The organism is Janthinobacterium sp. ROICE36, from assembly GCF_002869965.1.
GTDB lineage: Bacteria > Pseudomonadota > Gammaproteobacteria > Burkholderiales > Burkholderiaceae_D > Janthinobacterium.
Window position 1 is genome coordinate 1 of sequence record NZ_PEBS01000041.1, and the last position, 54,122, is coordinate 54,122.

Genomic DNA, 54,122 nt, shown 5'->3' on the forward strand with positions numbered 1-54,122 from the left:
TAGCAAGAAGTGGACGATGCCAATACGGGACTGGAAAGCGGCACTGAACCGCTTCGCCATCCAGTTTGAAGACCGGGTACCGCAGACTTAAACGAAAAACCGTTTACACAGAATTCAGTACACCCCCGCGGCGGCGTTTGCCGACGCATTTGGCTGGTCGCCGAAAGGACATGGCGAATTCTCACTGCAGGGATTGAGACCTAATCATGATAACTGGGAAACGGGAAAGTTTTCTGATCGATTCCGTGTCCAGTTGCGCGGGCGGCCAGCCACGACGGTTACCAGTCACATTTCCAAGGATGGTCACTATTTCATCCATTACGATCCAACGCAGTGCCGCAGTCTGACAGTGCGGGAAGCAGCAAGACTGCAAACCTTCCCGGACAACTATTTTTTTCAGGGGAACAGGACCGAACAGTTCCATCAGGTGGGAAATGCTGTTCCTCCCCTTCTCGCGAAAAAAATTGGAGATATCGTTTATGCTCTGTTGAGAGGCGCCGATGCCGGCGTCTCTCCCCCTATGCAACAGGATATATGGGAATAGGTTACTCGGCAGGAAGCCGATGTTTGATCACCCGTGAACTTGATGAGTTATCCAGCCGATTGTGGCAAATTCAAGAATTGGGAAAGCATCTGATGGCATGATTTCCCTTGCCGTATCCGTTCCACGCCCAGCGACATTGCCTTGACGTAGCAGGAAACCTCTTGCACATCATCGAGCGGCACGCCAGGCTGCCCTTCTATCTCATACAGCATGAGGTCGCTAAGCGATGATTGCGTGCCTTCAATTTGCGAAGACATGACGGCTTCCTTGCGCACGTAGCTGTACAGAAACAGCCGTGCATCGGGCAAGAGCGTGCTGATGGCATCGAGTCGTCCCAATGCGATCAAGGCTTCGTCCAGCCGGCTTTGCAGCTTGCCGTTCAAGTCCAATCCCGGCGTGGGTGGCAGTGGCAAGGGCACAAAGGCCTGGCACGCCACACCGCCGGCAATGGTCGATGTGTAGGTCCCCGTGAGTCCACGTTCCATAGGTTCGCTGAAGTTAAAATGAATGGAGGTTTTATTTTAACTTAAAGAGAAAAATGAAATAATGAAATCCTTATTTTATGTTGGCGCCATCAAGCCGCCTTCAGCCACAGCACTTCCCCAAAGGTTTGCAACACTTGCTCCAACTTGCCATCCAACATCGCGTCAAGACGCCGACGATGCTGGCGGCGATATCCTGGCGCCAGGCGGTTTGCAGCATGGCCTCGGTATAGCTGTGTTGAGCAAGCAATAAGCGCACTTCCTTCATAATGTGGCGGCAGCAGGACAGTGCTCATCGTTTTCCTCGCCCGTATCACCATCCCGTCCCAGAAACCAGTACACTAGTTCCTGAGCGCAACTAATTTTGTACGCGCACCATGCCGCCTGCCGTTGCCGGGAGGCGTCTCTGCCGCAAGGCATGTTGTCTGCCTGGACAAATGCAATGTTTACTTCGCGCCGCGTGTCTCCTGCCTTCTATTACCTGTTCTTTTCAGGAGAACGGGAGCAGCAGCAGCGCTTTTTCAAGGAACTGCATTTCATTTCGATAGCGATCCTGACGTTTGGCCTGGCTTGCTGGCTGCTCACGTTCAGCCTGACCTTGTCGCGCGCTTCGCTCAATCATGCGCATGCGGCAATGGCCGTGACGGGCATGCTGGCGGGGCTGCTGCTGGCCGTGTATGCCAGGTCGCTGCAGGCCATTATCGTCAGCGGCAGCATCAGCGTGCTGTTCATCGCTTTCGGCTTTCGCGTGCTGATGCTGGGCACGCAAGACCCCGCTTTCTGGGTATTGCCGCTGGGCGTGATGATCACCTTGACGACGGCGCCCATCTTCAGCGGCATCGCGTACTACCTGGGCGTCTCGCTGGGCGTGTGGGCCATCGTGGGGCTGGGGCAGTTTCCCGTGCATGCGGGACGTATCGACCAGCATTGGCCCGTGTTGACCGTCAGCATCAGCGTGATCATCGGCCTGGCGCTGAATATCTATTTTCTCGTCTTGCGTATCCATAACTACCGCGCACAGCGCGAACTGGCGACGATGGCTTACAAGGATGGCTTGACCAGGCTCAACAATCGGCGCATGTTCACGCAAAGCGCCCGCATCCTGCAGCGTACGGCCCACACGCCCGCGTATTTTTTAATGATCGACATCGACGACTTCAAGCAAATCAACGACGTGCATGGCCATGAGGTGGGCGACGAGGTGCTGAAAAAGATCGCCGATGTCATCGCGGGGCTGTGTGGCGAGCATCTGTGCGGCCGCCTGGGTGGCGAGGAATTCGCCATCATTTACCTGGGCGAAAAGAACGCGGCCTGCGCCTTTGCCGCGCAACTGGTCGACAGCGTCGAGGCGGCTTTCGTGCCGGAACGCAAGGTGTCCGTCAGCATCGGCATGGCGGAAATGCTCAAGGAAGCGGACTTGTCGCACAGCTACCGGCGCGCCGATGACTCCTTGTACCAGGCCAAGAAAAGCGGCAAGAACCGCTACGTGCTCAATGCCGCCTGAGCATTGCCGTCCGGTTTTGCATCGAGCAGCGCCAGCAGGGCTTGCGGCGAAATCTTCCACGGGTCGCGCTGCTCGGGGTCCACCTCATGCCAGCTGTCCCGGGCGCCGATCTTGAGGATGGTCAAGGGGATGTTCTTGCTTTCAAAGAAGGCCAGCATGCGGCGGATCAAACGGCTCACCTTGGCGTGCTCGTCCGTATACAAGGAACAGGTATAGAAACAACCCTTCTCTCCCATGCGCAGTTTCCTGGCCGCGCCGACACGCGAGTGGAGCACGTATTTGTGCACGAACTCGGTCACGACCTCATCGTTGACGGGAATACTGCAGGAAATGGTGATCTTGGCCATGGCAAGCGGGACAGTGATTCAATAGCCAAGCTTAGCAGAAAGCGTTTCACTCCTGAAATGCTAAGATCGCGGCGCGCGCATGCCGGCAAGCCGACCGGCATGGCGTCTCGACAAGGATTACCATTGAACACCTATATTCGCCGCATCGTGCCCCTGCTGTCGCTATGTGCGGCCCTGGGCACTTCACCCTTTGCGCTGGCGCAAACGCTGTCTGCCGAGGATGCCGCCTTCGTGGCCGCCACCGTGCCCGTCTCCGTGCCATCGCCGCCGCTCAGCCTGAACGAGCATCCCGAGATCCGCGCCGACGTCTTCAGGCTGCTCGGCTATGCGCGCGGCAGCTATACGCAGGGTAATGCCCTGATCGCGCGCCAGGTGCTCGACAGCATGCAGTCACTGGACGACATCACGCGCACCATGCTGCCCGACGGGCGCTCGGTGCTGGCCTCCATTGATGCCAGCAAGCACGGTGCGCAGCGCGCCGCCATGCTGTTCGACCCGCAACGCAAGCTGTTGGCACTGGCCCTGGTTAACGGCCATTGCGACCCCGACTGCCTGCCGCCCACGCACGCCGTGCTGACCTTGTTTTTGCCACCGGGCTTAGAGGACGAGATAGCCGCGCCGCTGCTGGTGTGGGCGCGGCAACTGCCGCCCATGCTGGCGCAGGCTGCGCCGGACCAGCGGCAAAGCATTGCTGTGGTGGAATACATCACCACCCGCCCCGACCAGCCCGGCTGGCGGCAGCGCGACGTGCCGCCCGGCTTTCCCGCCAGCTTGCTGCACCTGCTGCTGCCGAACGCGGAACTCAACAGCAGCTCCAGCGGTGGCAAACTCATCGCACCGGCGGGCCTGGCCGGTTTGCCGATGCGCACGCCGACCGAGGAAGCCGCAGCCGGCGACGAGCCCATGCCCGACGCCGATATCACCCTGCGCAGCTATGCCGATTTCCACTGGGTGCTCAACACCTACGCCAAACTGGCCAAGGGCGCGCAAGTGAAGGGACATGACGAGAAGGTGGTCTTCAGCGGCAGCGATGCCGGCGGCCGCTACACGGTGACCTTGCGCGAACCGGACAAGGAAAACGGCGTGTTGATCACTGTGGCCAGCTGGCAGACAAAATAAGCGTGAGCGCAGGGGAAACATTGCCATGACGCACAGGAGCATGGCATTTTGGCATTTTGCGGTATGATTTCCGGCCGTGCGGCGCGGCCCGCTCCCTGCCTTGCCCACACTGCCCTTCAAGCCTGCCACGCTTGCGTCGCATCCTGCCCTAAGGAATCATATGTTCGGTTTTAACTTGCGCGTTGCCAAGATGGTGTGGACGGCTTTCCTCATCGCCTTCCTGCTATTTCTCACCTACAAGGTCTCGTCGACCCTGATCGTGGTGGTGTTTGCCATTTTCTTCAGCTATCTCGTGTATCCGCTGATCGGGCTGCTGGAGCGCTATGGGCCGAAACGCCTGCCGCGCACGGCCAATATCGGCATCGTCTTCCTGGTGGTGATCTTGCTGGTGGCGATACTGGGCTCCATCTTCGGGGCGCGCATCGAGGAAGAGGCGATCAAGCTCAGCGATCAGTTGCCGACCTTGCTCAAGGGCAATAATTTTGCCGAGCGCATCCCCTTGCCGGAATTCATGGAACCCTTGCGCGCGCGCCTGCTGTCGTTCATGCAGACACAGCTGAGCAGCGGTACGGGACAAGCCATGCCGCTGGCGAAAGAACTGGGCCTGACCGTCATGCATGCAGCCAGCAACCTGATCTATCTGGTGCTGGTGCCCGTGCTGAGCTTTTTGCTGATCAAGGAAGGCCCGGACATGCGCGACGGCTTGCTGTCCCTGCTGAACCGCCCGAACAAGAAACTCTGGGGTGCCATCATCGATGACCTCGACATCTTGCTGTCGCGCTATGTGCGCGCCCTGCTGCTGTTGTCGATCGCCACCTTTGTGTCCTACAGCATCGCCTTTTCCCTGCTGGGCGTGCCGTACAGCCTGCTGCTGGCCGGTGCGGCCGCCCTGCTGGAATTCATCCCGTTTGCCGGTCCGCTGGCGGCCGCCGTCATCGCCGTCGTGGTCGCCGGTTTCAGCGGCTACGATCACGTCTTCTGGCTGATCGGCTTTATCGCCGCCTACCGTTTGTTCCAGGATTACGTGGTCAACCCGTACTTGATGAGCGAAGGCGTGGAAGTGAGCCCGCTGATGGTGATCGTTGGCTTGCTGGCCGGCGACCAGTTGGGTGGCGTGGTGGGCATTTTCCTGTCCGTGCCCGTGATGGCGGCCATCAAGATCGTCTTCGTGCGCGCCCGGGCGGCCTTGCAGGCGCGCCACGATGCGCATGAGAAAGCCGAACAGGCAGCAGAGGAAGCACGCGCCCAGGCCCTGGCCGAGGCGGCGCGATTGCAGGAACAGGGCAGCAAGGCCACCCTACCAGCGCAGTAACTTAAGCAGTCACTTAGAACTCTTCCCACTCGCCGCTGTTATCCGCGGCAGGCTTGGCCGGACGCGGCTTGGCGGCCGCGACAGGTGCTGCCGTTGCGCGGGCCGGCGCCAGGCGCACTGCCGGGCGTTTCAAGGCCGTGCTGGCGGCGGCCACGCCAGGCTTGCGCAAGGCAGGCTTGGCCGCTGCCGGGCCGCTATGGTTGGCGTCGAGCTTGAAAATGCTGACCATCTCGGCCAGCGCCGCCGCCTGCTCCTGCATCGCTTCCGAAGCGGCTGCCGCCTCTTCCACCAGTGCCGCATTTTGTTGCGTCACGGTATCCATTTCCGCCACGGCTTGATTGATCTGGCCGATACCCAGTTCCTGCTCGCGGCCGGCGGCGCTGATTTCGCCCATGATGTCCGTCACGCGGCGGATGCTGGAAACGATCTCGTCCATCGTCGTGCCCGTCTGGCTGACCAGCGCGCTGCCGGCACCCACGTTCTGCACCGACGCTTCGATGAGCACCTTGATATCCTTGGCGGCGCTGGCCGAACGGTGCGCCAGGTTGCGCACTTCCGTGGCAACGACGGCAAAGCCACGGCCCTGCTCGCCGGCACGCGCCGCTTCCACTGCCGCGTTCAGGGCCAGGATGTTGGTCTGGAAGGCGATGCCGTCGATCACGCCGATGATGTCGGCAATCTTTTTCGACGATTCACTGATGGTACCCATGGTATCGATCACTTGCGCCACCAGCGTGCCGCCCTTGACGGCCACGTCAGAAGCGGAGACGGCCAGCTGGTTCGCCTGGCGCGCATTGTCCGAATTCTGCTTGACGGTCGAGGTCAGCTCTTCCAGCGAAGAGGCCGTTTCTTCCAGGCTCGACGCTTGCTGCTCCGTGCGGCTGGACAAGTCCAGGTTGCCCGAAGCGATTTCATTGCTGGCCGTGGCGATGGCGCCGCTGCCGTCGCGCACGCCGCGCACGGTGCTCGACAGGCGTTCCTGCATTTTCTGCAAGCCCGCCAGCAAGGCACCCATCTCATCGTGGCGCGTGATGACGATGTCGTTGGCCAGGTTGCCGTCGGAAATGGCGCCAAAATGGCGCAAGGCCTGGTCCAGCGGACGGAAGATGGCACGCAACAGCAAGATGCTGGACAAAATGGTCAGCAAGGCGCCCACCACAATGCCGATCACAGCCATGGTCACTTGCCGGTTGTAACTGACCTGGCTATCGGCGTACATCTTGGCGGCGCTGCTCACCTGGAACTGCGTTAATGTTTCAGCCGCCTGGTCCATCGTGCGATACAGGGGGGTCAGGCCCTTCATCATGAAGCCATCCGCTTGCGCGATATTACCTTCAAACAAAGCCTTGCTCATAATCAACAATCCATTGTTGATGTAGTCGCTGCGCTTCTTGTCCATGTCGTCGGACAGGCGCTTTTCTTCCGCGCTTTGCGGCAAGCCCAGGTACACCTTCCAGGACTTGTTGGAAGACGCCATGAATTGGTCGGCGCGCGCCAGCGTCTGTTTGGCATCGGCCGCATCGGGATGCACCATCACGCGGTCCATCGTGAAACGCGCACGGCCCAGGAAAATCTGCGATTCGCCGATGGCTTGCGTCGATGCCAGCTGATTGCTGTAGACCTCGTTAAGGCTGTTGTTGGCCGATTTCAGGCTGATGATACTCATGATGCCCAGCACGGCGATCAGCAAGCCCAGCACACTCATGGTGGCGATCAGGCGCATTTTTATTGTTATATTCGACAGCATGCAGTTTCCTTGGTAAGGGCACGACCATGCTTGCACATGCCGGACGACATAGCGGCACACGCCGATGGGCGAGTCAGGTGAATTATTGAGGACCGGTCGATAGGGCGTATGCGGCAGCAGGGGGAGGGCGGCCCGCGCATATCGAGAGAAATGCAATACAGAACAACGATGTCGAGGTTTTTCGTACTTTTAATTTCTATATTGCAAGATACAGGGAAAGATTACCTGTAGCAACATCCAACTGGGATTTTCACGCTTGGCGACAAGTGAATGATGTTTTTTGCGCAGAACTGGCATTCCGCTGTCGTGCGCGGTCGCGCCGGAATGCCAGGTATGTTAATAGACGGTTTCTTCGATGAGCTGGCCATCTTCGCGGAAATACTGAAACCGGCCCGTTTTCTTGCCCATGTTGTAGGCGCCAATCTGCTTCGGCTTGCCGTTCTGGAAATGTTCGATATTGACGCCATGCAGCACGCCCTGGTGCCAGTTACGGTGAAATTGCGGCAGTTCGCCATCGGGATAAAACAGGGTTTCTGCACCATCGCGCTTGCCGTCGGCAAAGCTGCCCTGGTAACGCCGCTTGCCATCCGGATAAAAACTTTCCATCGTGCCTTCGAGCAAGCCCAGGCGGTAATGCTCGACCAGTTCCAGCTGGCCGCTGGCCGCATACTGCTCCAGCTTGCCATCGGGTTTGCCATCGAGCATGGTCAGCACTTGCCAGCCGCCGTCCGGCGTCGCCTTCTTCCACGGCCCCTGCTTGACGTCATCGACGTAGTTGCCGCCACCGCCAGGTTCCACCCACTGGCCCTGTTTCTTGCCATTCACATAGTTGCCCTGCCATTGCACCACGCCGGCGACGCGGCGCTCGCTGGGACCGTCCAGGCGGTCTTTCACAAAATGGTCGTAACCGGTGAAGCTGTGCATGTCCGCTGCGCGCCACTCAGCCAGGCCCGGGCTGACTTCCCAACGACCCGTGCGCTGGCCCTTGAACATCTGTCCCGTGGTGGTTTCGTCGCCGCTTTCATACATCCATGGCCCCTGGGCCCTGTCATCGACATAGGCGCCAGACGAGCGGATGGTGAACGGCTCTTCGAAGTGCCATACGCCGGTGCGCTTGCCCAGCGCATACTGGCCACGGGCAAACACGCTGCCCACGCAGCAATTCACCTCGTATTCGATGAATGGCCCATCCTGGCTGGCGGCAAAGCGTTGCGGTTGCGTTTCCCAGGTGATCCACTTGACATGATAACTGGGCGCGCGGCCCCCTTGCCATCCCTTGCCGAGCAGATACGTGACGGTCAGAAAATGGCCCTCCTTTTCCAGGAAAGTCTTTTTATAGGCAAACGCGGGCGCTGCCGCGGGCTTGCCCGGCAACAACTGTCCATCGATATTGAAATAGCCGGCCAGGGTACCGTGCGCATGCTCGATGGCATCGAACTCGGCCACGCCCGAAGGCGCGTACGCGATGCTGTAATCGATCAGTTGCAAACTGGCCAGCGCCGCGCGCACCTGCGTCTCGTCCATGGTTTTCGCGCCGCCCACGATGGCGTCCAGCGCCGGCTGCAAAGTGGTCACCTTGAACATCCTGCCGCCGCTGCGCTCGTAGCGGTAGGCGTGCAAGCCATAGGCATGAGCACTGCGGCTAAGCACCAAGGTGGTTTCGCCTTCGCTGTCGAGGTCCAGCTGGAACACGGCCTCGATGCTGGCCTTGCCGTACTTGTCCAGGTTCATGCGTTTCTCGCTGCCCTCGTTGCACTGGCAGTAGTAGCCGTTGACCTCGCCATTTTCCCGCAGGAAGGCCAGCACCACGCCGCCATCGCGGCGCTCGACGGCGCTGGCGGTGGCCATGGGGACGCCTGTATAAAAACGCGCCGCTGCCTGCGCCGGCGCCAGGGCGCCCAGCGCCAGCAGCGCCACCATCGTACTCATCAAAACTGTTTGCCGCATGCCAACTCCACTGCCGAAAACCACCATTATGCATGGCCATTCAGGCAATCCCGGACACCCCAGGACGCTGGCGCCACAGCGGCCGCTGCTCCACAAGCGCCAGCGGCGCAGCAGCACGCCGTACAGGGCAAACACCAGGCAGGCCAGCAGCATCAGCGCGTCGCCCGCATGCACGCCTTGCTGCAGCAAGGCCAGCACATCGCCGCGCCCCACCAGATACAGCAAGCCGCCAAACGACAGCACGCCGCCGGCCGCCATGCCCACCGTCAGGCGCTCGCCCAGCAGCAGCACGCTGAGCAGGGCCAGCTGCCACCACTGGCGACGGATGGCGGCGCGGTTGCGCCATAGGGGGCGGGCGCTAAACGGCGTCATCACCAGCAAGACCAGCACCAGGCGGTAAAAAGACGCGCCAAAGTGCGTTTACCTCCATGTTCAGGAAACATTTCGGCACCACGCCCACCGCGTTTTACCAGGCAAAAGTCATCGCGGCATAAAAAAAATGCTGCTATGCATCAATAATCATGGGCGATCGTCGCCGCTCTTGTTATCATCGCAAGCCTTATCGCAGCGCGCCCATCCTGGCAGCGGTGTTGACCTCAATCACATCACCATGACACAGAATTTCTTCCAGACATTCATCCTGCTCTTGCTCGTCACCGACCCGTTCGGCAACGTTTCCCTGTTCGTCAATGCCCTGAAACGGGTTCCGGTCGAGCGGCGTTGGAAAGTCGTCGTGCGCGAGTGCATGATCGCCTTCGGCATCTTGCTGCTGTTCATGTTCTTCGGCCGCCATTTCCTGAACGCCTTGCAATTGTCGGAAGTGGCGCTGCGCATCGGCGGCGGCGTCATTTTGTTCCTGATCGCCATGCGCATGGTGTTTCCACAGCCCAATGCGGGCAATAGCGACCACGAGATGGGCGGCGAACCGTTCATCGTGCCTCTGGCCATCCCAGCGCTGGCCGGCCCGTCGGCACTGGCTACCGTGCTGCTGTTTTCCTCGCATGAAATGAATGACGTCATCGCCCACGTGGCGGGACTGACGGCCGTGGCCGCCGTCTGGCTGGCCGTCTTCCTGTGCGCCGAACGCTTGCAGCGGGCCCTCGGTCCCAGGGTCATGACGGCGTTTGAACGATTGATGGGTTTGATCCTGACGGCGATGGCCATTGAAATGTTGCTGGCCGGCATACGCGCATTTTTAAAGTCTGTATAAAATAGCCTTTCATTCATTCACGGAGGTTTGTCCATGAGCCGTTGCGCCCACCTTTGCCTGATGGCCGATTACAACCAGTGGATGAATGCCAAGGTCTACGCAGCGGCGGCCAGCCTGCCGCCCGGCGAGCTGCAGTGCGAGCGGGGCGCGTATTTTGGCTCCCTGCTGGCCACCTTGAACCACGTGATGGTGGGCGATACCCTGTGGCTGCAGCGCTACGCCAAACACCCGGCCGGCTTTCCCCTGCTCGATCCCATCCGCGCCATCACGCCACCCGCTTCGCTCACGCAGCCGCTGTTCGCGGCCGAGGATTTTGCCGCCATGCATGCGCACCGGCTGTGGCTGGACCAGCTCATCGTCGACTGGGCCGCCTCCATCACGGAAGCCGACCTGGACCACCTGCTCGACTACCGCAACAGCAAGGGGCCGAACCGGCGCGAGTTTTTCAGCCTGCTCATGCATTTCTTCAACCACCAGACCCACCACCGGGGCCAGGCCAGCACCCTGCTGTCGCAAGCGGGCGTGGACATCGGCGACACGGATTTGCTGTTTCGCATCCCCAACCATATTGCCGACTGACAGCAGGCGGTACAGCCTCGCTTTCAGCGCGATCAATGCCAGCACCATCGCCCACAGCCGCGCACGTTGTTTCCACACGACAACTTATTTAATTTGCTACCAATTTTTTAACTTTTCACGGACTTAATACAAGTTTTTGTATTGCGATGCGGATTTTTGAGGAACAATTACAGGCTTGCCGAGCCTACGTATAAACCCGTAGCCCTGGCCTGTCGACGTTTTCCCTCACTTCCGCAACACGAAAGCAATCATGTCACTCACACAATTCAAAATCGGCACCCGGCTCGGGATCGGGTTTGCTGTCGTCCTCGGCCTGCTGGTAGCCGTCTTGCTCGTCGGCCTGTATTCCATGGGGCAACTGAGCGCACGCACGCATGACATCGTGGCCGACAAGAACGTCAAGATGGCGGCGGCCAATACCATGAGCGACAACGTGCGCAACATTACCCTGGCGATCACCAGCGTGGTGGTGGCGCCGACGGAAGCGCTGGTGCAGGCGGAACTGGCGAAAATCGGCGAAGCGCGCAAGAAATACGGCGCCGCCAAAGAAACCTTGCAAAAGAAAATCTCGACGGACAAGGAAACGGCCCTGATGGCCGAACTGGACGCCGCCCTGAAATCGGGCGCGCCGCTGAACAACAAGGTCATCGAACTGCGCAATGCGGGCCAGACGGAAGAGGCGATCGCCTTTTTGACGCAGCAGGCGGCCCCGAGCCTGAAGATCGTGCTGGGCGCGCTCGACAGCCTGCTCGCCTATGAAGCGCAGCAGGCGGCGCAGGCGGCAGCAGATGCCGAATCGCTGAGCGCCAGCGCGCGCGCCTTCATGATCACCCTGGGCAGCGTGGCCGTGCTGCTGGGTGCCTTCGTGGCCTGGATCATCACGCGCTCGATTACCCGCCCCATCAATGCGGCAGTGGCCGTGGCCGAAACCGTGGCCTCGGGCGACCTGTCCTCGCACATCGTCGTCAATTCCAGCGATGAAACGGGCCGCCTGCTGGGCGCCCTGAAAGCCATGAACGACAGTTTATTGGGCGTGGTGGCGCAAGTGCGCCACGGCACGGATGCCATCGCCACGGCATCGGGCGAAATTGCCGCCGGCAACCTCGACCTGTCAGCACGCACGGAAGAGCAGGCCAGTTCGCTGGAAGAGACGGCGTCGGCCATGGAAGAGCTGACCTCGACCGTGAAACAGAACGCGGACAATGCGCGCCAGGCCAACCAGCTGGCAAAAAGCGCGTCCGAAGTGGCCGTGCGCGGCGGCAGCATCGTCGCGCAAGTAGTCGACACCATGGGCACGATCAACGCGTCGTCGAAGAAGATCGTCGACATCATCGGCGTCATCGATGGCATCGCCTTCCAGACCAACATTCTTGCCTTGAACGCGGCCGTGGAAGCGGCGCGCGCAGGCGAGCAGGGCCGTGGCTTCGCCGTGGTGGCAACCGAGGTGCGCAACCTGGCACACCGTTCGGCTTCGGCCGCCAAGGAAATCAAGGAACTGATCGCCGCGTCCGTCGCCAACGTGGACACGGGTTCGCGCCTCGTCAATGAAGCGGGCCAGACCATGGGCGACATCGTCGACAGCATCGTGCGCGTGACCGACATCATGGGCGAGATCACCTCCGCCACGCACGAGCAAACCATCGGCATCGAACAGATCAACATGGCCATTGCCCAGATGGATGAAGTGACGCAGCAAAACGCTGCCCTGGTGGAAGAGGCGGCGGCCGCCTCGCAAAGCATGCAGGAACAGGCAGGCGAGCTGGCGCACGTGGTGGGATTCTTTAAAACGGGCAACGCCGTTGCCGCATCTCAACCTGCAGTCAAGCGGGCCGCCGTCCGCAGCAGCATCGCGGCGCCCGCGCGCCCCGTGGCCCGCAAGGCGCCCGTGCGCCAGGCCGTGGCCGCCGCACCGGCGCGCCGCAGCAATGCTGGCGCCGAAAGCGAATGGGAAGAGTTTTAAGTAGAGCAACACCTCCAGACGTGCAAGCCAGGCAGGAAGTTGCTGCCTGGCTTTTTTTCGTCTGCAAACTGCACTTTTTTTGCGGCAAAGCCCGCGCAATAGGCGAAAGTGCAAAACGTGCAGCGCGCATACGCTTTACAATCCTCGCTCGCTTTACAAAATATTGGTCATCATGAATCAGGCAGAACAGCAGCGCCTCCTGGCTATCCTGGAGTATTGGCACAAGATCGAATTCTTTATCCCGTTTGACCTGAATCAAATCACGGACGTTGAAGACCCGTCCACCGTGCGTCTCCTGCACCGCGAACAGCTGGCGCAATTGCCGCTGCAGTTCGCCACGCAGTGGCAAGTCCCGTCCGAGCGCGAGGTCGACGGCTTTTCCCTGTTCCTCGGCGTGTTCGACAAGGCGGAAATCAACAAGGCTTGTCCGCCGGCCAACGGCCCGGAAAACCTGGCCGAAACAGAAAAAACAGAGCTGCTGGGACGCTCGTGCTTTGCCCGCCTGTCCCTGAATGCGCTGGGCGAGCCGCAGTTCGATCCCGTGTCCGTCTCGACCTTGCCGTGGGCCCTGAGTCGCGCGCGTACGCCGGACTGGTCCGGCCTGAGCCTGGACGCCTTCAGCGACAGCCAGCTGGTGCTGCAAGACAGCTTGCGCAATTTCGCGGCAAGCCGCGCCCCGCAACAAGTGACCGACGAGGCGGGCAATGTCTCGTCGCCCCTGTCCGGCATGGAAATCGCGGCCCTGGCCGACCTGCTGCGCGACTGGGCCGGTTTCCACCCGTCCGCCGGCCAGCCGCTGGCCGTGCTGGAATTGCGCACGCGCAAGAAACGCGCCGCCGTAACGGAAGCCGATACGCTTGAGTCCAGCCAGAATCGCAGCCTGGACTTCGGCGACGCGGTGGAACCATCGATCGATATCCTCAACAGTTTTTACCTCGACGACCTGGAACAAATCATCCGCGCCTTGCGTGGCGGCAAGTTGCCCGCAACGGTGGCCGCCTATCTGACGCCGCTGGCGCAGGATGAGCGCATCGACCTCTACAGCCCGGACGGACGCCAGGCGCTGGCCGCCATGCTCAACCCGGCCAATATGAACCGGGGACACTGGCTGGAAGACGCCAGCTACGCCATGAGCCTGATGCAACAGTTCGCCATCCACGGCGCGCGCACGGGCTTGAGCGAACGTGGCATCTTTTCCGTCAACGGCCCGCCCGGCACGGGCAAGACGACCTTGTTGCGCGAATTGTTCGCCGACAACATCGTGCGCCGCGCCAGCGTGCTGTCCTGTCTGGACCGCGCTGGCGACGCCTTCATCGGCAAGGTGGCCGTGGCCTTCGAAGGCGTGCGTGACCCGATCACCATCGCCCGCTTGCGGCCCGAACTGACGGGCTTTGAAATGGTCGTCGCCTCGTCGAACAATGCGGCGGTGGAAAACATTTCCGGTGACTTGCCGAAACCGAAACAGCTGGGCAAGGAATGGGCACGCACGCGCTATTTCGAAAGCGTGGCGCGCCGGGTCGTGGCCGACGGCAATGGCGCCAACCGCACTCTGGACGAAACCGAGGCGCCATGGGGCTTGATGTCCTGTGCGCTGGGCAATAGCGCCAACCGCCGCCGCTTCATCAGCAATTTTTATGACGACGACTGGGATAAAACCACGGCGCGCAAGACGCCGAACGCGCAAAATATCCGCCAATGGCTGGCCAGCTACCAGGGCGTCAGCTTCGCCCAGGCGGCGCGCGAGTTTCGCGAGACGGAACACCTGGTGGAAAAGACCCTGGCCGAGCACGCCCAGTACGCAGCCCTGTGGCAAGCCGTGGGTACTTGCACGGAAGCCGATTTCATGCAGGCCAGCCAGCAAGCGCTGATTGCTGCCGAGCAAGAGATGAATGCGGCAAATGGCGCCCTGTCCGCTGCGCTGGCGCAACAGGACACCCTGCTCGCCAGCAAAAAGGAATTGCTGGAAGAAGAGCGCCTGGTGGCGCTGACGCAGCCCGGTTTCTTTGCCCGTTTGTTCCGCACGGCCCCGGCGCGCGCCTACAAGGATGCCGTCATCGCCAATGCCGAGGCACAGCGCCAGGCCGCGCGCGACGTGTCCGCCATCAAGCTGCTGCTGAAAGGCGAGCTGGAACCGCGCTGCGAGCGGGCCCGCAACAGCCTGCACATCGCCCTGCGCACGGCGCAGTCGCGCCAGCGCGAATGGGATGACAGCACGGAACTGCTGCGCCGCGCGCGCATGCGTTTCCCTACCATCGCCACGCCGGCCACCCTGGACGAGCTGGACGGCGACACGCTGCAGATAGCCGGCCTGTGGCATGAACCGGCGCTGGCGCGCCTGCGCTCGCGCCTGTTCGCCAAGGCCCTGGCCTTGCATGAAGCGTGGCTGGCGGAAGTGGCGAAGAAGGGCGGTCCCGGCTTTGGCGGCAACTTGCTGGCCGTATCGAAATTGCTGAAAAACAAGCGCGCCTACGACCAATCGCACATCGCCATGGTCTGGCACAGCCTGTTCATGGTGGTGCCTGTCGTGTCGACCACGTTCGCCTCGTTCGCGCGCCAGTTCCAGGGCATGGGCCCCGAATCGCTGGGCTGGCTGTTCATCGATGAAGCGGGCCAGGCCGTACCGCAGGCGGCGCTGGGCAGCCTGTGGCGCGCAAAACGTGCTGTCGTCGTGGGCGACCCGCTGCAGATCGAAGCCGTGTTCACGGTGCCGGGCCGCCTCGTGCAAGCCCTGTCCGCCCTGTCGCCGCATACGCAGGATGGCAGTTACGCGCCGACTTCCGTATCCGTGCAGACGCTGGCGGACAAGGCCAACCGCTATGGCGCAGTCGTCGGCGCCGGCAGCACCCAGCCGCTGTGGATAGGCAGCCCCCTGCGCGTGCACCGCCGCTGTGTGGAACCGATGTTTTCGCTGGCCAACAGCATCGCCTATGAAGACAAGATGGTCTACGGCTTGAGCGAACGCACGCCGCCAGCCGGCGCGCGCGGCCTGACGCGCGGTTCCAGCCGCTGGATCGACGCCATCGGCCCCGTCAGCTACAAGCAGGTATTGCCCATGCAGCTCGATTTCGTGCTGGAAGTGCTATTGAAACTGTATCGTCGCGACGGCAAGCTGCCTGAGATGTACCTGATCACGCCGTTCAAGGCCGTGCGCAACGAATTGCGCTCGCGCATCATCGATATGGACTGGGACCGCCGCCTCGGCTATGGCAAAGCGCCTGCGGCGCGCGAATTGCGCCAGTGGAGCAGCCAGATGGTGGGCACCGTGCACACTTTCCAGGGCAAGGAGCAAAGCGTGGTAATGCTGATCCTCGGCGCCGACGACAGCACGGCCGGCGCCGCGCTATGGGCGGCGGCCACGCCGAACCTGCTCAACGTGGCCCTGACGCGCGCGCAACACTATGTGTACATCGTCGGCAACCCCTTGCTGTGGGGGAAGTTGCCGCATTTTGCGCCCGCCTGCGCGCAGTTGCCGCATACGGGCATGCATGAGTTTCTTGTCGAAATGGGCTAAACGGGGAAAACGAGGGTAAACGTCGTGGCGGCCGCATCCGACGCCACGCTCGCGCTGCCGCCATGCAATTGCATGATGGCCGTGACGATGGCCAGCCCCAGGCCTGTGGAAGCGGCCGAATCGCTGCGGGCCGGGTCGGCGCGGTAAAAGCGCTCGAACAGGTGCGGCAAATGGCGCGCGGGGATGGCGGGGCCGAGGTTGCTCACGCTCAATTCCACGCCCTCGTTCGTCGTATGCGCACGCAGCAGAATCGTGCTGCCCGGTGCCGCATGGCGTATCGCGTTCGACAGCAAATTGCCCAGCGCGCGGCGCAGCAGTTGCGGCTCGGCCGTCACTGCGCCGCTGCCGTGGCAGGCCAGCGCCAGCCCCCGCTCTTCGGCCAGGCCTTCAAAGAAATCGGCCAGGCGCAAGAACTCGTCCTGCACGGGCAAGACTTGCTTGACGAGCAGCATTTCATCCTGCTGCGCGCGCGCCAAAAACAGCATGCTGTCGATCATGCGCGACAGCCGTTCCAGCTCTTCCACATTCGACGACACCAGCTGCTCATAGTCTTGCGCACTGCGGGGGCGGGCCAGCATCACCTGGCTTTGCCCCAGCAGATTGGTCACGGGCGTGCGGAATTCATGCGCCAGGTCGGCGGAAAATTGCGACAGCCGCGCATAGCCTTCCTGCAGCCGCGCCAGCATGGCGTTGAGCGCCTGGATCAAAGGCAAGAGTTCCGTCGGCGCGCCGCGCGCCTCCAGCTGCTGGCCCAGCTTGCCGGGCCGCACCAGGGCCGCATGGGCGGCGATATTGCGCAACGGCCGCAGCCCCCGCAGCAGCATCACGCTGGCCAGTATCGCCGCCACCAGCGCGCTGATGGCCACCGACACGACGATCTGCCACCGGTAGGCGGCAAACATGGCAGTGCGGTCGCCGTACACCCGGGCAACGGCAATATCGGCCATCTGCGCAGGGTCGCCAATGCGCGCGCTGGCCGCCACCACCCGGGCCGGATAGCCGTCGCGGCTGGTCCAGCTGACGATGGCGGCCGCCGTAACAGGCGCATCGACGGCCACGGGAACAGCATGCGCCACCGTCTCGCCATGCGGATTGACATCGATCAAACGCGTGCCATCGGCGCGCACGATGCGGACCAAGGAATTCTCTTGCCCGCTCATGGTGTCGCGGAAATATTGGGGCCGTTCACGGATGATATCGAGGGTGCCCGCATTACCCAGCAACTGCTGGATCTGGCGCAGTTTGCCCAGCAACAAAATGTCGTCGCGGCGCTCGATTTCCGCGACGAACGAGCGGTACAGATGCATGCCCAGCCCGGCCGAGACCAACGCCACGATCAGCACGAACACGAGCGTGACGCGCAGGGTCAGCGAACGGCGCAGTTCCGCCAGCTTCATGCGGCGGCGCCGCTGTCGGGAGCGGATGGCGCGCGCAATTCGCAGACATAGCCCATGCCCCGCAAGGTGTGGATCAGCTTGGGTTCGAACGGGTCGTCGAGCTTGCTGCGCAGGCGGCGGATGGCCGCGTCGATGACGTTGGTATCGCTCTCAAAATTGATGTCCCACACTTGCGAGGCGATGATGGAGCGCGACAGCACTTCGCCCTGGCGCCGCGCCAGTAAATGCAGCAAGCCGAATTCCTTGGCCGTCAGGGTGATGCGCTGGCCTTGCCGGCTGACCTTGCGTTTCATCACATCGATTTCCATGTCGCCGATGCGGATCACCTCGTCTTCGCGTGGCGGTCCGCGCCGCAGCAGGGTGCGGATGCGCGCCACCAACTCGGCAAAGGCAAACGGTTTCACCAGGTAATCGTCGGCGCCCAGTTCCAGCCCCTTCACGCGGTCCTGCACTTCGTCACGCGCGGTGAGGAAAATCACGGGTACGTCCGCGCCGCCTTCTTGCAGCCGCAGCGCGCGCAAGACTTGCCAACCATCCATGATGGGCAGCATGACGTCGAGCACGATCAAATCGGGCGCCTCCGTGCCGGCCAGGTGCAGCCCGTCGCGGCCGTTGCGCGCCAGGCTCACTGTAAATCCGGATTCGGCCAGGCCACGCAACAGATAGTCGCCCGTCTTCGGTTCGTCTTCGATGACCAGGATGCGCATGGCGGCTTTCTAATAGGAATATAAAACCATTTTACGCGCGCTGATATGGCGTGCGGATGATAAAAATGTCATGCGGCGATCATCTTCTCGTAGGGTAACACTGGCCATACTGGCGCCACCTTATTCCATGGATGCCAGATGAAAACCCTTATTTTCGGCAGTACGCTGCTGTGCCTGCTAGCCAGTCCCGCACACGCGCAATTGCGCAGTATCAATGACCTGTCGCTGGCGGCAGCCAACAAGCTAGCCGATGCGGCCATGGCCGCTTGCCAGGCGCAAGGGCGACATATCGTCGTCACCGTGCTCGATCGTGGCGGCAATATCGTGGCCGTGCAGCGCGCCGATGGCGTCGGGCCGCACAACACGGAGGCCAGCCGGCGCAAGGCCTACACTGCCCTGTCCACGAAAAACGATACCCAGGCGCTGGCCGCGGCCGCGCGCAGCAATCCCGACATGGCCAATTTGACGACACTGGCGGAACTGTTGCTGCTGGGCGGCGGCCTGCCCTTGCGAGCCAAGGGCGAAGTAGTCGGCGCCATCGGCGTCGCCGGTGGCGGTGGCGCCCTGCCAGACCGGGCCTGCGCCCAGGCTGCGCTGGCGGCCCTCCCTGAACTCGATTCCCCCACCCTTTGAAAGACACAACGATGACTTACCTGAAAAAAATCACCACCGCCCTGGCCTTCGCCAGCCTGTCCAGCATGGCCCTGGCCGCCGCCAATCCCTTGAGCGTGCACATCCTCGACCTGCAAAGCGGCCAGCCGACGGCGGGCGTGACGGTGACCCTGGAGCAAAAGCAGGGCAATGACTGGAAACAGCTGGGCAGCGCCGTGACGAATGCCCAAGGGCGCATCGCGGCCATGTATCCGGAGCAGACCCCCATGCAGGCGGGCGACTACCGCATCGTCTTCAAGACGGGCGAACACTATGCGCGACTGAAACAGGAAACATTCTTCCCGGAAATCCCCGTGCAATTTCACGTGGAAAAGACTGACCAGCACTATCACATTCCACTGCTGCTCAGTCCTTTCGGCTTTTCTACTTACCGGGGGAATTAAACCGAGCCGATAGTTTTCGCCGTCTGGCCGAACAGCACGCTTTTCGCGTCGCCGCTGACGGTGGGCTGGACATTGATTTCGGCCGCGCGGGCATACGCGCGCACGGTGGCGGGACGGGCGGCAATGGCCGCGAACCAGCGCGCCAGGTGCGGGAAATCTTCCAGCTTCTGGCGCTGGCGTTCGTGCGGCACGATCCACGGGTAGATCGCCATGTCGGCGATGGAATACGTGTCGCCGGCCACGAAAGCGCGGTCCGCCAGGCGTTTGTCCAGCACGCCATACAAACGGTTCGTTTCGTTCACGTAGCGCGTGATGGCGTAGTCGATGGGTTCGGGTGCGTATTGCAAAAAATGGTGGTTCTGCCCCGCCATGGGACCCAGTCCGCCCATTTGCCAGAACAGCCATTGCATGACCTCGGCGCGCCCGCGCACGTCCGCCGGCAGGAATTGCCCGCTTTTCTCGGCCAGGTATTGCAGGATGGCACCCGACTCGAACAGGGACAAGGGCGCGCCGCCATCTTCCGGCGCCTGGTCGACGATGGCGGGGATGCGGTTGTTGGGCGCGATGGCGAGAAACTCGGGCGTGAATTGCTCGCCCTTGCCGATATGCACGGGAAGAATGTTGTAGGGGATGCCTGCTTCTTCCAGGAACATCGTCACCTTGTGCCCGTTGGGCGTGGTCCAGTAATACAGGTCGATCATCGTCGTCTTTCAGCTCGTTGGCATAGGGCGGGCGTTACTATTGTCGCGCCGCAACTGGTGTGCATGGATATAATGCCACGTAAGCGAAAAACAAGACGGCGCCCAGGCGGCGCAAGCTTTCACTCGCCCCGTCACGCAGGCATCCCGACATTCCAGAGCACCAACCAAGAAAGCCGACCATGCGCAAACTCCTGATCGTCATGCTGTCCATCCTGCTCTCAGGCTGTGTCCAGGATTTCGCCATCTATCTGTTCGACGGCCAGGACCATTCCCTGACCGTGCGCCGCCAGCAACGTTATTTTTGGCAAGATACTGTGGAAGTGCAGCTGATGGCCACCAATCTGCCGCAATGCCAGCGCCTGCATATCCTGGCGACCGATGCACCCGCCGACATCAAGGTCGAGCTGTTCGCGGCCGGCGATGGCCGCTGGAATATCCGCATGGGCAAGCAGTTGTGGCAGGCGGAAACGACGACCTGCAATGCGCTGACGGAAATGGAAAACGACCCGAAAGCCGACCTGGGCCAGCCGGTCGGGCAATTCGTGGTCGTCGATGACAAGCTGGAATTCGAGCCGGCACCGCCAGCGGCGGCGGCCCAGTAAATCAGCGCGTCGTCAGGCTGCGCAGCGGCTTTTTCGCCACGCTGCGTGGTGCGCCAGCGGCCACCAGGCGCGGCGCCGTCCCCGGCTCCTGCACCGACAGTTTGAAGCGCGCCACCAGTTGCGCCAGCACGGCCGCCTGGTCCTGCATGCTGGCCGCCGCTGCCGCCGCCTCTTCCACCAGTGCCGCATTTTGCTGCGTCACGCTATCCATTTCCGTGATCGCCTGGTTGACGTGGCCGATGCCCGTGCTTTGCTCGTGCGACGCGGCCGTGATGTCGGCCATGATGTCGGTCACGCGCGAGACGCTGGCCACCACCTGATCCATGGTCGTGCCCGCCTGTGCGACGAGGGTGCTGCCGGCCGCGATGCTGTCGACGGAAGCGCCGATAAGTTCCTTGATTTCCTTCGCCGCGCCAGCGGACCTTTGGGCCAGGTTGCGCACTTCCGACGCCACCACGGCAAAGCCGCGCCCCTGTTCACCTGCCCGTGCCGCTTCCACCGCCGCGTTCAAGGCCAGGATATTCGTCTGGAAGGCGATGCCATCGATGACGCCGATGATGTCGACGATCTTGCGCGACGAGGCATTGATGGTGTCCATGGTACCGATCACTTGCGCCACCACGGCGCCGCCCTGGCGCGCCACGGCGGAAGCGGACTGCGCCAGTTCATTCGCCTGCACGGCGTTGCCCGCGTTTTGTGTCACAGTCGAGGTCAACTCCTCCATCGAGGCCGCTGTTTCTTCCAGCGAACTGGCTTGCATTTCCGTGCGTGCCGACAAGTCCATATTGCCGCTGGCAATCTCGCTCGATGCCGTGGCGATCGTCTCGGCGCTGTAGCGGATTTCACTGATCGCATCGACCAGGTTGGCCTGCATGGTTTTCATCGCGTACAGCACACTATGGCGGTCGTTGGCGTGCGTGCGCACGTTGCCGCTCAAGTCGTTGTTGGCGATCTGTGCCGCCACATGGGCTGCATACTCGGGGTCGCCGCCCAGCGCATGGCGCAGGCTGCGGTTGATTGCCACGACGACGGCGGCCAGCAGCGCACACACCAGCAACAGCACGCCCAGCGAGGTGATCAGCGACTGGCGGAAGGCCGCGTTGATATCGTCCATGTACACGCCCACCACCACGGTCCAGGCCCACGGTTTGTAGGCCACCACGCGGCTCATCTTCGGCTCGGGGGTTTTCTGGCCCGGACGGGGGAAATAATAGTGGACGAAGCCCTTGCCCGCATCGCTCTTGCCGACGGCAACGATGTCGCGGTACAGATAAGTGCCGTTGGCATCTTTAAAATCCGACATGTTCTTGCCGTTGGTTTGCGGCGCGGCAGGATTCATCACGACAACGGCATCGAGGTTGATGATGGACAAATAACCGGTCTCGCCAAAGCGCATGCTCTTGATGACGGCGGTGGCCTGCTTTTGCGCTTCTTCCTTCGTCAAGGCGCCGCTGGAGGCCAGGTCGCCGAACATCTTGACGGCGCCCAGGCCCAGGTCGGCGGCATTGCTCAGGTCGGCGCTGCGCTCTTCGATACGGATCTTGCGAATTTCCAGGGCGTTGTAGACAAAAATAACGGCGATGCACAACAGGCTGCAAATCAGGGGAATCCATAACTTCTGCTGGAAGGTCAATTTTTTCATGCTGTGTCTCCAACTCTCTATTGTGCGGCGAAGGGGCGTGGCCTGCTTCCAGCTCTGCAGGCCAGGAATGCGGCGGCGACGGCGCTCTGGCGGCACCGTTCAGACGTCTCCAGCATACGCCCGAACTACCATTTTTTACAATGCTGAGAAGAAATGTTTTTTGTCCGGTGTTGTTAATGGGTTGCGACAATTGATGAGAAATGATGTTGCGTTGCAATAAAAATGCTGGCAGCGGCCGCGATGTTTTTACGCTACAGTCACTGCCATTGCTCACCGTGCAGGGAGTCCCATGTCGACCACTTTTACCTGGCAAGGCTTTGCCATCCTGTCGGCCGTATTTGCGGCCCTGACTGCCATCCTGGGCAAGCTGGGCGTGGCCCATCTGAACAGCAACATGGCCACCTTGATACGCACGGGCGTCATTCTGCTGGTGACGGCGGCCATCATCTCGCTGCGCGCGGAGTGGCAGCGCCCCAGCGGGGGCAACTGGGTGGGCTGGACCTGCCTGATCGCTTCGGGCGTGGCCACGGGACTGTCGTGGCTATGCTATTTCCGCGCGCTGCAGCTGGGCCCCGTCTCGCTGGTGGCGCCCGTCGACAAGCTCAGCGTGGCGCTGGTGATGCTGGCCGGCTGGCTGGTACTGGGCGAACCGTTCACCCTGAAAGCGGCGGCCGGCGGCAGCTTGATCGTGCTCGGCTCGCTGATTCTGCTGCTGTAAAACATTCCACGGCACGCAGCGGCACGCCTGTGTCAGAATGCACGCCGCATAGATCGAATCACGAAAGAACAGCATGACCAAGAATGAAGCCATGAAACGCATCAACGACCGCCTGGGCAAACCCACCCTGACGGACAAGAACACGCATTTTGCCAGCGTCGCCAGCTATGGCACGGATGAAGGCTGGTGGCTGAAGATTCCCTTCCTGACGTTCAAGCAGGAATTGCACTTCATCCTCAACAATGAAAAGACGAAAAGCTTCCAGCACCTGAAAATCGGCGCCAACCAGATCCTCAGCCCCGGCATGAAGTTCCGCAGCACGGGCGGCGCGGCCGACGCCTTCATGTCGGCCTCGGCGCCGAAACGCCTGGTCGACCTGCTCGACGGCGGCAGCAAGTACAATTTTACAAAACATTTCGTCAACGAATATCGCTACTGATGCATAGCCGTGTTGCCTGACGGCAGTTGCGGCGGCAGCCACGCCCTGAGCAAATGCTGCGCGATGTCGAGTGCGTCGTCGCGGCTGGTGCCGAAATGCAGGGGATAGCCCCAGAACTGGCCGAACATGACGGCAAAGGCCTTGCCCGCCAGGCGCTTGGCCGCGCTCGGTTCGACCAGCACCATGCCCTGGATATACGCGCGCAGGGCGGCCTTGTGCCGCTTCATCCACAGCACGGCGCGCTTGCGCTCTTCCTGCGGGTGCGCATGCCCGTCCTCGTCCAGGCCGTCTTCGCTGAGAATGACAAACGCCTGCTGGCGCGCCAGCAGCGCCTCGAACTGGGCGAACAAGGCATCGTCGTGGCTGCCTGCAGCGCCGTCGCGGCGCATCCAGACGAGGGGGAAATCGGTGATATCGAGTTGCATGTAAGACTCCTTCAAGGGGGTTGCCGTTCCTCCTCACCTTCATCAGAACACGGGCGGCGGCGGTTGCCGTTGAAGCGGGGCTGCGGATGCCCATACGATAGCGTTGGCGGCATTGCGCGTCATTGCATAAAATGGCCACAATATTATTCAATCCAGCCAAATTTTCTCCATGCCCCATCTCCTCTTGCCCGATCTGCTCTCGACGCGCCTGGGCGCAGCCACCATCACCATCGATTTCGACGTCGATGGCGTGCTGCGTCCGCTGCTGGCCGTGGGCCTGGCCAGCGTGCGCGAAGATGCGGAGCAGGCGCCGCACCAGCACCGCAAGGGGCAGTTGCTGTACGCCACGCGAGGGGTGATTCATTGCGAAGTGGAAAGCGGCGTGTGGATCGTGCCGCCCCAGTGCGCCGTGTGGATACCTGGCGGCCTGATGCATGCAGCGCAAGGCGTGGGCGAGGCCGAGTGCTATTGCCTGTTTGTCGAGCCGGCCATGGCGCCGGCATTGCCAGCCGTCTGCTGTACCGTGGCCGTCTCGCCCTTGCTGCGCGAACTGATCGCCAAGGCAGCCTGCTTTCCCCCCTTGACCCCGCTGCACGGCGCGCAGGAACGCCTGGTAGCCACCCTGCTCGATGAGTTGGCCGCCGCGCCCGTGGAAGACTTGCATTTGCCAATACCGCGCGATGTGCGCCTGCGCCGTCTGGCCGCCCTGCTGCTGGCGCAGCCGGCCGATAAAAGCACCCTGGCCGAATGGGCCAGCCGCATCGGCATGAGCGAGCGCAGCATGACCCGGCAGTCATTGCAAGAAATGGGCATGAGCGTGGGCCGTTGGCGCCGGCAATTGCACGTCATCCTTGCCCTGCAAGGGCTGGCGCAAGGCCACAGCGTGAAAGCGCTGGCGCTGGAACTCGGTTATGAAAACACCAGCGGTTTTGTCACCATGTTCCGCAAGGCGGTGGGCAAGCCGCCGGCGCGCTATCTGGCGGAACGGGAATCCGGAAGGACATAAAAAAAGCGGCATCACGCCGCCTTCGTCTTGCATCGTCACTCAAAGCATCAGACTTCGCGCGCCAGGGCCAGAAATTCCGTGCGCAGCGCCAGGTTCGGCTGCATCTCGCCCAGCATGGCCGAGGTGATGGTTTCTTCGCCCGGCGTGCGGATGCCGCGGCTTTCCATGCACAGGTGACGGCAGCGCAAGACCACGCCCACCGATTTCGGTTCCAGCACTTCCATCAGGGCATTGGCGATCTGCATCGTCATGCGTTCCTGCACTTGCAGGCGCTTGGAGAAGCAATCGACCAGGCGCGTCAGTTTCGACAGGCCGACGATCTTGCCGTTGGGCACATAACCGATGGTGGCCTTGCCAAAGAACGGCGCCAGATGGTGTTCGCAATGGCTGTAGACCGGAATGCCGCGCACGACGATCAGCTCGTTGTACTGTTCCGCGCCATCTTCGAAAGCTTTCAGCAAATCCACCGGATTCTGGCCATAGCCGGACGTCCAGTGCTTCCACGCCTTGGCCACGCGCGCTGGCGTTTCCAGCAAGCCAGGACGCTGCGGGTCTTCGCCAAAGCTGCTGATCAGCCGGCGCCAGTCGTTTTCGGAGAACTCTTCTTGAGACATGCTAAACCACCCTAAAATTTGCAATTGCCGCCAGTATATAGAAAATGCGGCAAGCTGCCCGGGCGGCCCCCGCTTTACGACACTGCCGGCGGGCGGTACGCTCTCACCAACAGCGCCGAAATCGACACGCTGGAGCTCGCTTCCGGCCAGGCATCGCCAGGGCCGAACCAGCGCGCCTCGGCGATTTCGTTCTCGTCGAGGCGGATCTCGCCATCGAGGTAATCGGCCGTAAACGCGATCATCAGCGAATGGGGAAACGGCCAGGACTGGCTCATGAAGTACTGCAGATTGTGCACGCGCAAGCCCACCTCTTCCATCACTTCGCGGTGCACGGCTTCCTCGATCGATTCACCCGCTTCCAGGAAACCGGCCAGCGGGCTGAAACGCTGCGATGGCGAATGCTTGTGCATGGCCAGCAGCACGGAGTCGCCCTTGCGGATCAGCACCATCATGGCCGGCGAAATGCGCGGGTACGCCAGCATGCCGCAGGCGGCGCACGTGAAACAGCGTTCGCCGCGCGTGCGCCGCATGGGCGTGGCGCACACGCCGCAATGGCGGTGCGTGCGCGCCCACTCGGCCAGTTGCACGGCGCGGCTGGCCAGGCCCAGGAAGCCATCGTCGACGGCATGGAACAGCGAGCGCATGCCGTGATACGCCAGGGTGCTATCGGCGGGCAGCAGCTCGTCATCGGTCCAGACGGTCTGGCAATAGCGGCCCTGCCACAGGCCCACTGGCTGCGCGCCGCTCAAGTCAATCTCGAGCGCCGCCGCCTCGGCGGCAGTGGGCAGGAGCAGCTCGGGCGTACGCAACAGCAAACGCCCGCGGTGAAAGACAAAGGTGAGCGTCTCGGTAGCGGCCGGGGCCGGTTCGGGCGCATCGATCAGGGGGACAAAGGCATCGGGAGTTTGCAGCATGCTGAAAATCAATTGTAAAGGTTGCTCATCATACTCCCGCTGCCGGACGCCTGCGCGCATAGCAGCGGCCGGGCTGCAAAGCAAGCATTCCTGCGCCATGACAGTATTTTTTTAGCGGCATATGCATTTCGTTGCGTAAACGAGACTGATAACGATTCTCATTTACGAATGAGTGTCCAATAATTACAATGTCTGCCAACCCGTCCATCGCCAGCCACTTGTCCGCGTGCCACCACAGCGCGTCGCAGAGCCAGCCAGGAACCACTACCCTGACCTTATCGAGAGAGCAAGATGGCAATCAAGAGCCGCAAACATGCCCCAACCCGTTTCAACCAGCACATCGGCGCCGCCCTGGCCGTGATGCTGCTGCCCGTCGCCGCCCAGGCGGCCGACCCGGCCGGCCAGAGTGCCCCGGCATCGCAGCAAACCCTGAACGAAATCAAGGTCGTGGGCTCCAAGGAAAATGATTTCAAGGCCGAAAGAGCTTCATCGCCGAAATACACCGAAGAGCTGGTCAATACGCCGCAAACCATCGTCGTGATCAAGAAGGAATTGATCGAACAGCAAGGCGCGCTGACACTGACGGATGCACTGCGCAACACGCCGGGCGTCGGTACCTTCTTCCTCGGCGAAAACGGCAACACGAACACGGGCGACGCCGTCTACATGCGCGGTTTCGACTCATCGGGCAGCATCTATGTCGATGGCGTGCGCGACGTGGGCTCCATCTCGCGTGACGTCTTCAACATCGAACAGATCGATGTACTGAAGGGCCCGGCGGGCACCGACAGCGGCCGCGGTTCGCCCACCGGTTCGATCAACCTGGTCAGCAAGACGGCGACCATGGAAAACAAGTTCAATTCCCTGCTGACGGCGGGCAGCGGCAAGCAGAAACGCGCCACGGCCGACTGGAACCGCATCCTCGACAGCGATACCGGCACGGCCTTGCGTCTGAACCTGATGACGCAGGACAGCGGCGATCCGGCGCGCGATGAAGTCAAGAACAAGCGCTGGGCCTTCGCGCCCACCGTCACCTTCGGCATCGGCAAGCCAACGCGCATCACGGCCAGCTACCTGCACGTGGACCAGAACAACGTGCCCGACGGCGGCGTGCCGACCATCGGCTTGCCAGGCTACTCGGCGCCAGACACCGCCACAACGGCCAACCCGGTCGTGCGCACCTTCCTGACCAGCGCGGCCAGGGTCGACCCGAAGAATTTCTACGGCTCCACTGCGGACTACAACAAGGTCAAGGCCGACATGGGCACCTTGCGCATCGACCATGATTTCTTGCCCAACGTGCAGCTGCAGAACACCACGCGTTACGGCAAGACCAAGCAGGATTACCTGCTGACGGCCTTCATGGGCAACACCGCCAACCTGAAGACGCCGGACGCCGCCGATCCGTCGAGCTGGACCCTGGCGCGCTCGCTGCGCACCGTCAAGGACCAGGAAAACACGATTTTGACCAATCAGACCGTGGTCAGCGCGCAATTCGACACCGGCGTGCTGAAGCACTCCGTGGTGGCCGGCGCCGAGTTCACCAGCGAAAAACAGACCAACTACAGCTATGTGGCCGCCAGCCTGGGCACCTTGCCGGCAGCGAACCTGTACCGGCCGAACCCGCATGACCCCGTCACCGGCCACAATCCCGTGCGCAGCGGCGCCTACGCGCAAGGCGAAGTCAATACGCAAAGCGCTTATGTCTTCGACACCGTCAAGTTCGGCGACAAGTGGATCTTCAATGGCGGCGTGCGCTTCGACCATTTCAACTCCACCTATGACGCCGTCACCCTGCAAACGGCTGTGGCGACGGGCCAGGTGCAAAAACTGCCAGTCGGCACGCCGATTCCGGTGCATATCACCTTGAACGATACCTTTGCCAATGGCAAGATCTCGGCCATGTACAAACCGACGCCGGACAGCAGCGTGTATGCCTTGCTGGCCACGTCGAAAGCGCCGCCAGGCACCAATTTTGTGCTGAGCACCGGCGCCAGCAGCGCGCAAAACCCGAACTATGACCCGCAGGAAACCATCACCAAGGAAATCGGCACCAAGTGGGACTTCCTGAAACAAAAACTGTCGCTGTCGGCCGCCGTCTACCAGACCACCGTGAAAAATGAAGTGGAACAGGATCCTGTCGATCTGATCTACTATCAGACCGGCAAGAAGCGCGTGGAAGGCATCGAAATCGGGGTGGTGGGTGAAGTCATGCCGAACTGGCTGGTCAGCGCCGGCTACACGCGCATGAATACCAAGGTCGAGTCGGGCAAGGTCGTCACGGCCAGCGGCATCAATAACCTCAGCTACACGCCGAAGCAATCGTTCACCAGCTGGACTTCGTACACCCTGCCGTTTGGCCTGAAGATCGGCGGCGGCGCGCGTTACGTGGGTGAAATGCTGCGCGGCACCGATGGCGCCGTCGGCACGCCGGCCCGCGTGGATGCCTACTGGGTCTTCGACGCTATGGCAACCTACACCGTCAACAAAAACCTCGACTTGCAGTTGAACGCCTACAACCTGGCCGACAAGACCTATGTGGCGGCCATCAACAAGTCCGGTTTCCGCTACACTCCGGGCCAGCCCCGTTCGTTCAGCCTGACGGCGAATATCAAGTTCTAAACACGCAGTGCATCACATCAAGCCCCTCTTCGGAGGGGCTTTTTTATTGTCCTGATAATCTTGCTCTTTTGGCGCACCGCCGCCCTGCCGCGACTAGCGTATGAAAAGTCATACAGCGATCACCCGCCGCGTCCAATATTTCGCGCAAGCACGCCAAGTTGCTACATCTAAACAACAAAAAAATCTTCCTTAAATCAACAACTTAAGAAGTTAGCTCCCAAATTCCCATTTCAGGCATATCCTTTGCTATGTACAGGTTTTGCTGCAAATAATCGCTAGCATGCAAGGGCTTGTTTTTGAGAAATGTTGACTCCAAGCTTGAGTTGCTCGCTATCAATAATCCGCTCACAGCGGCGTTTCACCGGAGGAGTCAAAATGAAAAAGAAACGGCCATTAACCCTGTACATCCTGATTGCCATGATCCTCGGCATTGCCGTGGGCTATGGATGCAACACCGCCTTCCCTGATGCCAAGCTCAGCGCTCAGATCGCTGGCAATATTTCCATCGTCACCGACGTCTTCTTGCGCCTGATCAAGATGATCATTGCGCTGCTGGTCTTTTCCACCCTGACAGTCGGCATCGCCCACATGGGCGACGGCAAGACGGCGGGCCGCATCGGCTTGAAAGCCATGTGCTGGTTCGTCGTCGCCTCGCTGGTTTCGCTGGCGCTGGGCATGGTGCTGTCGAACCTGATGCAACTGGGCACCAACCTGGGCTTGCCATTGCCGGACGTACACGCTTCGACCAATTTGAAAACAGCAGCCTTCACCTTGAAAGACTTCTTCACGCATCTGGTGCCGAAGTCGCCGATCGAGGCCATGGCCAACAATGAAATCCTGCAAGTGCTGGTGTTCTCGATCTTCTTCGGCGGCGCTCTGGCCGGCCTGGGCGAATCGGGCAAGACCCTGACGGCCGTCGTCGACCAGCTGGCACAAGTCATGCTGCGCATCACCGGCACCATCATGAACCTGGCCCCACTGGCCGTGTTCGCCGCCATGGCCTCCGTCATCACCACGCACGGCCTGGGCGTGCTGGTCACGTTTGCCAAGTTCATGGGCGGCTTCTACCTGGGCCTGCTGTGCCTGTGGACACTGCTGATCGCCGCCGGCTTCGTCGTCATCGGCCCGCGCATCTTCAAGCTCGTCGGCCTGATCCGCGAACCGTTCCTGCTGGCATTCTCGACGGCCAGCTCGGAAGCGGCCTATCCAAAACTGCTGACGGCGCTCGACCAGTTCGGCGTGGACCGCAAGATTTCCAGTTTTGTGTTGCCGATGGGCTACTCCTTCAATCTCGATGGCTCGATGATGTACTGCACCTTCGCCGTGCTGTTCATCGCACAAGCCTACGGTATCGACCTGTCGATCGGCACGCAGATCACCATGCTGCTGCTGCTGATGCTGACCTCAAAAGGTATGGCCGGCGTGCCGCGTGCCTCGCTGGTCGTGATTGCCGCCACCCTGAACCAGTTCAATATTCCGGAAGCGGGCCTACTGCTGCTGATGGGTGTCGACCAATTCCTCGACATGGGTCGCTCGGCCACCAACGCGGTCGGCAATGCCGTCGCCACGGCCGTCGTCGCCAAGTGGGAAGGTGGCCTCGCCACCGAGGAAGAAGCAGCCGCGGCCAACGCCGCCAACCAGAGCACGGAAAGCCATTGGGGCGAAGCTGACCACGCTAGCAAAGCCTGATAGCGCCATGGCCCGCCACAAGCGGGCCATTTATTTGTTGTCCATGTTGAGTAACAAGCAGTCAGGTAGTGCGATCAGTAGTCATTCCAACTTATTAGAGAGATTTTCATGAAAAAAGTCCTGTTTACCCTGCTGGCCCTTGGCGCAGCTTCCGGCGGCGCATTGGCGCAATCGAACGTGACCATGTATGGCGTGGCCGATGCCGGCCTGGTGTTCGACAAGGATGCAGCCGGCGACCGCCTGAACCGCGTCGCCTCCGGCGTGGCCTCGGGCTCGCGCATCGGCTTCAAGGGCAAGGAAGACCTGGGTGCTGGCCTGGCCGCCACCTTCGTGCTGGAAAGCGGTTTCAATATCGACACCGGTACCTCGGGCCAGGGCGGCCGGCTGTTCGGCCGCCAGGCGTATGTTGGCCTGACCGGCAGCGCCGGCGCCGTCACCCTGGGCCGCCAATATACGCCGTACTACCTGGCCCTGCGCGACGTGGCCGATCCGTTTGTCATCGGCCTGGCCGGTACGGCATCGAACATTATGGCGACGAATTATCGCATCGACAACATGGTGCAATACAGTACGCCGACCTGGAGCAAGCTGTCGGCCGACCTGGCGTATGGCTTTGGCGAAGTGGCCGGCGACAATGCGAAAAACCGCAGCATGGGCGGCGCCGTGCACTACATCGACGGTCCGCTGAACGTGACCCTGACGCACCACCGCCAGGAAAATCCGCTGGCGACCCAGCAAACGCGCAACACCCTGCTGGCCACGCGCTACGACTTTGGCGTGCTGCAAGGCAACTTCGGCTACGCCGACAACCGCGCCCTCGACGACAGCAAGAGCAATGACATCATCGTTGGCTTCAGCGCCCCGTTCGGCGCCACCAAGCTGGTGGCGTCGTACATCCGCCACAACGACAAGAGCAACGCCAACCGTGACGCCCATCAGTGGGCCATTGGCGCGTTCTATGCCCTGTCCAAGCGCAGCGACCTGTACACCGGTTACGGCCACATCACGAACAAGAACGGCGCTCCTTACAAGGTTGGCAATGCCACGGACGATGGCACCGGCACCAGCGGCTTTAACCTGGGCATGCGTCACACGTTCTAAGGACGTCGCGAGGTCCGTGAAATAAAAGCGTGAGCCGCCGGATGCACATCCGGCGGCTTTTTCTTTTTACGCAATATTTAAATGCGATACTGTGGGATCTTGCAAGTTGGCAGCTGATTTTATGAATAGCAGTAACAAACCTTCCCTTTCCTGGCGCCAGCGCCTGTCGCAACGGTCGGGCCGCGAAACGCTGGCCTGGGGCGTGGTGCTGGCCGCCTGCCTGGCCACCGTCTGGCTCGTGTATTTCTGGACGGAACGCATCGCCATCGGCAAGCTGCAGGCAAGCGGCGCACAGCGCCTGGAGGTGTATGTCAGCAGTCTTGAAAATGCGCTGGAGAAATACGACTTCCTGCCCAAGACCCTGGAGCTGAACCGCGACGTCATCCGCCTGCTGCAGCACCCGGAAGACCCGGTACTGGTCGATACGGTCAACCATTACCTCGAGCAGATGAATGCCCAGGCGAAATCGTCGACCATTTTCATCAGCAACCTCGACGGCAACACGCGGGCCGCCAGCAACTGGCAGCAGCCCGACAGCTTTATTGGCGACAATATCTCGTTCCGTCCCTACGCCCAGGACGCGCTGCGCGGCACGCCGGGCCGCTTCTATGGCGTGGGCACGACGCGGCTGGAGCCCGGCTACTTCTTTGCCCATGGCATCTACCAGAATGGCCACATGCTGGGCCTGGCAACGGTCAAGGTGAACCTGGAAAACCTGGAAAAACGCTGGGTGCAGGGCGCGGACAAGGTGATGCTGGCCGATGAGCACGGCGTGATCTTCCTCAGTTCCATGGCGGACTGGAAGTACAAGACCCTGGCGCCGCTGTCGCCCGCCATCGTCGAAGAGCTCAACCGCACGCGCCAGTATTACTCGAAGCAGCTGGAAGCCATTCCCTTCGTCTCCGACCGCCAGTTGGGCAATGGCGCGCGCGTGATCAGCGTGCGCGAGCAGGAACACGCTGATGCGCCACCGAAGACCAGTTCGAGCGTCATGACGCAGATCAAGCTCAAGTCCCCGCAAGGCTGGACTTTCATTTATTTGTCCGACCTGGCGCAGGCCAAGGCCAGCGCGCGCGCGGCGGCCGCCTTCTCCTGCGTGTTGCTGGGCTTTTTCATGCTGCTGTTCTTTTATCTGCGCCAGCGCCGCGCGGCCGTGGCGCAAAAATTGCGCGCCCGCGAAGATCTGCAGCATGCCTATGACAACCTGGAAGCGATGGTCGAGGAACGCACCTCGGAACTCAATGCCATGACGCAAAGCCTGAGCCAGGAAATCGACGTGCGCAGCAAGGCCGAGCAGAAACTCCACATCACGCAAAACGAACTGTTTCAGGCCGGCAAGATGGCCGTGCTGGGACAGATGTCGGCCAGCATCACGCATGAACTCAACCAGCCGCTGACGGCGCTGCGCACCATGTCCGACAATGCCGTCATCCTGCTCGAACGGGGAAGGCTCGACGACGCGCGGCGCAACCTGGCGAAGATCTCGCAAATTGCAGCCAGGATGGGGACCATTACGGGGCAATTGAAGATTTTTGCGCGCAAATCGACCACGAGCCTGACCTCCGTGTCGATACCCACGGCGATCAGCAACGCCCTGTTCCTGGTCGAGCGCCGGCTGCAGGTTGAAAATGTGCGTTTCACCCTGCAACTGCCGCCTGAAGACATCTTCGCCATGTGCGAAAGCAACCGCCTGGAGCAAGTTCTGGTGAACCTGTACGCCAACGCGCTCGACGCCATGAATGGCAGCGACGTGCGCAGCTTGCGCGTGGCCGTCGAATGCACGCCCGAGCACGTGCTGATCCATGTGGCAGACACCGGGCCGGGCCTGTCGACGGAAGTGTGCGAACACCTGTTCGAGCCGTTCTTCACAACCAAACCGCAAGGACTGGGCCTGGGCCTGGGCCTGGCCATTTCGGAACAGATCACGCGCCAGTTCGGCGGCGTGCTGCGCGCCGAAAACGCCCCCGGCGGCGGCGCCATCTTCACCATCGAACTACAGATTGCAACGCAGGAGGAAAAACATGTTTGACGGCTTGAAGGTCTTGCTGGTCGAAGACGACCCCACCGTACGCGAAGGCAGCGAGCAGGCACTGCAGCTGGCCGGCCTGGACGTGCTGGCCTTCCACTCGGCCGAACTGGCGTATAAACTGCTGACGCCCGATTTTCCCGGCATCGTGGTCAGCGATGTGCGCCTGCCGGGCATGAGCGGCCTGGAGTTGCTGCAAGCGGTCAAAACGCTCGATGCCAACCTGCCCGTGATCCTCGTCACGGGCCACGGCGACATCACCATGGCCGTGCACGCCATGCGCACGGGTGCCTACGATTTCATCGAAAAACCCTACTCATCCGAGCAACTGGTCGACGTCATCCTGCGCGCGCTGGAAACGCGGCGACTCACGCTGGAAGTACACAGCCTGCGCCGCCAGCTGGAAGACGGCGGCGGCATCGAAGCGCGATTATTGGGCAATTCCGTGGCGATGCGCGACATACGACGCCTTATCCTCGACGTTGCCGACGAACCGGCTGACGTGCTGATCTATGGCGACACGGGCACGGGCAAGGAAATGGTGGCCCGCTGCCTGCACGACTTCAGCCATCGCCGCAAGCAAAACTTCGTCGCCGTCAACTGCGGCGCGATTCCCGAAAGCATCTTTGAAAGCGAAGTCTTCGGCCACGAACCGGGCGCATTCACGGGCGCGGCCAAGCGCCAAGTGGGCAAGATCGAGCACGCCGACCATGGCACTTTTTTCCTCGACGAAATCGAAAGCCTGCCCCTGTCCTTGCAAGTCAAATTGCTGCGCGTACTGCAGGAACGCTATATCGAACGCCTCGGCTCCAACGTGCCCACGCCCGTCGACGTGCGCGTCATCGCGGCGGCCAAACTGGACCTGGAAGACTTGTCGCAGCAGCAGAAATTCCGCAGCGACCTGTACTACCGCCTGAATCTGATCGTGCTGCATCTGCCACCGCTGCGCGAACGGCGCGAAGATATTCCCATCCTGTTCGAGCACTTCGTGCTGGCCGCCGCCGCCCGCTACAACCGCGCCGCGCCCGTGGTCTCCAGCGCGCAGATGCGCAACCTGATGGCCCATTCCTGGCCCGGCAACGTGCGTGAACTGCGCAATATCGCCGACCGCTTCGTGCTGGGCATCGCCGGTGGCGCCTCAAGCTTGCTGGCAGGCAACCAGGCTAGTCCCCTGTCGCTGGCGGAGCAGGTCAACGGCTTCGAACGTGCGCTGATCGAACAGGAACTACGCGCATATTCAGGCAACGTCAGCGAAGTGAGCGCAGTGCTTGGCTTGCCGAAACAGACCTTGTACCACAAGATGCAGAAGTACAATCTGGTGGCCGAAGAGTTTCGATAATCAGGCGACCCGGCCCATGCGCAGTGGCACGACCCAGTCGGGCCGGCCGTTGGCCAGCGCCAGCCCGGCCGCCTTGTCCCAGTCATACGCCACCGCATGCAACTGCGCCGTCCAGGTGCCGTCCATCCCCTGTTCGGCAATCGCATAGCGCGCATGCGGCGTGCCGTTTTCCATCACGTGCGGATAACCGTGGTCGTCGTCGTAGGCTTGCAAGCCCACGCTGCCCGGGTTGACGATCAGCCGCCCATCGGCCAGGCGCACCTGGCGCGGCATGTGCGTGTGGCCGCACAGGATCAAGGCCGCGTCCGCCGTCCCGGCGCGTTCGGCCACTTCAATCGGCGTGGCGGCGCGGCTGCCTTGCGGCGTGACGCTGTCGAGAAAATACACGAGGTCGCTTGTCGGCGTGCCATGCACGAGCAGCACGTCATGGCGCAAACGCAAGGTGGCGGGCAGCGCCTCTATCCACGCGAGTTGCTCGGGCAACAGTTGCGCGCGTGCATAGGCGTCCGAGACGCCCATGCGCGCCGGATCAGCCAACAGCTGGCGCTCGTGGTTGCCGCGGATGGTGGGCAAGCCTAGGCCCATCAGGCGCGCCGCCGTAGCGCGCGGCTGCAGATGGCCCGAAACGATATCGCCCAGGTTGACGATCACATCCACACCCTGAAGGGCGATGTCGGCCAGCACGGCTTCCAGCGCGTCCAGGTTGCCGTGAATATCGGAAATGGCGGCGATTTTCATGCGGTGTCTCCTCCTTGTGCGCACCATTCTGCCCGCGTCCTGCGTGGCAGGCAATGCCGGAGTGTGTACCAGCTGTTACACACGGTAGGACAAATCTGACGACCACTTGCGCCGTGCGGCTACGTGATTCAAATGTAACAATTGCTACCATTTCCTCATTGCATTGCACCTGTAGGCCGCCCCAGCGTCGCGGCCCACCCATCATCTTTCCGAGGAGTAGTCCCATGTTTGTTACGTCCGTCCCCGCCCGCCTGTCCCCACCCCGTTTGCAGCATCTCGCCTTGCGCGGCAGCATGATATTGGGTGTGCTGGGCATGGCCACGGCGGCCGCCACGGCGCGGGCCGAGCCATCGCCCGCTCTGGACCGTGTCAGCATCTCGGTAGGGGCGTTTTCTGCCGATCCGCGCATCAATATCGGCGCCGACACGCAGTTTGGCCGCATCGACGCGCCCGAATCAAAGCCCAGCCATACCACCATCCCGCGCATCAAGGCGGACTTGCTGATCGGCGACCGCCACGGCCTGGCATTCGACTACTACCGCTACGACAAATCCTACACGCCAAGCCTGACGGGCCAGACCATCATCAATGGCCAGCCCGTCACGGGCACGGCCACGGCGAATGCCGACCTGAAACTGGACCTGGCCAAACTGGCCTATAAATGGTGGCTCGGCAGCGGCAACGACACCTTCGGCATCGGCCTGGGCGCCGCTTACTATCATGCCAGCCTGAACGGCACGGCCACCGGCGTCATCAATGGCGAAACGGCCACGGCACGCGACTCCATCAGCGAGCACGCGTTTGCGCCACTGCTGGAAGTGGGCTGGCGCCACGCCTTCACGCCGGACTTGCGCATGTATGCGGAAGCGTCGGGCATCAAGAAAAATGGCGGACGCATCAACGGTCACATCTACGGCGGGAATGTCGGTGTGGAATGGTTTCCGTTCAAGAACATCGGTTTCGTGGCCGATTACGGCATTTCGAAAATCAAGCTGCACCGCGACAGCGAACGCAATGCCGACCTGAACATCCGCCTGACGGGACCGTCGGCGTATGTGAAAGTACGTTTCTAAATCGGCTCAGACCGCCGGTTTCAGCAGAGTTAGCTGAAACTGCGGCAGGCTGGCATCGTCCCACGCCTCGACCCTGGCAAACGGCAGGCGCGCAAACGCCTGCTGCCAGAAGGCGCAGGCAGCGGCATCGTCGCGAAACATCGCCACCAGCCACGTCTGCTCGCTGCCCAGCAAGACTCTGCGCACCACTTCCAGCGCCACGCCCCGGCGCCGGTACTGCTTCAGAATAAAAAAGTCGCTGAACTCCTGCACGGCCAGCTCGCCCGCCATGCCAGGCTCCGTGAGGAAAAAGCCCGCCAGTGCGCCATCGACCTCGATCCAGCTGGCCGTATGGCCGGCTGCGTGCACATACGACGCCAGCCCTGCGTCACACACCTCATAGCGGCCGTCAGCCAGCAGCGCCTCGCCGCTCCAGGCCGAATTATCGTAGCAATATAGCTGGAACAACTGCGCCAGCGCTCCCTCTTCGCCGGGCGCAACGGCGCGCAATGTCATGTTCTGTACTACCGGCATCATCTCGTCTTTCCACCACTTGGCGTCGCTGAGATGGTGAGTGTAGCACCACGTCACTCATCCGTCCCTCCTGCATTTCAGCCCTGCATTTCCACACTTGGTCGCAAAAATATTAACTTCCTTTCAATTGGATATATATTATTGTTTTTAGGTAACATCCGCCATCGCGGCTGAAAAACAAGGGTGATCCCCTTCACAGACCGGCAGACAGCTATCTGCCGGCTTTCATACCCAAGCTCTGGAGAGTGCTGCACATGCTATCGATCAAACAGCTGAACAAAACGTATGCCAATGGCGTCAAGGCCATCAATAATGTCAGCCTGGAGATTCCCAACGGAATGTTCGGCTTGCTGGGACCGAATGGCGCAGGCAAATCCTCGCTGATGCGCACCATCGCCACCTTGCAAGACCCCGATAGCGGCAGCATCCATTTCGATGGCCTCGATGTGCTGCAGGACAAGGCCGGCCTGCGCCGCCAGCTCGGCTATCTGCCGCAGGATTTCGGCGTGTACCCGAAAGTGAGCGCGGAAACCCTGCTCAACCACTTTGCCGTCTTGAAAGGCTTGACGGAGAAGGGCCCCCGCCAGGAAGCCGTGGAAGCTTTGTTGCAGCAAACCAATCTGTGGGAAGCGCGCAAGCGCAATCTGGGCACGTATTCGGGCGGCATGCGCCAACGCTTCGGCATCGCCCAGGCGCTGCTGGGGGCGCCGCGCCTGGTGATCGTCGATGAACCGACGGCCGGCCTGGATCCGGACGAGCGCAACCGCTTCCTGAACCTGCTGGCGAAGATCGGCGAGCAGGTGGTGGTGATACTGTCGACGCACATCGTTGACGACGTGACGGACCTGTGCCCGCGCATGGCCATGATCGTCAAGGGACAGGTACTGGTGCAGGGCGAGCCGCAGGCGGCCATCGCCACCTTGCACGGCAAGGTCTGGCGCCGCAGCGTCACGACGGAAGAACTGGCGCAGTACCAGCAAACCTTGAACGTGCTGTCGACGCGCCTGGTGGGCGGCAAGCCGCAAATCAATGTGTTTGCCGACAGCCAGCCCGACAGCGGCTTCGTGCAGATCGCCGCGGACCTGGAAGACGTGTACTTCCTGCACGTGCGCAATGCTGCCCGCAACGGCGCCGCCGCGCCGGCCGCAGTCGCAGCGTAAGGAGCCGCCATGTGGAAGGAATTTTTCAAGTTTGACCTCGGCTATCAGCTGAAACAGCCGCTGCTGTGGATATTTGCCGTCATCATGGCCCTGATGGCCTTTGGCGCCACCACCAGCGACTCGGTGCAGATCGGCGGCGCCATCGGCAACATCAACCGCAACGCCCCCACCGTGGTGGCGCAGATGCTGGGCATCTTCAGCCTGCTGGCGATGCTGCTCGTCACCGTCTTCATCGCCGGCGCCGTGCTGCGCGACAGCGAAGTAGGCATGGCCGACATGCTGTTCGCCACGCCCATGCGCAAGTGGGACTACCTGTTCGGCCGCTTCGCCGCCGGCTTTGTCGCCTGCTTGTTGATCTTCATCGCCATTGCCCTGGCCACCATGCTCGGCCCCGTCATGCCCTGGGTCGATGCGCAACGCGTGGGCGCGTTCTCGCTGCATACGTATGCCTGGAGCTTTGCCGTCATCGTCATCCCGAACCTGCTCTTCATCGGCGCCCTGCTGATGCTGCTGGCGGCCACCACGCGCTCGATGATGCTCGTGTATGTGGGCGTGCTGGGCTTTTTCGTGCTGTGGGCCATGGCCGGCGTGTTTACGCGCGACATCAACAATGAATGGTATGCCGTCCTGCTCGACCCGTTCGGCGTGCGCGCCTTCGGCCGCATGACGCGCTACTTCACTGCCGCCGAGTCGAATGCCAGCCTGCCGCCCCTGTCCGGCTACTTGCTGGCCAACCGCGCCCTGTGGCTGGGCATCACCGTCGTGCTGTTTGCCGCCACCGTGCTCCTGTTCAAGCCGCAGCGCACGGGCACGGGCAAGCGCCTGTTCGGCAAGCACACGGTGCAGGCGGCCGCGCCGGCCGTCGCCGCGCCGCTGCAGCTGCAGCGCAGCATCCCCACGTTTACCCCGGCGACGGCCTGGCGCCAGTGGTGGCAGATCTTGCGCTTCGACGCGGCGGGCGTCTTCAAGAGCCTGCCCTTCCTCGTCATGCTGCTGTTCGGCGTCATCAACCTGATCGCCGGCTCCAGCGTGGCCAAGAATATGTATGGCACGGCCGTGTATCCGATGACGCATCTGATGTTGCAAAGTATCAGCAACAGCTTTAGCTTCCTGTTGATCATCATCGTGACCTTTTATGCGGGCGAACTGATCTTCAAGGAGCGCCAGGTGAAGATCGCCGACGTCAGCGATGCCATGCCCGTGCCCGGCTGGGTGCCCCTGCTGGCCAAATGCACGGCCCTGGTCGGCGTCATCGCCGGCTATTTGCTGGCGGGTGTTGTCACCGCCATCGGTTTCCAGCTTTACAAGGGCGGCGCGCCCGTGGAACCGGGCCTGTACCTGCAAGGCACCTTGCTCGCTTCCCTCTTCTTCGTGCTGATGGGCTTGTGCGCCCTTACCCTGCAAGTATTGTCGAATAATAAGTTCATCGGCTATTTGCTGGTGATCCTGCTGATGGTGGCGCAAGCCGTGCTGGGCATGCTGCACCTGGAGCACAATCTGTACGCCTTCGGCGGCATGCCGGCCATCAAGTATTCGGACATGAATGGCTACGGCCACTTCCTGACGGGCTGGACCTGGTTTGCGCTGTACTGGAGCCTGTTTACCGTGGCGCTGGTGATGCTGGCGCAGGCGTTCTGGGTGCGCGGCTTGCCCGCCGACTGGCGCGCGCGCGTGCGCCTGGCCCGCCTACGCCTGCAAGGCCGCGCCGGCGCCGCCCTGGCCGTAGTCGTGCTGTGCTGGGCAGGCACGGGTGGCTGGATCTTCTACAACACGAACGTGCTGAACAAGTACGAGACCTCGGACATCGGCATGGACAAGCAGGCCCGCTACGAGAAATTGTACAAGCAATACAAGGGCTTGCCGCAGTTGAAGATCACCGACGTCCAGGCCGATGTGGATATCTATCCTGAGCAACGCAAGGTGTTGATCAAGGGCCACTACGTGCTGCAAAACAAGACGCAGCAGCCGCTCGACACCCTGCGCATCCAGCTCAACCCGGACCTGGAAACGCACTGGTTGAACTTGCCTGAGCACAAGGTCGTGCTCGACGACAAGGAACTCGGTTTCAGCATCCTCAAGCTGGCCCAGCCCCTGGTACCGGGCGCCACCCTGCCGCTGGACTTCACGGTGGCCGTCACGCATCAGGGTTTCACCAACGACGGCGCGCCGGACCAGGTCAACCTGAACGGCAGCTTCTTCAACAACCAGGCCTTCTTCCCCCACTTCGGCTACGCGAAGGAAATGGAATTGACGGACCGCAACGAACGGCGCAAACGGGGCCTGGGCGAACCGCAGCGCATGGCCAAGCTGGAAGACAAGTCGGCCTACGGCAACACCGTCTTTGGCAATGAAGCGGACTGGATCAATTTCGACACCACCGTCTCCACCAGCGGCGAGCAGATCGCGCTGGCGCCTGGTTACCTGCAGGCAAGCTGGGAAAAGGATGGCCGCCGCTATTACCGCTACAAGATGGACCAGTCGATGATGCCGTTCTTTGCCTACCTGTCGGCGCGCTGGGAAGTCAAAAAAGGCGAATGGCACGGCTTGCCGATCGAAATTTATTTCGATAAAAAGCACGGCTACAACACGCAGCGCATGATTACCTCTGTGCAAAAGTCGCTCGATTACTACACCACCCAGTTCACGCCCTACCAGTACAAGCAGGTGCGCATCCTGGAATTCCCCGGCTACCAGAGCTTCGCCCAGTCGTTTGCCAATACGATACCCTACTCGGAAGGCATAGGCTTCATCGCCGACCTGCGCGACAAGGACGATATCGATTACGTGTTCTACGTCACGGCGCATGAAATGGCGCACCAGTGGTGGGGCCACCAGGTGATCGGCGCCAACGTGCAGGGCGCCACCATGCTGATGGAATCCTTGGCGCAATATTCGGCGCTGATGGTGATGGAAAAGGAGTACGGCCGCACTAAAATGCGCCGCTTCCTGCGCTATGAACTGGACCGCTATCTGAGCGGGCGCGGCGGCGAAGCCATCGAAGAACAGCCGCTGGCGCGCGTAGAAGGACAGCAATACATCCACTACAACAAGGGCAGCCTGGTGTTCTACCGCCTGCGTGACGAGCTCGGCGAGGAAGCCCTGAACCGTGCCCTGAAACGCTATCTGCAGGACAAGGGTTACCAGCAGGCTCCCTTCACCACCACCCTGGAACTGCTGGCCTACATCCGCGCCGAAGCGCCGCAGGACAAGCAAGCGTTGATCACGGACCTGTTCGAGAAGATCGTCTTCTACGACAACCGCGTGACGCAAGCGACGGCCGTGAAACGCCCGGACGGCCAGTGGGATGTCACCATGCAGTTGCACCTGGCCAAGCTGGAGTCCGACGGCAAGGGCAAGGAAAGTCCGCGCGCCTATGACGAGCCGGTGGAAATCGCCATCTTTGCGCGCCCTGCGGGCGGCAAGGAAAAGGATGAAACAGTCCTGTACACGGACAAGCGCGTGTTGTCGGGCAGCGACCCGGTGGTGACCATCACCGTGAAGGACAAACCGTTCGAAGTGGGCGTTGATCCGTACAACAAGATGATCGACCGCGTCTCGCGCGATAACCGCAAGGAAGTCAGTTTTCCCTAAACCTTGATGCAACGCAAACAGGCCACGCTGTCACGGACAAGGTGGCCTGTTTTTTTATGCTTGCAGCGTTTAGCGGTACACGAGACCACCATCGATCAGCGGCGCCTGGCCCGTCATGTAGTCCGCATCCGGCCCCGCCAGGAAGGAGACGAGCCCCGCCACGTCATCCGGCGTCTCGGCACGTCCCAGCGCGATGCCGTCCACGTATTTCTTGTATGTTGCGCCCAGCTCGGCGCCAGTCAGCTCGGCCATGCGCTTGTCGATCTCGACCCACATGTCGGTGCCGACAACGCCGGGGCAATACGCGTTGACGGTAATGCCGTCGGCCGCCAGTTCCTTGGCCGCCGCCTGCGTCAGCGCGCGCACGGCAAACTTGGTGGCCGAATACACGCCCAGCAGGGCGAAGCCATCATGCCCGGCGATAGAGCAGGCATTGATGATCTTGCCCTTCTGCTTGCGCTTCTTGAAGGTTTTGGCGGCCGCCTGGATACCCCACAGCGTCCCTTGCACATTGATGCGCATGATGCGGTCGACCTCGGCCGGCGTCACGTCGAGCAGCGGCTGCACTTGCGCGATGCCGGCGTTGTTGACGATGATGTCGAAGCCACCCAGTTCACTCTCGGCAAACGCCACTGCGGCGGTCACCTGATCGAGTTGCGACACGTCGGCAATGAAGGTGACGGCGCGGCGCCCCAGCGCGCGCACTTCGGCGGCAGCCGTGTCCAGCTTATCCTGGTTCAAATCTACCAGCGCGATATCGGCGCCATCCTTGGCCAGGCGCAAAGCGATGGCCTTGCCTATGCCTTGCGCGGCACCCGTGACCAGCGCGACGTTTCCGGAAATACCCATCTGCGTTCCTTTCAGTTCAGGGAAGAAGAGCAGCAAAAAACCGGTCCGGCACAGCAGTGCCCGCAGCCGGTTCCGCAGCGTAGAGACGCTTCAGCCTACCTGAAATTGGCATTTGGCTGCATCTTGAAACGTGCGTAGCCAAAAAAAGTACCTAGGTCAAGAAAAGGGGAAAAAAACGTCCTCGAACTGGCCATGCGCGCGCTGCCGTAAGATGAATGGCCTCATCATCGCTTGCTTAGTCATCCACGTTCAAAGGAGTGCCCTATGCGACCTCATCCACTGCGCCTCCGCGCCAGCTTGCTGCTGGCGGTACTCGTCTTTGCCACGCCCGCCTGGAGCGCCGATCCTGTCCACAAGGAAAACGTCGAATTGACGGCAGGCAAAACTGCCAGCCGATGGCGAGTACACGGTGCAGGTGTATTTGATGCGCAACGCGGCGCGCAGGAATGCGGTGGCCAGCTACAGCCTGGAGATGGGCTTGCGCGATTAGGCAAAAAAGTGGCCAAGGCGGTCGATGCGGGCCGCATAACAGCCCCGCTTGGCATTGTGGACATGAATATAACTGACGTCCGCATGACCGAATAGTTGTGCAATGACAGCCTCCACGGCGATACCGTCCACTACCTCCGCATCGAGCATCATGCCATCGGCAGCATAGGCGCGCAGCGACAAAAGACGCCGCCGCATCGATTCCGGTACTTGATTGATGGCATCGTACACTTGCGTAGCGCCCTCGCGCACAAAAATGGCGTGGGAAGCCCGGTAGGGCGTCATGGCGGGCTGGCAGACATGGTTCAACAACAGCACGGTCTCGCCCAGTTCGGCATCCACCAGCGTTATACGGTCAGGAAATCCGGGATGTTGGTCGACCACACAGCGTCGCATGCCAAGCGCCGTTAACTCGGCATCGGATAAGCAAAAAAGGGGCAGAAAAGGCTCGGGCGACAGCCCCGTAATGCGAAAATTCATGCTGTTCTCCGGTGTCGTCAAAAGCACCATCAGACCAGCATCGGGACAGCGCCGCCATCCGTTTCTTGCTGTGGAATGGGACGATGTGCCGTGGATTGCCGTCCACAGCCCGTGCCGACAAAAAAAGCCTGCTTCACGAATGAAACAGGCTTTTTATCCACAGTGCCTGACGGCAAGCGTCAGAACGGCAAATTTAGAACGGTTATGAGAACTATTTTTTGTAACTAGCGCAACTAAGCAAGTGATGGCTTAGTTTCAGCGCCAATTGCAGTTTCATCTGTAAATAAACACCCCTTAAACCGCGTTCTTATTTACAGTCTGGACGGTCGTCGAACGATGCCGGTAGCCCTTCGGTCGGGAATGCGGGACGGCGCCCGCCGTGTCGCATCACACACCTAATCTCGGGACTGGTTTTCATCTTCGAACCCGGGCGGTGGTTCCCCGCGTTCGGCGCGATGCTTGGTGAGCACACGCCGGAAAGTTGCCTCCATCTCTTTGGCCCGCTCCACTTCGCGTTCGTACTCGGCTAATGAAGCGGGCCGCCGGCCGAACTGGTCTTGAAAGTGATATGGGCCATCTTTGAATCGAACAATAGTGTGGCCAACCTGCTTGCGAACCTTGTGCTTCGGCGGAAGCAAGAACTTGCCCAACTGGTGCCATGCGGTCGTCCTGAGGTGACGCTCTGGGAACAGGTCATCTTCTGTTCGGCCCGCAATGTAACGGTGAGCTCGTGCCTTGACGATGTAATTGACTTCGTGGACTTGCTGCTCCGTGAGCGTCCGTGTTCGAATACACTCGTCGTATCGTACCATCGGAGTACCCGGGTCAAAGTACCTGGAATTGGTGCGAGGCTTGCGCGCCTTCCGCGGCCCAGGCGAGTTCGCAAATTCGGCATGGGTCAGGATGTAGAGCCGCTCGCGGTCGAACGGAAATATGGTCTGCGTTCCTTGCCAGTGTAGGTGAGGGTCCTGGCCTGGTGGAATGTCGGGGTTACCCGGGAAGACATACCGATTGAAGAGGGTAACAGGATGGTCCGAAAAGATGAATCCACCGGACCCTTTCGGTGCTCGAACAATTTCCAGGCACCCCTCGGCCCACATAATGCAGTGCATACGGCGCAACTCCTGCATCGCGACCATGAGGTCCAATTGAGTCCGTTTCCGCGTAAACTCCTGCACAAAGCGCAGCCCCTTAGGCGTTCGCAATCGGAGAGCGTCCATGAATTCATAAACGTACCAATACGTCTCGTGAACGGTATCATAGTCCTCGGCTAGCCATGCATCGATTGCCCGCTTGCCCATGGTATCAATGGTTCCGAATAACTGCCTTTCGATGACATCGTCAGTACGGCCCAGCCATCGAATAGTGTAGAGGTCCTTCTCCCAGAAAAATGCGTCGGGTCCCTTATCCAAAATGCTGCGCCCTTGCCCTCGCACCTTGCCACTGGCGTCTTTGAACACTTCTGGGCGCATATCGAGAATCTTGAAGCTGGTCTGCCCAGAAGCCAAAAAGCCCCGCTGGTACCAGATGGGAACAAAGTGGTGCCTATAGGATTGTTGTGTCATCTGAACGCTTGGCTGGCATGAACCAGAAGTTAGCAAATTTTTATTGTTATACCTGCGCCTCCGCCAAGCGTCAAGGTTCAGGTAGAGCGCGATGCTCCTTGTTCTGCCCTTTGCCAAGCGAGCACTTCCGCGTGACTTTTAGCGGTGTCGGGTAATGTTCGAATAGCAAGCCCCGCAACCTACAGTGTAGACTGCATGCAAAACACCTCACACGGGACGAGCATGGCATCTGAATACCTGAGCTACGTGAAACAAGACCAAGAGCTCTATCGCGTCGTCGAACAGGTGCTGCCAGGTTTGGAGACTCTTAACGCCCAACAAGTAGAAACCTTCATTTTTTATTTGAAGTCCCTCCATGGTTACAACCCGACCAGCGAGAACCACGTAGCCTACTACGACCGCTTCAGCGACCAACTTGATAAGCTCCGTAATAGCGAATCTCAAAAGGCATTGCAAACCAAGGCCGCACGGTTGATGTTGATGGCGATGGTCGCCGGCGGTGTCGGCGGAATCGTTCTTGCAGTGGGGGCGGTGATTATGCTGGGGGGCGCTGCAGGTTGGGGTACGACACTTATCATCGCAGCCTTGGGACTCTTCGTGCTGGCCGAAGTCCGATTCGGCAAGCCTGCCCTGGAAACCGCAAAGGAACAAGACCGGCGGTACTTCTTGGAATCGCTCCGCTCGGCGCGCGCCTGCAATGAATTAGATTGGGCAGGTCTGTTCAGCCGCAACGGTGTTACCCACCCAGGACCACAAAGCGACGCCGATATCGAACAAACCGGAACACGAATAGCAGAATTGACCCACCAACTTCGCACTGCACTCTATAACGATGAGTATATGCAGTATTCGCGTCCCACGGAACGATAGTCAAAACCGCGGGATATAGTCCAAAACCCACACTGCTTACATGGCGCGAGCACGGCATCAGGTACCGCAGCCGTCGGGCCGCAGACTGCCCCATGGGCGCTGTGGTCTACATGGGTCCTGCGGCCCATACCCCGCTAAATTGGCCCCAGGCCTACTGGCCGAGTCCTTGGCGGGCGCGCTCCTTACGCTGCTGTAGTGGCGGGGGAGGCGAGACACCGTCTCCCTTATTTTTTACACTGTCGCTTCTTCGAACGCGAACTGCACTCTGTAAGTCACCAGCTTCAGTCCAGGAATGGCCCTCGCCGCCCAGCGCACCGGCGCCGCAAACCCACTTGCGACCAACATGGCCCGTGGCGGCTTGCCCTCTTTATCTGCGTACCACCCAATGTACCTGGCGATTTGGCCGATAGTTGAGTCCTTCGCTTCGCCTGCTTTCAGCTCGATGATTACCGTGCGCCCCTCGGCGTCCCGCGCGAGTAAGTCGAGTCGACCGACGTCGCTGGACTCTTGGCGGGACACCAGCGTCAGGCCTGGCTCCAGGACGTCAAGGTGGCTGACGATTTGGTCTTCCAGGTCCCGTTCGAGGCTCAGGCTGCTTTCAACGTACTCAGTCAGCTCCTGCTGCGTCGATTCGTCCACAACCGATGTCGCCAGTTCGCTTGTTTCTAGTGCGGCTTCATTGGTGAAGACGACAAACCCGTTTTTTAAGTTCGGGGAGGCTCGTAGGCCTGCATCTAACCAGTATCTAGCATGTGGCTGACTCGCTGGGTTATTTGCCCACCACGCGTGGTATTGACGTGCTGACGCAGGTAGGCCGCCGATAACCACTTTGTCCAGCGCGTCAAATGACAGAATGAACTGAGCATTGGGGTTTGCAAGCAGGTGCTGCGTGAGCTGGGCGTAGCGTGACATTTGGGCCTCTTTTTTTATATAAAAGTTTCAACCTGCGACTAGCTTACATACCTGGCCCAAGAGCTGACAACAACAAAGTAGTACCTCATCACAGCCGGCCAGCGGCTAAGTCAGCCGCTTCCATCTGACCATCGGCCAAGCGCACTAACGCCTTTCGTTTTGCCGCGTCCAGACCAACCTGCCACGAGCCACAAGCGAGGCTGTAGTCAGTTTCTATAACTCGCAGATAGATGCTCCATCGCTGCTTTGATTCTGGGTGGAGAGTGATTTTGAATCCCTCAAATTCCGCAACCCAAGCACCGTTCGCTTGTTGCGTCCACTCCACCTGATTCAACTTGCTGTACTGCAGCCTTTGCTGATTCACGAGCATCCGGATGATGACAAGCATTTCTCCGCTGACCTTCGTGTCGCCCGCCTCCATACGCTGAATCCCCCGCATGATGGCGACACCACTACGGTAGTCGCCCAGTCGAATCAGCCTCGAGGCCAGCTCGGTGGGCTTTTCGTCCAGTTCTTCCAGCAGCTTCTTAAACTGTTTAGTTCGCTCCTCAGACGTGAGGCTGAAAATGCTATTGTCATCCTTGCTCTCAATTTGTTCGTCGGTCATTTGGAACCTCCTTTTTGTCGTTCAATTATGCGTCATAATGACGCGACAGTAAATGACATTTTTCGAAGATGTGTGAACTACTGGCTATACCGCCACGCGCGCGGTCTCAACAAGGCGCTGTACCAACGGCTGCTGGCCGGTCTGTGGCTATCGGAAAAACAGAATGTGCTGCTGACCGGCCCGACCGGCATAGGCAAGACTTGGCTAGCCTGCGCGCTGGCGCACCAGGCTTGCCGCATGGACCGAAGTGCCTAATTTACGTGCGTCTGCCACGCCTGCTCGACGAGTTCAGCATTGGCCGCGCCGACGGGCGCTACATGAAGTTGCTCAAGCAGTTGGCCCGAATAGGCGTGCTCCTTATCGATGACTGGGGGCTGGCGGTGCTCGACGACGCCCATCGGCGCGACCTGTTAGAACTGCTCGACGACCGCCACGGCAGTCGCTCGACCATTGTCACCAGTCAGCTTCCGATTGAGCATTGGCACGCCGCCATCGGCGACGGTATCATGGTGGCCGATGCTCTTCTTTCTCCGCGCCGACTGTCAACTACGCCGGAAAGGGTTTGCCTTCTTTCGCTTGGGCGGCGCCATTTGATAACGTGTCGGGTCGAAGGCAGTCCTCTGGCTCAACAACTCCTCACCATCGATACGTTCCGCTAGACTTTCAATGTCGCCGATAGAAACGCCAAGCGTTGCGAAATGTGCCTGCCAATTATTCACAACTTTAATAACAGCTGCGACTTCGAGCGCGGCTTGAGGGGGAGTCAATCCAAAGGCCTCACATTGCGACATCGCATTTTCCAGCGTGGAGTCACGACCATCTTTGCCGCACGAAAATTCCTGATAACCCTGCCCCGAATTGGTAGGCAGTACGTCATAGGCAGGCGCAAGCTGCAAGCGTTCGTTAGCGAACGGATTTGGAACCAGCAGCGCGTGGTTTTTCTCATGGTCATCGGTGTTATCGACCAGTATATTAAAAACCATTCTACGAAAGAGCTCGAACGCATCCTTCTGGTTGGTTTCGTCGGTCGTATCACCAATTCTGCGGAGAATACGCGCCAGTTCGGGATACCCCATCTCAGGCTCTTCACCTTCTGCCGTCGCTGCGCGGATGGCTGTGCCGGCAGAAATACTATGCACCCGAAATTTCCCCCGTCGGTCGAAGCGTCGAACTGCAATTGCGTTTTCGCCCGCCAGACTAATGACCTGCGTCTCCGCAACTTTGATGTTCGCACACTTGGCCAGCGTCATGGTTGCGTGCTCGATAAGCGGCGAATCTACAGGCTCGTTGTTAAAGAATTTGATGACCCATTGTTCGCCGTTGATGCCGATGAGCGCCTTGGGCTTGGCACCCCCAAGCGGGCTACCGCCTCCCGCAATAATTCGCGTTTCTATCTCGCTCAGGGGTTCCGAAGCCTCAATTTTGGCTACAACCTCGCTCAGCTGTTGCGCCTGTTCGAGCCTTGGTAATGGTCCACCGTACCTTGGGGTATAAATTTCTGAAGACGTCGAAACCCCGAGTGCGCCAAATCTGTCATCGCCTGCATAATACAAGTACTCCATCAGCGAAAGACGTCTTGGCTTGTCGACAAAACGAATGACTTTTTCGCCCCACCGGTCTGGGCGCGCATCATCAACAGCCCCTACAGCGCGTTGCGTATCAGCATTTAAACGGCTAGGCGGCAAATATTCAATGTCGACCAAAGGCAGGTCTTCACTCAGCGCGAACCCATTTTCGCGCCATGCATCACCGTAACGTAGCGACACCCCTTTACCTGTCGAAATGAGCCTCAACTCCCCGACGTAGCGTGGTTCGGCAGGGTCACCGAGATACCACAGGTACAAGTTCTCTAAGCGCATCCTATACCTTCAGTTTGGCTGCGCGCTCCGAAGCGCGTAGGCGGGTTTCTTCAGAAGCCCTTGCACGTGTGCGTCCCAGCTCAACAGCCTCCCGCACGTCCATTTCCAGGGCGCCTTGGTCGTGTTCAGGTGCTGCCAGATGTCTTAGCTGTCCATCGCGTTTAATGAGCCAGAGGGCGGTCGCGACAATCCCAAGGCCAATAGACGGGTCTCCCGCTTCAAGTCGTTGAAGGGTTGCCACGGTGACCCCCATACGCTGCGCCCAAGAGCGCAAGGATTCCTTTCGCCTCAGGCGGGCGACAGCTAAGTCGGCACCTAATTTTTCAATGGCACCAATGGTGGTGGGTGGGAGCTGGGTGAGTGCGCGGGCAGTTTTTGGCATATCTATAGAATATAACAGAAAGGGCTTTTTTGTCTACATCTATAATCACAAATAGGCCGTTAGACACAGGTAGTTAGCTGCAACTGCTCCTATTTTCCGCCGCCTCTCGGAAGCCCCACGGCGCCGAGCAGTTGTGCAACCCACTGGTAAAAACATGATTCGGTTCGTACCCCGAGAGGTTCCAAGCGCGTGGTCAATTCCGAACTGCTCGCCACAGCCGTCCCGCCACACGAAGTCGCGGTTTCGGGTTAGAAAACAATATTCAAGTCATAAGGATGTACGAAAAGGGAGCCCAGTCTCCACTGCCTTTACGTTTGCGGCTTCAAGTTCACAAAAAGGGGGCTACGTCCGCCATGCAGAACTCGCACTTGGACCTCACGTTCGCGCCACGGTTCGTGTGACCATGCTTCGCCCTCACGCGCAGCTTTTTTAAGGAAGCCCAACTGCGTCTCAAACTTCCGTTGCCGTGAATTGGCTGATGGAGGATAAAAATCTGCGTAGTTTGGCGCCGGCTTTGTCAGTCGTTCGAGGAAATTGTCGATGATATCCATTGTGGTATCGGGGCATTCGGGGTGTCGCAACAGTCCATTGACGAGATGCCGAAGGAACTCTGCAATGACGCCAAAAGTCAGCGGTTGTGCCGAGAGCTCTTCAATGAAAGCTAAGGCGACGCTTAGCGCCGTCTCGAACTCCGTATGAGGATGAGCCAGGTGCTGGGTGTATTTAACTAACCCGAACTGTAGCCAGCTGTCGCCTTGCATACTGAGCAAGAGCAGGTCATAGCTGTTTAATGCTGTGAACGCTCGATGAGCCATGAATAGTCTGGCGGCCGACATGGCATACTGGTCCTTTGAAATTACGCCACTTCTTTCCGCCTGCATGAGCACTGCTTGTGTCCATACGCCCTGAATATTTACCGCGGCCGCCCAGCTGCGCAGGTGTCCGTCTAAAGTAACAAGCACTGCTTCTTTTTCTGACGCCAGCATGAGTGTCGAATACTCTTCCGCAGAGGTCAAATCTTTTAACTCAAGCAGAAGCTCTGGCGGATTCTCTGGGCCATATGCTGGTTGAACCTCGCAGTACTGCTCTATTGAGGCTATGATTGCTTTGAGCCGGGCTACTTCCCGCTCATGAGTCGCTTCGGTATGTGCTATGAAGCCGAGCTTACCGTCCTCTTCAAACGCCTGTCCAACCGAGCGATTGTGCTTGGCGGCCTCAAGCATCCCGTAGATGTTGTCTCGAGCAATTTCCGAGATGTAGAGAGTAGGAAAAATAGCTAACGCTGCGGTGCATTCGAGGAAGACGAACTCAGCCAATGTAGAGCTATCGATGACAAAAGGGTGGGCCAAGTCCTCGACGAGGCTGACCGCCGCAATCCGCTCAGGCAGGGTGCCGACACAGCATACTAGAGCTGGGCCTCTCGGTGGCCAAAACTTAAGGAGTTCTATCGGATTTTTGCCCAGCAATTTCCCCAAGAACCCTAGGGAAATCGAATGCGTTTCATACTGATGCATTGCGGCTTGGCCGTGAGCACTCGAACGCTGAAGTTGGACCAGCATTTCGCTAAAGTCCGCCTTACCGTCTGGGCCCGTGGGCACTGACACCGACATGATATTCGAGGCCGGTGTAATTGAGTTCGTAACCGCTAAGTATGCGCAATCGTGTAGCCGACGGTACGCAGACGAGATTGAGGTAACGATAAAAATTCGAGTTTGTCCAAATGGCCCATTAACTTCAACCTGTGTTCCCACCTTAGCGCCGATGAAACGGGCAGCCTCGTCACTAGATGCAGACTTGAATTCATGAGTCTCGGGCAGCAACGGCAACTCTGCAGGGTCTATCGTTAATGTGTGGCTATTGCCTTTGTCATCTTGCAAACCTAATGATGTCCCTGGCGAGACAATATCGAGGTGCTCTTCCATATTTGGCAGACGTGGACTGACTCCCACGATGTTCAGCACAAGTGCAGAGGCGCTTTCCACATTTTCGAGGTTCTGCCGCCGCATTTGGTACATGCGGCGCATCCCATTCGTCTCAAGGCCGTAGCGAAGTTCCAGACCCGCCAACTGGGAAACTTGATGAATTGACCCTTTCAAGTCCATTGGAGCTGTCGCAAGGAAAGCCTGAAGGTCGGAGACGGACTTTTTTCTTACATCGACCATGAACTTGAAGAGCCAACTTGAAATGTGGTGAGGCTCTTTTTTGTATTGAGTATCTGCCAGAGACGTCAGCATCCGCCAGTCACTGGCGAGCTGGCCAAGCTCGATTGCTAGGGAGCGGGTGTCGTCGTCATCAATCCACTCCTTAGGGAAAGTCTCCAACAGCTGTTTGGCTTTTCGTGTCGAACCAACTTTAAGATAACAGCACAGAAGCCTATTATGCAGTTCGCTGTGCTGCCCTTTCGGGAGGAAACTCACGTAGTGAGGAATTGCCTCCGAAAAACGCTTCATGTCAAAGTAGAGTTCAGCAAGAATCAGCTCTCCGTCCTGAAGGCCAGTAACATTTTGAATGGCCTTGGCGCACGCAATCAGCCTGTCCGCAGCATCTTTTTCATCCGTCCTCGCCAGAATCCGAGCGCCGGCGGCGACCAAATGAAGATTGTTCGACATCTCCAATCCAGCATTTTTAACTTCATCGATAATCTCAGCCTTCCGGGTAGAGCGCAGGTAACTCATCCAGCGGATAGCACGGAGAACGTCGGACACCCATGGGTCAAATGGCGTCAGAGTATCCCCAGCCTGGACGCACAAGTCAACCAGGGCGAGGTCCGCTAGATTGCCGGCTTCCTGCGCAAGGCGCACCAAGCCCTCACCGTTAAGCTTACTTACATTCGAATTTCCAAACCGTAGGAGTTCCTCACTCTTGCCTAACTTGTCGAGGGCATCGAGCTCCACTCGAAGAAGACCGGGCGCATCGATACCGTAAGCTTTTGCTTCCTGAGCGATTTTTAGAGCTTCTTCTGGCACGTTTGACAATAGGTAGGCACACCCCAAATGCGTCGCAGTTGAGGCCACTGTTTCGGGTGCCTGAACGTCCCATAACCTTTCAATTCGAGGATTGAAAGCCTCCGTTACCTCCTTCAACGCAGATTTAAGTTCCTCTGAGAGCAAGCCGTAGAAGCAAAGTACGCCGCCCTCCATAACCGATTGGATTACAATCGCAAGCGACGCATGCCTCGTGAAAAATCCAGCTGAATCGATACGTATTGCCTGGAGGGCTAGACTGATGGCGTCTTTATCGAGGCCACGAAAGTGTTTGCTCCATGCCATTATTTGAAGAACGTCGGCCTCATTGCGCATGTCGACCGGGACTTCACGAAATTCAAAGTGTTCCCCACAAACCATTTTGGCGTTAGCCGAGGCGAGCCAGACGTGCAGTGACTCGGGAAACCGCCGTAACGCGCCTTCACTTGCCGCAAGAGCCTCATCGTTCCGCTTCAGTAACATGAGGCCGCGAATACGCGCGGCCACCATTTTGTCGTCGTCGCATGAGAGGTCGGCGGCACGAATGAAATCAGCCGCCGCATCCTGCTCATCTCCAAGGTGCCAAGTGCAGACACCTCGCTGCTGATACCAACGTGCTTTCTGATGCTCATCAAACGGCCCGAGGTCCTTGCCAATCGCCCGCAAATCTTCACGCGCATCTAGGTGTTGGCGCCGACCTAAAATTGACCCACCGCGCCGATCCAAATTTGACCCAGGGCGGGGTGCTGCATTCTTGAGTTGCAGCTGTGGATAAGTGTACCAAATAGCGAAGTGGAATTCGTGGAGGGCGA

At 60.2% G+C, this 54,122-nt stretch carries 46 protein-coding genes; 25 read left to right on the forward strand and 21 right to left on the reverse strand.

All coding sequences use genetic code 11. From position 1 onward, the window contains the following. Positions 1–184: 184 nt before the first annotated feature. On the forward strand, positions 185–544 hold the full coding sequence (locus CSZ94_RS16905) for a DNA cytosine methyltransferase (RefSeq protein WP_374703588.1): 360 nt from the start codon (positions 185–187) through the stop codon (positions 542–544). 47 nt (positions 545–591) lie between these two features. Here CSZ94_RS16905 and CSZ94_RS16910 read toward each other — a convergent pair whose 3' ends face one another. Both CSZ94_RS16910 and CSZ94_RS27640 read right to left on the reverse strand, forming a co-directional pair. Then, positions 592–927, reverse strand: a complete 336-nt coding sequence (locus CSZ94_RS16910) for a Fic/DOC family N-terminal domain-containing protein (protein WP_258001043.1) — start codon at positions 925–927, stop codon at positions 592–594. A gap of 191 nt (positions 928–1,118) precedes the next feature. Next, positions 1,119–1,322 (reverse strand): hypothetical protein, encoded by a 204-nt coding sequence (locus tag CSZ94_RS27640; protein WP_146009819.1) that lies wholly within the window; start codon positions 1,320–1,322, stop codon positions 1,119–1,121. Positions 1,323–1,468: 146 nt separating this feature from the next. Between CSZ94_RS27640 and CSZ94_RS16915 the strand changes: the two genes are divergently transcribed. Then, the gene (locus CSZ94_RS16915; RefSeq protein WP_180977514.1) at positions 1,469–2,530 is read left to right on the forward strand and encodes a GGDEF domain-containing protein; all 1,062 of its coding nucleotides are present in this window, start codon (positions 1,469–1,471) and stop codon (positions 2,528–2,530) included. Here the strand turns inward: CSZ94_RS16915 and CSZ94_RS16920 are convergent. Next, positions 2,509–2,877: a hypothetical protein gene (locus CSZ94_RS16920; RefSeq protein ID WP_102122579.1), complete on the reverse strand. Its 369-nt coding sequence runs from the start codon at positions 2,875–2,877 to the stop codon at positions 2,509–2,511. The two genes, CSZ94_RS16915 and CSZ94_RS16920, sit on opposite strands and share 22 nt — an antisense overlap. Before the next feature lie 123 nt (positions 2,878–3,000). Here CSZ94_RS16920 and CSZ94_RS16925 point away from each other — a divergent pair, with 123 nt between their 5' ends. After that, positions 3,001–3,996 (forward strand): hypothetical protein, encoded by a 996-nt coding sequence (locus CSZ94_RS16925; protein ID WP_102122580.1) that lies wholly within the window; start codon positions 3,001–3,003, stop codon positions 3,994–3,996. A 160-nt stretch (positions 3,997–4,156) separates the two neighbouring features. Then, positions 4,157–5,308 (forward strand): AI-2E family transporter, encoded by a 1,152-nt coding sequence (locus CSZ94_RS16930; RefSeq protein WP_102122581.1) that lies wholly within the window; start codon positions 4,157–4,159, stop codon positions 5,306–5,308. A gap of 13 nt (positions 5,309–5,321) precedes the next feature. On the opposite strand, the gene CSZ94_RS16935 is transcribed toward CSZ94_RS16930, so the two are convergent. Beyond that, positions 5,322–7,055, reverse strand: coding sequence for a methyl-accepting chemotaxis protein (locus CSZ94_RS16935; RefSeq protein ID WP_102122582.1), 1,734 nt, complete (start codon positions 7,053–7,055; stop codon positions 5,322–5,324). A 336-nt stretch (positions 7,056–7,391) separates the two neighbouring features. Further along, on the reverse strand, positions 7,392–9,374 hold the full coding sequence (locus CSZ94_RS29195; RefSeq protein ID WP_146009820.1) for a hypothetical protein: 1,983 nt from the start codon (positions 9,372–9,374) through the stop codon (positions 7,392–7,394). Between the two features lie 238 nt (positions 9,375–9,612). On the opposite strand from CSZ94_RS29195, the gene CSZ94_RS16945 reads away from it, so the two are divergent. The 4 genes from CSZ94_RS16945 (at position 9,613) to CSZ94_RS16960 (ending at position 16,262) form a co-directional block, all read left to right on the forward strand. After that, a complete protein-coding gene (locus tag CSZ94_RS16945; protein ID WP_077398149.1) occupies positions 9,613–10,212 on the forward strand; it encodes a MarC family protein in 600 nt (199 codons plus the stop codon). 33 nt (positions 10,213–10,245) lie between these two features. Continuing rightward, entirely contained in the window at positions 10,246–10,791 is a 546-nt protein-coding gene (locus CSZ94_RS16950; RefSeq protein WP_102122583.1) for a DinB family protein, read from the forward strand. A gap of 250 nt (positions 10,792–11,041) precedes the next feature. Beyond that, complete coding sequence (locus CSZ94_RS16955; RefSeq protein ID WP_102122584.1) at positions 11,042–12,751, forward strand: methyl-accepting chemotaxis protein; 1,710 nt, start codon at positions 11,042–11,044, stop codon at positions 12,749–12,751. 172 nt (positions 12,752–12,923) lie between these two features. After that, positions 12,924–16,262 (forward strand): DEAD/DEAH box helicase, encoded by a 3,339-nt coding sequence (locus CSZ94_RS16960; RefSeq protein WP_258001045.1) that lies wholly within the window; start codon positions 12,924–12,926, stop codon positions 16,260–16,262. Here the strand turns inward: CSZ94_RS16960 and CSZ94_RS16965 are convergent. Together CSZ94_RS16965 and CSZ94_RS16970 are read right to left on the reverse strand one after the other, a co-directional pair. Next, a complete protein-coding gene (locus CSZ94_RS16965; RefSeq protein ID WP_102122586.1) occupies positions 16,259–17,659 on the reverse strand; it encodes a heavy metal sensor histidine kinase in 1,401 nt (466 codons plus the stop codon). The two genes, CSZ94_RS16960 and CSZ94_RS16965, sit on opposite strands and share 4 nt — an antisense overlap. Continuing rightward, complete coding sequence (locus CSZ94_RS16970) at positions 17,656–18,366, reverse strand: heavy metal response regulator transcription factor (protein WP_102122587.1); 711 nt, start codon at positions 18,364–18,366, stop codon at positions 17,656–17,658. Before CSZ94_RS16970 ends, CSZ94_RS16965 begins: the two co-directional genes overlap by 4 nt. Positions 18,367–18,504: 138 nt before the next feature. Here CSZ94_RS16970 and CSZ94_RS16975 point away from each other — a divergent pair, with 138 nt between their 5' ends. Both CSZ94_RS16975 and uraH read left to right on the forward strand, forming a co-directional pair. Next, positions 18,505–18,999, forward strand: coding sequence for a GlcG/HbpS family heme-binding protein (locus CSZ94_RS16975; RefSeq protein ID WP_102122588.1), 495 nt, complete (start codon positions 18,505–18,507; stop codon positions 18,997–18,999). An 11-nt stretch (positions 19,000–19,010) separates the two neighbouring features. After that, the gene (gene uraH / locus CSZ94_RS16980; RefSeq protein ID WP_102122589.1) at positions 19,011–19,421 is read left to right on the forward strand and encodes a hydroxyisourate hydrolase; all 411 of its coding nucleotides are present in this window, start codon (positions 19,011–19,013) and stop codon (positions 19,419–19,421) included. On the opposite strand, the gene CSZ94_RS16985 is transcribed toward uraH, so the two are convergent. After that, a complete protein-coding gene (locus CSZ94_RS16985) occupies positions 19,418–20,122 on the reverse strand; it encodes a glutathione binding-like protein (RefSeq protein ID WP_102122590.1) in 705 nt (234 codons plus the stop codon). The two genes, uraH and CSZ94_RS16985, sit on opposite strands and share 4 nt — an antisense overlap. 179 nt (positions 20,123–20,301) lie before the next feature. Between CSZ94_RS16985 and CSZ94_RS16990 the strand changes: the two genes are divergently transcribed. Beyond that, positions 20,302–20,724, forward strand: a complete 423-nt coding sequence (locus tag CSZ94_RS16990) for a hypothetical protein (protein WP_102122591.1) — start codon at positions 20,302–20,304, stop codon at positions 20,722–20,724. A 1-nt stretch (position 20,725) separates the two neighbouring features. Here the strand turns inward: CSZ94_RS16990 and CSZ94_RS16995 are convergent, their stop codons facing one another. Continuing rightward, positions 20,726–22,366, reverse strand: a complete 1,641-nt coding sequence (locus CSZ94_RS16995; protein ID WP_102122592.1) for a methyl-accepting chemotaxis protein — start codon at positions 22,364–22,366, stop codon at positions 20,726–20,728. 289 nt (positions 22,367–22,655) lie between these two features. Here CSZ94_RS16995 and CSZ94_RS17000 point away from each other — a divergent pair, with 289 nt between their 5' ends. Both CSZ94_RS17000 and CSZ94_RS17005 read left to right on the forward strand, forming a co-directional pair. Then, positions 22,656–23,084 (forward strand): EamA family transporter, encoded by a 429-nt coding sequence (locus CSZ94_RS17000; RefSeq protein ID WP_102122593.1) that lies wholly within the window; start codon positions 22,656–22,658, stop codon positions 23,082–23,084. A 73-nt stretch (positions 23,085–23,157) separates the two neighbouring features. Then, positions 23,158–23,523: a hypothetical protein gene (locus tag CSZ94_RS17005; RefSeq protein ID WP_102122594.1), complete on the forward strand. Its 366-nt coding sequence runs from the start codon at positions 23,158–23,160 to the stop codon at positions 23,521–23,523. Here CSZ94_RS17005 and CSZ94_RS17010 read toward each other — a convergent pair. Further along, positions 23,517–23,948, reverse strand: a complete 432-nt coding sequence (locus CSZ94_RS17010; protein ID WP_102122595.1) for a hypothetical protein — start codon at positions 23,946–23,948, stop codon at positions 23,517–23,519. The genes CSZ94_RS17005 and CSZ94_RS17010 overlap by 7 nt on opposite strands. A gap of 169 nt (positions 23,949–24,117) precedes the next feature. Here CSZ94_RS17010 and CSZ94_RS17015 point away from each other — a divergent pair, with 169 nt between their 5' ends. Further along, on the forward strand, positions 24,118–24,954 hold the full coding sequence (locus tag CSZ94_RS17015) for an AraC family transcriptional regulator (protein WP_102122596.1): 837 nt from the start codon (positions 24,118–24,120) through the stop codon (positions 24,952–24,954). A gap of 47 nt (positions 24,955–25,001) precedes the next feature. On the opposite strand, the gene folE is transcribed toward CSZ94_RS17015, so the two are convergent. Next, the gene (gene folE / locus CSZ94_RS17020) at positions 25,002–25,568 is read right to left on the reverse strand and encodes a GTP cyclohydrolase I FolE (protein ID WP_102122597.1); all 567 of its coding nucleotides are present in this window, start codon (positions 25,566–25,568) and stop codon (positions 25,002–25,004) included. Between the two features lie 74 nt (positions 25,569–25,642). Next, positions 25,643–26,482 carry an NAD(+) diphosphatase gene (gene nudC, locus CSZ94_RS17025; protein WP_102122616.1) on the reverse strand — a complete coding sequence of 280 codons (840 nt, stop codon included), beginning with the start codon at positions 26,480–26,482 and terminating at the stop codon, positions 25,643–25,645. Positions 26,483–26,773: 291 nt separating this feature from the next. Here nudC and CSZ94_RS17030 point away from each other — a divergent pair, with 291 nt between their 5' ends. From CSZ94_RS17030 to CSZ94_RS17050, 5 genes are all read left to right on the forward strand, one after another. Next, on the forward strand, positions 26,774–29,104 hold the full coding sequence (locus CSZ94_RS17030; RefSeq protein ID WP_102122598.1) for a catecholate siderophore receptor Fiu: 2,331 nt from the start codon (positions 26,774–26,776) through the stop codon (positions 29,102–29,104). A gap of 375 nt (positions 29,105–29,479) precedes the next feature. Next, positions 29,480–30,793 carry a dicarboxylate/amino acid:cation symporter gene (locus CSZ94_RS17035; protein ID WP_102122599.1) on the forward strand — a complete coding sequence of 438 codons (1,314 nt, stop codon included), beginning with the start codon at positions 29,480–29,482 and terminating at the stop codon, positions 30,791–30,793. Positions 30,794–30,901: 108 nt separating this feature from the next. Beyond that, positions 30,902–31,894, forward strand: a complete 993-nt coding sequence (locus tag CSZ94_RS17040; RefSeq protein ID WP_102122600.1) for a porin — start codon at positions 30,902–30,904, stop codon at positions 31,892–31,894. A 121-nt stretch (positions 31,895–32,015) separates the two neighbouring features. Next, positions 32,016–33,923: a sensor histidine kinase gene (locus CSZ94_RS17045; RefSeq protein WP_102122601.1), complete on the forward strand. Its 1,908-nt coding sequence runs from the start codon at positions 32,016–32,018 to the stop codon at positions 33,921–33,923. After that, on the forward strand, positions 33,916–35,259 hold the full coding sequence (locus CSZ94_RS17050; protein ID WP_102122602.1) for a sigma-54-dependent transcriptional regulator: 1,344 nt from the start codon (positions 33,916–33,918) through the stop codon (positions 35,257–35,259). Before CSZ94_RS17045 ends, CSZ94_RS17050 begins: the two co-directional genes overlap by 8 nt. On the opposite strand, the gene CSZ94_RS17055 is transcribed toward CSZ94_RS17050, so the two are convergent. Then, complete coding sequence (locus tag CSZ94_RS17055) at positions 35,260–35,997, reverse strand: metallophosphoesterase family protein (protein ID WP_102122603.1); 738 nt, start codon at positions 35,995–35,997, stop codon at positions 35,260–35,262. Positions 35,998–36,221: 224 nt separating this feature from the next. Here CSZ94_RS17055 and CSZ94_RS17060 point away from each other — a divergent pair, with 224 nt between their 5' ends. Continuing rightward, positions 36,222–37,070: a hypothetical protein gene (locus CSZ94_RS17060; RefSeq protein ID WP_102122604.1), complete on the forward strand. Its 849-nt coding sequence runs from the start codon at positions 36,222–36,224 to the stop codon at positions 37,068–37,070. A gap of 6 nt (positions 37,071–37,076) precedes the next feature. On the opposite strand, the gene CSZ94_RS17065 is transcribed toward CSZ94_RS17060, so the two are convergent. After that, positions 37,077–37,586 (reverse strand): hypothetical protein, encoded by a 510-nt coding sequence (locus CSZ94_RS17065; protein ID WP_102122605.1) that lies wholly within the window; start codon positions 37,584–37,586, stop codon positions 37,077–37,079. 251 nt (positions 37,587–37,837) lie between these two features. Between CSZ94_RS17065 and CSZ94_RS17070 the strand changes: the two genes are divergently transcribed. Together CSZ94_RS17070 and CSZ94_RS17075 are read left to right on the forward strand one after the other, a co-directional pair. Then, positions 37,838–38,743 carry an ABC transporter ATP-binding protein gene (locus CSZ94_RS17070; RefSeq protein ID WP_102122606.1) on the forward strand — a complete coding sequence of 302 codons (906 nt, stop codon included), beginning with the start codon at positions 37,838–37,840 and terminating at the stop codon, positions 38,741–38,743. Positions 38,744–38,752: 9 nt separating this feature from the next. After that, positions 38,753–42,334: a M1 family aminopeptidase gene (locus CSZ94_RS17075; RefSeq protein ID WP_102122607.1), complete on the forward strand. Its 3,582-nt coding sequence runs from the start codon at positions 38,753–38,755 to the stop codon at positions 42,332–42,334. A 69-nt stretch (positions 42,335–42,403) separates the two neighbouring features. Here the strand turns inward: CSZ94_RS17075 and CSZ94_RS17080 are convergent, their stop codons facing one another. From CSZ94_RS17080 to CSZ94_RS17090, 3 genes are all read right to left on the reverse strand, one after another. Beyond that, positions 42,404–43,183 carry an acetoin reductase gene (locus tag CSZ94_RS17080; RefSeq protein WP_102122608.1) on the reverse strand — a complete coding sequence of 260 codons (780 nt, stop codon included), beginning with the start codon at positions 43,181–43,183 and terminating at the stop codon, positions 42,404–42,406. A 486-nt stretch (positions 43,184–43,669) separates the two neighbouring features. Beyond that, complete coding sequence (locus tag CSZ94_RS17085) at positions 43,670–44,152, reverse strand: DUF1203 domain-containing protein (protein WP_102122617.1); 483 nt, start codon at positions 44,150–44,152, stop codon at positions 43,670–43,672. A gap of 395 nt (positions 44,153–44,547) precedes the next feature. Next, positions 44,548–45,717 carry a DUF4238 domain-containing protein gene (locus tag CSZ94_RS17090; RefSeq protein ID WP_102122609.1) on the reverse strand — a complete coding sequence of 390 codons (1,170 nt, stop codon included), beginning with the start codon at positions 45,715–45,717 and terminating at the stop codon, positions 44,548–44,550. A gap of 195 nt (positions 45,718–45,912) precedes the next feature. Here CSZ94_RS17090 and CSZ94_RS17095 point away from each other — a divergent pair, with 195 nt between their 5' ends. Then, positions 45,913–46,587 (forward strand): hypothetical protein, encoded by a 675-nt coding sequence (locus tag CSZ94_RS17095; protein ID WP_146009821.1) that lies wholly within the window; start codon positions 45,913–45,915, stop codon positions 46,585–46,587. A gap of 231 nt (positions 46,588–46,818) precedes the next feature. Here the strand turns inward: CSZ94_RS17095 and CSZ94_RS17100 are convergent, their stop codons facing one another. Beyond that, on the reverse strand, positions 46,819–47,499 hold the full coding sequence (locus tag CSZ94_RS17100) for an endonuclease NucS domain-containing protein (RefSeq protein WP_102122611.1): 681 nt from the start codon (positions 47,497–47,499) through the stop codon (positions 46,819–46,821). 88 nt (positions 47,500–47,587) lie between these two features. Continuing rightward, positions 47,588–48,106 carry a hypothetical protein gene (locus tag CSZ94_RS17105; RefSeq protein WP_102122612.1) on the reverse strand — a complete coding sequence of 173 codons (519 nt, stop codon included), beginning with the start codon at positions 48,104–48,106 and terminating at the stop codon, positions 47,588–47,590. A gap of 72 nt (positions 48,107–48,178) precedes the next feature. Here CSZ94_RS17105 and CSZ94_RS29200 point away from each other — a divergent pair, with 72 nt between their 5' ends. Both CSZ94_RS29200 and CSZ94_RS29300 read left to right on the forward strand, forming a co-directional pair. Continuing rightward, the gene (locus tag CSZ94_RS29200) at positions 48,179–48,361 is read left to right on the forward strand and encodes an ATP-binding protein (protein WP_308410572.1); all 183 of its coding nucleotides are present in this window, start codon (positions 48,179–48,181) and stop codon (positions 48,359–48,361) included. A gap of 5 nt (positions 48,362–48,366) precedes the next feature. Then, complete coding sequence (locus CSZ94_RS29300; RefSeq protein WP_374703587.1) at positions 48,367–48,765, forward strand: ATP-binding protein; 399 nt, start codon at positions 48,367–48,369, stop codon at positions 48,763–48,765. Here CSZ94_RS29300 and CSZ94_RS17115 read toward each other — a convergent pair. Further along, a complete protein-coding gene (locus CSZ94_RS17115) occupies positions 48,649–49,965 on the reverse strand; it encodes a type II toxin-antitoxin system HipA family toxin (protein WP_102122613.1) in 1,317 nt (438 codons plus the stop codon). The genes CSZ94_RS29300 and CSZ94_RS17115 overlap by 117 nt on opposite strands. Positions 49,966–50,655: 690 nt before the next feature. Beyond that, positions 50,656–54,036 (reverse strand): PIN domain-containing protein, encoded by a 3,381-nt coding sequence (locus CSZ94_RS28045; protein WP_219726016.1) that lies wholly within the window; start codon positions 54,034–54,036, stop codon positions 50,656–50,658. Positions 54,037–54,122: the final 86 nt, after the last annotated feature.

Excerpts from the sequence above, each read along its gene's own strand:
- uraH (WP_102122589.1), top strand. The coding sequence starts at position 19,011 with ATGACTTACCTGAAAAAAATCACCACCGCCCTGGCCTTCGCCAGCCTG.
- CSZ94_RS27640 (WP_146009819.1), bottom strand. The coding sequence starts at position 1,322 with ATGAGCACTGTCCTGCTGCCGCCACATTATGAAGGAAGTGCGCTTATT.
- CSZ94_RS17015 (WP_102122596.1), top strand. The coding sequence starts at position 24,118 with ATGCCCCATCTCCTCTTGCCCGATCTGCTCTCGACGCGCCTGGGCGCA.
- CSZ94_RS17055 (WP_102122603.1), bottom strand. The coding sequence starts at position 35,997 with ATGAAAATCGCCGCCATTTCCGATATTCACGGCAACCTGGACGCGCTG.
- CSZ94_RS17050 (WP_102122602.1), top strand. The coding sequence starts at position 33,916 with ATGTTTGACGGCTTGAAGGTCTTGCTGGTCGAAGACGACCCCACCGTA.
- CSZ94_RS16955 (WP_102122584.1), top strand. The coding sequence starts at position 11,042 with ATGTCACTCACACAATTCAAAATCGGCACCCGGCTCGGGATCGGGTTT.
- CSZ94_RS16985 (WP_102122590.1), bottom strand. The coding sequence starts at position 20,122 with ATGATCGACCTGTATTACTGGACCACGCCCAACGGGCACAAGGTGACG.
- CSZ94_RS17030 (WP_102122598.1), top strand. The coding sequence starts at position 26,774 with ATGGCAATCAAGAGCCGCAAACATGCCCCAACCCGTTTCAACCAGCAC.
- CSZ94_RS17000 (WP_102122593.1), top strand. The coding sequence starts at position 22,656 with ATGTCGACCACTTTTACCTGGCAAGGCTTTGCCATCCTGTCGGCCGTA.
- CSZ94_RS16995 (WP_102122592.1), bottom strand. The coding sequence starts at position 22,366 with ATGAAAAAATTGACCTTCCAGCAGAAGTTATGGATTCCCCTGATTTGC.
- CSZ94_RS17035 (WP_102122599.1), top strand. The coding sequence starts at position 29,480 with ATGAAAAAGAAACGGCCATTAACCCTGTACATCCTGATTGCCATGATC.
- CSZ94_RS17090 (WP_102122609.1), bottom strand. The coding sequence starts at position 45,717 with ATGACACAACAATCCTATAGGCACCACTTTGTTCCCATCTGGTACCAG.
- CSZ94_RS17115 (WP_102122613.1), bottom strand. The coding sequence starts at position 49,965 with ATGCGCTTAGAGAACTTGTACCTGTGGTATCTCGGTGACCCTGCCGAA.
- folE (WP_102122597.1), bottom strand. The coding sequence starts at position 25,568 with ATGTCTCAAGAAGAGTTCTCCGAAAACGACTGGCGCCGGCTGATCAGC.
- CSZ94_RS17070 (WP_102122606.1), top strand. The coding sequence starts at position 37,838 with ATGCTATCGATCAAACAGCTGAACAAAACGTATGCCAATGGCGTCAAG.
- CSZ94_RS17005 (WP_102122594.1), top strand. The coding sequence starts at position 23,158 with ATGACCAAGAATGAAGCCATGAAACGCATCAACGACCGCCTGGGCAAA.
- CSZ94_RS17045 (WP_102122601.1), top strand. The coding sequence starts at position 32,016 with ATGAATAGCAGTAACAAACCTTCCCTTTCCTGGCGCCAGCGCCTGTCG.
- CSZ94_RS17100 (WP_102122611.1), bottom strand. The coding sequence starts at position 47,499 with ATGTCACGCTACGCCCAGCTCACGCAGCACCTGCTTGCAAACCCCAAT.
- CSZ94_RS16935 (WP_102122582.1), bottom strand. The coding sequence starts at position 7,055 with ATGCTGTCGAATATAACAATAAAAATGCGCCTGATCGCCACCATGAGT.
- CSZ94_RS16960 (WP_258001045.1), top strand. The coding sequence starts at position 12,924 with ATGAATCAGGCAGAACAGCAGCGCCTCCTGGCTATCCTGGAGTATTGG.
- CSZ94_RS17040 (WP_102122600.1), top strand. The coding sequence starts at position 30,902 with ATGAAAAAAGTCCTGTTTACCCTGCTGGCCCTTGGCGCAGCTTCCGGC.
- CSZ94_RS17080 (WP_102122608.1), bottom strand. The coding sequence starts at position 43,183 with ATGGGTATTTCCGGAAACGTCGCGCTGGTCACGGGTGCCGCGCAAGGC.
- CSZ94_RS17075 (WP_102122607.1), top strand. The coding sequence starts at position 38,753 with ATGTGGAAGGAATTTTTCAAGTTTGACCTCGGCTATCAGCTGAAACAG.
- CSZ94_RS16975 (WP_102122588.1), top strand. The coding sequence starts at position 18,505 with ATGAAAACCCTTATTTTCGGCAGTACGCTGCTGTGCCTGCTAGCCAGT.
- CSZ94_RS17085 (WP_102122617.1), bottom strand. The coding sequence starts at position 44,152 with ATGAATTTTCGCATTACGGGGCTGTCGCCCGAGCCTTTTCTGCCCCTT.
- CSZ94_RS16965 (WP_102122586.1), bottom strand. The coding sequence starts at position 17,659 with ATGAAGCTGGCGGAACTGCGCCGTTCGCTGACCCTGCGCGTCACGCTC.
- CSZ94_RS17060 (WP_102122604.1), top strand. The coding sequence starts at position 36,222 with ATGTTTGTTACGTCCGTCCCCGCCCGCCTGTCCCCACCCCGTTTGCAG.
- nudC (WP_102122616.1), bottom strand. The coding sequence starts at position 26,482 with ATGCTGCAAACTCCCGATGCCTTTGTCCCCCTGATCGATGCGCCCGAA.
- CSZ94_RS16990 (WP_102122591.1), top strand. The coding sequence starts at position 20,302 with ATGCGCAAACTCCTGATCGTCATGCTGTCCATCCTGCTCTCAGGCTGT.
- CSZ94_RS17065 (WP_102122605.1), bottom strand. The coding sequence starts at position 37,586 with ATGATGCCGGTAGTACAGAACATGACATTGCGCGCCGTTGCGCCCGGC.
- CSZ94_RS16945 (WP_077398149.1), top strand. The coding sequence starts at position 9,613 with ATGACACAGAATTTCTTCCAGACATTCATCCTGCTCTTGCTCGTCACC.
- CSZ94_RS16970 (WP_102122587.1), bottom strand. The coding sequence starts at position 18,366 with ATGCGCATCCTGGTCATCGAAGACGAACCGAAGACGGGCGACTATCTG.
- CSZ94_RS17010 (WP_102122595.1), bottom strand. The coding sequence starts at position 23,948 with ATGCAACTCGATATCACCGATTTCCCCCTCGTCTGGATGCGCCGCGAC.
- CSZ94_RS16950 (WP_102122583.1), top strand. The coding sequence starts at position 10,246 with ATGAGCCGTTGCGCCCACCTTTGCCTGATGGCCGATTACAACCAGTGG.
- CSZ94_RS17095 (WP_146009821.1), top strand. The coding sequence starts at position 45,913 with ATGCAAAACACCTCACACGGGACGAGCATGGCATCTGAATACCTGAGC.
- CSZ94_RS16920 (WP_102122579.1), bottom strand. The coding sequence starts at position 2,877 with ATGGCCAAGATCACCATTTCCTGCAGTATTCCCGTCAACGATGAGGTC.
- CSZ94_RS16915 (WP_180977514.1), top strand. The coding sequence starts at position 1,469 with ATGTTTACTTCGCGCCGCGTGTCTCCTGCCTTCTATTACCTGTTCTTT.
- CSZ94_RS29195 (WP_146009820.1), bottom strand. The coding sequence starts at position 9,374 with ATGACGCCGTTTAGCGCCCGCCCCCTATGGCGCAACCGCGCCGCCATC.
- CSZ94_RS16930 (WP_102122581.1), top strand. The coding sequence starts at position 4,157 with ATGTTCGGTTTTAACTTGCGCGTTGCCAAGATGGTGTGGACGGCTTTC.
- CSZ94_RS17105 (WP_102122612.1), bottom strand. The coding sequence starts at position 48,106 with ATGACCGACGAACAAATTGAGAGCAAGGATGACAATAGCATTTTCAGC.